This window comes from Burkholderia cepacia, assembly GCF_001718835.1.
Classification (GTDB): Bacteria; Pseudomonadota; Gammaproteobacteria; order Burkholderiales; family Burkholderiaceae; genus Burkholderia; species Burkholderia cepacia_F.
In genome coordinates this window covers 2,873,679-2,929,990 of sequence record NZ_CP013444.1, presented here as the reverse complement: position 1 = coordinate 2,929,990, position 56,312 = coordinate 2,873,679, and the positions used below count along the sequence as shown (strand labels likewise).

Below are 56,312 nucleotides of genomic sequence, written 5' to 3'. Positions count from 1 at the left end.
GAACGCCCACACGGCAGCAACTTTCACTAAGAACGCGGGCCGGCGCCACCACGGCAGGCTGCGCCAGTACCACGCGTACCAGTTCACGAAGAACAGGATGTGGCGGCCTTCTTCCTGGATCACGGGCTCGAAGGTGTCGACGAGTTCGGGCGGGAAATAACCGGAGCGCTGCGCGGAGCGGAACAGGCCGAACGCGAAGAAGCTGTCGATGCATTCGCTGAAGCCCGTGACCATCCACGACCACTCGGGGTCCTTCGGCGCCGGGTAGGGTGGCTCGGGGGCGAGCCGGATGCCGTATGCCTCGACGAGCTTCGACAGCACGACCTTGTGACGCGCTTCCTCGCCGCCGTCCATCTCGAGCGCCTGCTTCAGCAGCGGGTCGCGGACGGTCGACGCGAACGTCGCGACGCGGATCGATGCACGACCTTCGGTCTGCACCGCGATGTCCCAGATCGGCAGCGACGTGAGTCGCCTGAGTTCGGCGGGCTTGAGTGGCGGCCAGTCGATCACCGCCGGCTTGTACGGGTTGTGTGTGTCGAGCAGCATGCGGCAGAACATCTGCATGTGCGCATCGGAACCGATCCGGACCGGACCTTGCCTCTCGAAGGTCCAGTTGCGCATTGCGTGATCTGCGGCTGCGTGCTGTTCCTGCAGCGTGTCACTCATGGCTATTGTTGTGCGATTACGGATCGAAAGATTCTCCCACGGCTCCCGTTTTCGCGTATTTTCGAGCGGCCATGCGCACGCCGGCCAGGCGTGCGTCACGCGTGCGTGTCGACCCAGAGGCGGCCCCAGCGGGACGCGTAGGCAAGCGCGTGTTCTTCCTCGAAGAAGAAATCGATCGCGTCGAACGAAACGGAGCGCGGCGACGGGCCGCTGCTCGCCTTCGCGATCGTCAGGTTGGCGGCGAACAGCCCGTTCGGCAACCGGGCGGCAGCGGGGGCGACTTCGTAGCCCTTGTAGCGGATCGTACGGTTCATGGCGTGCGCGGAGAAAGTTCGGATGTTCAGCGTACGAAAACCCGCCGGCCGCGTGAACCAATCTTTCGGCCAATGCAAATCACGCGGCGGGCCGAAACCTTATCGACGGTGGACGGCCGCGCGTACGGCGGCCGGATGCAAGCCGCCCGCGCACGGGCAAGGCGCCGGGCGCGGGCGGCGGAACGGGAAAAGAGGAAAGGGGCGGGTTACTGGTTGGCGACCTTCAGCACGGGCGCGAGCGCATCGACCGATGCCGCATGCGAGGCCGCGCGATGCGAGGCGAACGCGAGCGCGAACTCGGCCGCTTGCGTGCCGACCGTCTCGAGCTGGGCGACGACCTTCGGATCCGAGCAGCTGTCGGCGCTGTCGAAGCGCGTTTCGAGCGTGTTCACGGTCGCGCCGAACGGCGTCGGCCAGCCGCGCAGCGCATGCACGATCGAACGCAGCGACGTCAGCACGGTGCCGGCCGCCTGCCAGCCGTACGCGGTGACGATCAGGCCGACCGCGCGTCCGTCGAGATAGGGGCGATCGTCCGCACGCAGTTCCTCGAGCGTGTCGAGCGCGTTCTTCACGAGGCCGGAGACGCCGCCGTGATAGCCGGGCGTCGCGATGACGATCGCGTCGGCCTGGCGCACGGCGTCGATCAGTTCGCGCTGCGCGTCGGTCAGCGTTTTGTGTTCGGGGGCGTAGTGCGGCAGCGTATGCAGGAACGGGCCGTCGAACAGGCGCGTGCGTGCGCCGGCCGCCTGCGCGCCGCGCAACGCGAACGACAGCGCGCGTTCGGTCGACGACGCTGCCCGGGTGGTACCGCCGATGCCGACGACGAACGGGCGGCGGTGTTGATCGAATGCAGTCAAGGGGCGCTCCTTGGGGATGGCTTGCCCGGCGGCCTGGCACAGCCTTAAACGCGGGCTTAAAACCAGATGGTAACGACCCCGCCGCCACTCTGAAAACGACTTTTCGTTCTATCGATATGCCGTGAGGCGCGCGCAATCGTGTGCGCGGCCGCACGGATCGATAGCAGAAATGCTTGGTTGGGACGGCCGGCCGCGGTCGATAAGATGGGCCCGTCTCCTCCATGATGTCTCTACTGACATGGGTTGGCCCCGCCGCGCGGATGCAGGCGGGGCTTTTTTTCGTCGCGGATGTCGACGAAGAAGCATGCCTCGTCGCGGCATGCATGAGCCCGCCGCTCGATGGAGGCGACACGTCGCCGTCTACCGATAGATGTCGACATACCGCTTGCCGTCCGCCTGAATGACGCCGCGATACATGCCTTCGGTGTTGAACGGCATCGACACGCGCCCGTCGGCATCGACGGCGATGAGTCCTCCGCTGCCGCCCTGGCTCGGAATCACCTCGTTGACGACCGTGCGCGCGGCCTCGTCGACCATCGCATGACCGTACTTCATCCGTGCGGCGACGTCATGGGCCGCGACCGCGCGGATGAATGCTTCCCCCGTTCCCGTCGCGGACACGGCCACGCGTGTGTCGGCAAAGGTGCCGCATCCGATGAGCGGCGAATCGCCGATGCGTCCGTGGCGCTTGTTCGTCAAGCCGCCCGTGGAGGTCGCGGCGGCGAGATGACCGTTGGCATCGCGCGCGACGGCGCCGACGGTGCCGAACTTGTGCTCGCCGTTGTTGAGCCGGCTCGAATCGGCAGGCGCCTGCTGGCGAAGCAGCGCCGCACCGTCGTGATCGAGCAATGCGCGTCCGGTGTCGCGCACGGCAACCAGCTGCTGCCAGCGGAAATCGGTGTGGAAGTACTCGGGGGGCTCCAACGCGAGGCCTTCGTCGATCGCGAATTGCTCGGCCCCTGCACCCGACAGCAGCACGTGCGTGGATCGACCCATCACGCGCCGTGCCGCTTCGACGGGATTCCTGATGCGAGACACGCCGGCCACCGCGCCTGCGCGCCCGGTGTGTCCTTCCATGACGGCCGCATCCATTTCGTGGGTGCCCGCATGCGTGAACACCGAGCCGCGCCCCGCGTTGAACAGCGGGCAATTCTCCAATGCGACGACGGCGGCGACGACGGCGTCGACGCTCGACCCGCCGGCTTTCAGAACCAGATGGCCCGCCACGAGCGCTGCTTCGAGCGCGGCGCGATGAGCGGCTTCCTGTTCCGGCGTCATGACGCCGCGCTGCAGCGTGCCGGCGCCGCCGTGGACTGCGAGGATGGTCCTTTCCATTTCACGTTTCCTGCGGTATTCGATTCGAACGTCAATGCGTATGCGTCGCGGCCTTCGCCGATTCGTCGCCGACGAGCTTTCTCATCATGGGCATCATCAGGAACAGCAGGGCCGCGACGGCGAAGAGCCCCGCGGCGATGCTGCCGTAGAGCATCGTCAGCCGCGCCGGGTCGGGCATGTAGAAGCCCGCGAAGTAACCGGCAAGCTTGTAGCCGAACGAGCTGCCGAAGAACCAGAGCCCCATCATCAGGCCGACGAGCTTGACGGGCGCCAGCTTCGTGACGAGGTTCAGGCCGATCGGGCTCAGGCACAGCTCGCCGAACACTTCGAACAGGAACAGGCCGGCAAGCCAGAGCGGATTGATCTTCACGCCGACATGAAGCGTCGAGCACAGGATCGCGAACGCGGCATAGCCGAAGCCGATCAGCAGCGGCGCGATCGCGAGCTTCGCGAGGCTCGACGGTTGACGACGGCCGAGCCGCACCCAGAGCGCCGCGAACACCGGCGCGAGCAGGATCACGTACAGCGCGGTCAGCGACTGGAACCAGGCCGCGGGCACGACGAAGCTGCCGATGTTGCGCTCCACCATTTCCTTGGCGAACAGGCTCAGGCTCGAGCCTTTCTGTTCATACGCGGACCAGAATGCGATCGTCACGACGAAGTAAATGCCCATCACGGCGAGGCGCTTCCACTCGGCGCCGGTCAGTTGCTCCCGGATGCCCATCATGATGACGAGCACGAGCGCGTCGAACGCCAGCAGGAACGGAAGCACGTTCTGCCAGTTGCTTCCCGCGAGCCCCGTGCCGACGACGGTGAACATGCCGAGCGCGACGTAGGCCGCCGTCTGCCGCGCACCGTCCTGCCGTTTCCGCGTCGATGCCGCGGGCTTCGCCGCGAGGCGGTCGCCGACGTGCTCGAGACGGCCGCGTTGGGACCAGAAGACGACGAGGCCGAGCAGCATGCCGACGCCTGCCGCTGCAAAGCCGAAGTGCCAGCTGTTGACCGGATCGATGCCGAACGAGCGCAGCACGTTCTTGAAAGGCTCGGCTTCCGCGAGAAAGCCGCAGACGAGCGGCGCGAGGAATGCGCCGATGTTGATGCCCATGTAGAAGAGCGAGAAGCCGCTGTCGCGGCGGTCGTCGTCTTGCGAGTAGAGGCCGCCCACGAGCGCGCTCACGTTCGGCTTGAGCAGGCCCGTGCCGCATGCGACGAGCACGAGCCCCGCGAAGAACGTCGGGACCGCGGGAATGGCCATGGTGAAGTGGCCGGCCGCGATGATGATGCCGCCGATCAAGACCGAGCGACGCGTGCCGAGCCACTGGTCGGCGATGATGCCGCCCGGCAGCGACAGCAGGAACGCGGCCATCGAATACGTGCCGTAGATCGCCGTCGCATGGGGCGTGTCGTAGCCGAGCCCGCCGAGGCCCGGAGCGGCGACCATGTACAGCACGAGAATGGCTCGCATCCCGTAGAAGCTGAACCGCTCCCACATCTCGGTGAAGAACAGCGTGGTGAGGCCGCGCGGATGCCCCGCGAGCCCCGCCGTATCCCTGAGCGGCTGAACCGTGACGCTATCGGAAGTCGTGGTCATGTTGGGTTTCCTCGAATACCCGAACTGCTGAATGGAATGATGGCGACGCTTGCAAGGTCACGAAGGGTTGCGTGTCTTGCGAGGTGCGCCGGGAGCGGCTGCGCCACGCCGGCGGCCAACGTCGCCGGCCTTGTTGTCGCGCGTCCGGTCGGCTTCCGCATGCGCCGGCGTCGAAGCCGTGGTGTCGAATGCGAGATACGGCAGAACGGTTTGCGACAACGCGGCCGCGACGGCTTGCGTCTGCGGTGTCGCCTTCAGCACTTCCGATGCGAGCGTTTCGACGAGCGCCACCATCGCCACCGAACTCGACGACAGCACGCGATGCTCGGCCGGCGCCAGCAGGACGGCGTCGGCTGCGGCGGCGAGCGGCGCGGTCGGGTTGTCGGTCAGCGCGACGACGAAAGCGCCGCGTTCGCGAGCAAAGCGCGCAAGCTCGACCGTGTCGCGCGAATAGCGGGGCAGCGAGATCGCGATCAGCGTGTCGCCGGCGCCGACGTGCGTCATGTGTCGGGCGGCTTGCTCGCTGCCGCCACCCGCGGCGGCCCACACGACGCGCCGGTGATACGGCATCAACGTGTCTGCAAGCAAGCCGGTCAGGTAGGTGCTCAGGCCGAGCCCGAGGCAATACACGGCGTTGCTCGCGACGATGCGCGTCACCACCTGGGCCAGCCGCTCCGTTTGAAGCGACGAATCCATCGCGGCCAGATTGCGCTGGTGATCCGCGAGCCAGGCGCCGATCCCTTCCTGCTTTGCCTGCGCCGCCAGTTTCTCCACCGGTTGCAGCGCTTGCCGCACGACCGCGGCAAGGTCCGCCTTCAGCTCCGAAAACCCGCGATATCCGGCGTGCTTCGCGAACCGGTTGACGCTGGCGACGGAGCCGCCGCACGCTTGCGCGACTTCCTCGATCGTGAGCGTTGCGGCGTCGAGCGAATGGGACGCCAGCCATCGCGCGACGGGCTTCAGCGCGTCGGATGCGGTCGCGGATGCGTGGTGAATGCGCTCGATCGCGCCGGGCGGCTCGGTGTTGCTCACGGGGAGGGATGGCTAGGTAGCGGGATAACGGGACGGGTGAAGTATGGTCGCGTGAATATTGATTTTCAAGCTAGTGAAAACGTGAAAACAAGTGTTCAATCGTCTGGATAATTCAACGGGCGACGACCACGCGCGACGGCGCGCATCCGTAACGCTCCGATTCAGCGTGAAGGAACCCGAAACAAATTGCGGGCGAACGGCGATGGTCGGCGCAATCTGGCTCGACAGGCGCACCGGTTTCCGCACGGGCATTCGCTTTTCACGCGATCTCGTTGCGGCGCCTGTCGGCTCGCTGTCGCGCACCAGCTCGGTGCGGCACGAATCAATCCAGCCGATCGGACGTGGATTTGTCCGAAAGCGACGCGCGGCAGAGGCCATTTCGCGCCCGCCGCCGCCGAATCCGCCGCACGTTGCTCCGCACAAGTTCTACCCGTGATGTCCGCCAGTCATGGCGATACAGGTTTTGCGCCGCCGCAAACCACTGGCGCCGGCCGCGCGGCCTCACCCGGCGCGGCTGGACGCCGCTTTTCCCCCGTGTCGTATTTGCGCAAGCGTTTGTCGTAATTCGTCGGCAGGTCGGGGTTTTTTCTGGCAACTATGTAGGCACGCTATGACACACGTGAGTCCCCGCTACACGAGGAGAAGGTTTCGATGGATGCCCCCAAGGTCGTGGTCGAAGGTCTGTGCAAGGTGTTTGGAAGTAACCCGCAGCAGGCGCTCGACATGCTTGCCGCCGGCGCGACGAAGGACGACGTGCTCAAGCGCACCGGCCAGGTCGTCGGCGTGCACAACGTCTCCTTCGATGTGCAGGAAGGCGAAATATTCGTGCTGATGGGCCTGTCCGGCTCCGGCAAGTCCACGCTGATCCGCCTCGTGAACCGGCTGGTCGATCCGAGCGCCGGCAAGGTGATGATCGACGGGCTCGACGTCGCGTCGGCGCGCCGCTCTGCGCTGACCGCGCTGCGCCGCAAGGACATGAGCATGGTGTTCCAGTCGTTCGCGCTGATGCCGCATCGCTCCGTGGTGTCGAACGCCGCGTTCGGCCTGGAAGTCGCGGGCGTCGGCAAGAAGGAACGCGAGCGCCGCGCGATGGAAGTGCTCGAGCAGGTCGGTCTTGCACCGTTCTCGCACAAGCTGCCGTCCGAGCTGTCGGGCGGCATGCAGCAGCGCGTGGGCCTCGCCCGTGCGCTGGCCGTGAACCCGTCGCTGATGATCATGGACGAGGCGTTCTCCGCGCTCGATCCGCTCAAGCGCCGCGAAATGCAGGATGTGCTGCTGCAACTGCAGAAGGAACAGCGCCGCACGATCATGTTCGTGTCGCACGATCTGGAAGAAGCGCTGCGCATCGGCAACCGCATCGCGATCATGGAAGGCGGCCGGCTCGTGCAGGTCGGCACGCCGCAGGACATCATCGCGAACCCGGCCGACGACTACGTGCGCGCGTTCTTCGACGGCATCGACACCAGCCGCTACCTCACGGCCGGCGACCTGATGCAGACGGGCGCCGTGCCGATCGTGTCGAAGTGCGATGCCGCGAACGTCGCGGCAACGCTGAACGGCAGTGCCGACTATGCGTTCGTGCTCGACGCGCAACGCAAGATCCGCGGCTTCGTCACGCGCGATGCGATCGGTCAGGACACGCCGTCCGTGAGCCCGATCGAAAGCATCCGGCGCGATGCGTCGCTCGAACATGTCGTCGCGCGCGTGGTGGCGAGCCCGAATGCACTGCCTGTCGTCGACGACGACGGCTGCTACTGCGGCTCGGTCGATCGTGCGCTCATCCTGAAGGCCATCACGCGTTCGCGAGGCTCCCATGTCTGAAATGATTCCGCTCGGTACCTGGGTCGACCAGTCCGTTCACTACCTGCTCGACCATGACGCGAAGACGTTCGACGCGATCGGTCAAGCGATCGAGGGGCTCGCGGCATTCGTCGAGCACGGCCTGCAGGCGATCCCGATGTGGCTGATGATGGCGATCTTCATCGGCGTCGGGCTGTGGCGGGTGGGCTGGCGCTTCGCGCTGTTCACCACCGCGTCGCTGCTGCTGATCTTCGCGACGGGTTTCTGGGATCAGACCGTCATCACGCTCGGCCTCACGCTGTCGTCGACGATCATCAGCCTCGTGCTCGGCATCCCGCTCGGCATCTGGGCCGCGAAGAGCAAGTGGGTCGCCGCGATCGTGCGCCCGATCCTCGACCTGATGCAGACGATGCCGGCGTTCGTCTACCTGATTCCGGCCGCGATGCTGTTCGGTCTCGGCCGCGTGCCGGGGATCCTGTCGACGGTGATCTTCGCGATGCCGCCGGCGGTGCGCCTGACGAGCCTCGGCATCCGCCACGTGAACCGCGAGATCGTCGAAGCCGGCCAGGCCTTCGGCTGCACGCCGTGGCAACTGCTGTACAAGGTGCAGTTCCCGAATGCGCTGCCGTCGATCATGCAGGGCGTGAACCAGACGATCATGATGGCGCTGTCGATGGTGATCATCGCGTCGATGGTCGGCGCGGGCGGCCTCGGCAACGACGTGCTCGCGAGTATCCAGCGCCTCGACATCGGCCTCGGTTTCGAAAGCGGCCTGTCGGTCGTGCTGCTCGCGATCATTCTCGACCGCATCACCGAAAGCTTCGGCCGCGCGCCGGGCACCGTGAAGGCGCCGCTGTTCTCGGGTCTCAAGCAGCTGTTTCGCGTGAAGGCTGCACCCGCACAGGCCTGACCACCGGCGGCCGGCGCCTTGTCGCTGACATTCCCGGCCGCCTTCTCCGTGTTTCGCATCGGCTGCCGTGGCGACGCCACGGCGCTGGCCGCCTGCAACCTGCCCGTTAGGAGAGCGATGTGACGTCCGCTGCCGCCGCTGCCGCCCTGGCGCCCGCCGCCTGCGTTTCACCGGTTTCGTCCCTCGCCCATTTCGGCTTCCTCACGCTGCCGAACTTCTCGATGATCGCGTTCTCGAGCGCTGTCGAAGTGCTTCGGATGGCGAACTACGTCGGGCGGGCCGATCACTACCAGTGGTCGATCTACTCGCTCGACGGCAGCCCCGTGCATGCCAGCAACGGTATCGCGGTACGGCCCACGCAGGCGCTCGACTACACGAAGCTTGCCCGACGTGATGATCGTGTGCGGCGGCATCCGCATCCGCGACGTGGTCGACGAAGGCGCACGCGATACGCTCGCGGCGCTCGCCGAACGCGGGCTGCCGCTCGGCGGCATCTGCACGGGCGCGTATGCGCTGATGTCGAGCGGGCTGCTCGACGGGTATCGCTGCACCGTGCACTGGGAGAACCTGTCGTCGCTGCATGCCGAATTTCCGCAAGTGGGGTTCGCCGACGAACTGTTCGTCGTCGACCGCGACCGGCTGACCTGCACCGGCGGCACCGCGCCGCTCGACCTGATGCTGAACCTCGTCGGCATGCGGTTCGGCCAGCAGCTGGCCGCGCAGGTATCCGAACAGTTCATCCTGGAGCGCATCCGCAGCTCGACCGATACGCAGCCGATTCCGGTCGATGCGCGCGTCGGCTTCTCGCGCGCGGAGCTGATCGAGGTCGTGCGGCTGATGGAGGCGAACATCGAGGAGCCGCTGTCGCTCGAGGAACTCGCGCGGCTCGTGCGGCTGTCGCAGCGGCACCTGCAGCGGATGTTCAAGGTGTACCTGAACGTGTCGCCGACCCACTATTACCTGACGCTGCGCCTGAAGCGCGCGCGCGACCTGCTGCGTACGACCGACGCGTCGATCGCGCGCGTGACGACGGTCTGCGGGTTTCATTCGCCGTGCCATTTCAGCAAGGCCTATCGCGCGCAGTTCGGTCATGCGCCCAGCGTCGAACGCCGGCTGCCTGGACGCTGAACGGCGCTGATCCATATTCGGCCCGTGCGCCGCCGGGATCGCGGCGAACGGCTTCCATTCACGATCCCGGATTTCACGCGAACGACATCACTTTGAGGAGAAGCAAGATGAAGCGCCTATTGATCGCAGCGGCATGTGGTGTCGGGATCGCCGCCGCGCCGGCAACGGCCGTGTATGCGGCCGATCCGCCCGTGTGCAAGAACGTGCGCTTCGCGGATGTCGGCTGGTCCGACATCGCGGCGACCACGGGCCTCGCCACGACGATGCTGCAGGGGCTCGGCTACAGCCCGACGAAGACGATCGCGTCGGTGCCGATCACGTTCGCGGGGATCAAGAGCAAGCAGATCGACGTGTTCCTCGGCTACTGGTCGCCGACGATGGACCCGATCATCCAGCCGTTCACCAAGGCCGGCACGATCAAGGTGCTCTCCACGCCCAACCTGACCGGCGCGAAATACACGCTCGCGGTGCCCGACTACGTCTATCAGGGCGGCCTGAAGTCGTTCGCGGACATCCAGAAATACGCAGACAAGCTGAACGGCAAGATCTACGGGATCGAGCCGGGCAATGACGGCAACCTGCTGATCAAGAAGATGATCGACGGCAACCAGTTCGGCCTCGGCAAGTTCAAGATGGTCGAGTCGAGCGAGGCCGGGATGCTGGTCGAGGTGAATCGCGCGATCCGCGACAAGCAGTGGATCGTGTTCCTCGGCTGGGAACCGCACCCGATGAACGTGCAGATGAAGATCGACTACCTGAGCGGCGGCGACGACGTGTTCGGCCCGAACTACGGCGAAGCGAAGGTGCTGACGGCGACGCCGCCCGACTATTCGCAGCGCTGCCCGAACGTCGCGAAGTTCGTGTCGAACCTGCAGTTCACGACGACGATCGAGAACCACGTGATGGTGCCGATCATGAACAAGGAAGACCCGAACAAGGCGGCCGCCGAGTGGCTGAAGGCGAACCCGCAAGCGCTCGACAAGTGGCTCGCGGGCGTGACGACGCTCGACGGCAAGCCTGGGCTGCCGGCGGTGAAGGCATATCTCGGCGTGCATTGACGCATGGTGTGCGGTGCGCGCGGTTGACGCGCGCACGGACGGCGGCCTTCTCGCTTGAAGCGGGAAGGCCGTTTTGCTTTTTTGGGGACCTTAGCGCGATTGCCATTCGTAAATTGCGCGCGCTGGTTCGGTAGTCGGAATCTTTCGTCGTCCTGAACGTCACGCGTAAGACCAGGATCGCATGCCGGCTGGAACGGTCAATAAAAATTAGTTTTGCGAATTTCGTATTCGTCAGATTGATTCTTCTTTCTCGTTCACGCAAATTTTGTGCGGAGCAATCCTCACCAATTTGTTGAGAAAGGAAATCCGGATGAAGAACGAGCAGACGGCACCGACTTATCTTTTCGCCACCATCGGCGCACTCACAGAACGCGGCGGTCGAGTGACCGAGGCAACCGGTAGCTTGACTATCGCCGGGCTTGCCGTTGCCCGCGTCGGCGATGTCGTGACCTACGAGGATGGCAGCGAAGCCGTTATTACGGACGGTGCGGGCAATTACGCGGTTTCCGGCAACAAGCCGTTTGCACTAGTGGGCAGCCGATTGAGCAACTGCGACCGTATCGTCGAAACGCTTCAGCGGTTATGGGGAATTCCTGTTCAGGCAGCGGAAACAGTCGAGGGACTGTTCGACGCGACTTATGTGCCGCCACCTTCGTCGCCGCGCTATCGGCTGGCGGTACGAGGGGCAACGACCGCGCGCGGTGGCGTACTACGCGAGGCTACCGGCAAGTGGGATACAGGTATTCGTCTCGGCAAGGCTGGTGTCGTGGGTGATCAAGTTCACTATGCAGACGGCTCAACCGCACGAATCGTAAGCGGCCTTGGGCTGGCGGATAACGGAGACTTCGAGCCACTGGCTTTCGTCGGTAGCGAGTTGGACAACGGCGACACCGTTACCGACAGCCCGGAGCGTGAAGGTCTTGTATCGGCCTGCACCTTTACTGTGGTGAAGCGTTCGACTGTTGTGCGCCAAGGGAAGGGCTCATGATCCGCAATTTCCTTGCCAAGGGCGATCGTGGCGGTAGCGCGACGATCACGGAAGGATTGGAACACGTCACTTGTTCTAATCCGCCGCCGCGCGTGCATATTGCGACGCTGTACATGAAAACCTACTGCACGTCCTGCAAACAGGCAGGGTTCATCGCGCCCAAGGGGCCGCGCCTGCCGGGTACAGGCCCAAATGGCAAGCCGTGGGCGCTGAGCGGCGACATCAACGTTTGTGGTTGCAATCCGTCGCCGACCTTCTATGCCGAGCGCAATATGCGCATGGTCTTCACAGGCGAGGAGGCGGCGACGTTGACGGGACAAAGTGGAAGCACCCCGCGCTCGTCCGTCGTCAGCCACGGCACACATGATGAGCAATATGTGTTGAGTGACGTAGACACGGGCGAACCGTTGGCCCGTGTGCGTTATCGCATTCGTACCGCATCCGGCCAGGTGTTCGATGGTGTCACGGACGCCGCGGGCTACACACAACGCATTACGACAACTGACGCCGAATCGCTTCACCTTGAAATTGTGAGAGACGAAAATGCCTCGTGACGACGATTACGAACTGGTTCACAATTCGGCCACAACGAACACGACGCCGGGTTCAAAGGTTCCGGTTGCCGTAAACATGGCGCCAATATGTTCGAATATGACCAATAAAGAATTTCGCGAGTCGATAGTGAAATCGCGAGATGACGCGGTGTTATTGATTCGGAAGCGCATCGACGCCGTAGAAAAATGGGATAAAAATGAGCAGGCACGCGCGAAGAGATGGTTTGGTCGATCAGGTGATTCGACTCGCGCCGCAATGCATCAGGGTTTGCCGAAGCTCCTGCGGGCTATGCAGGAACTAAAACCGGAAAATATCATCCGATGGGATGAGCAGAAGCAACGAAACATTACTTGTGAAGTTGTTCCCGATAATGGGAGTACTGATGCTGCTGTGTGTAAGCCAGATTCGCGTCGACGAATTATCGCAATCTACTCGCATTTTTGTACGTCGCCGCGAGATCATTTTTGGCGAGGATGTCAGGTGCTGACTCTCATTCACGAATGCACCCACTATACCGATGTTTTTGATTCAACCGATCACATGTACGGCGTTTCAGTTGGTCTCTCGTTTTGGGCGCAATCTAATCCGGATCAGGCAATTCGGAATGCGGACAGTATTGCATGTTATATCGGATTCAACGATTAAGTGCATTCATGAAAAATCGAAATTCAGTGTTTCTGAAATTCACTCTATCGTTATGGGTATTTTTTGTTTCGTATTATGCTGGTGCCTGCACGATTTCCGAGGATATGGAAAGTAGCTTGCCAATTAATTCGGTATCGATTTCTAATGAGGATCGGTTGAAAATCGTCGGCATGGTTTTGAATGCACGGAAATGGCCTGACGTAGAAATCAGAGGGATTGTGTATGCGGGCGGCTATGTATTGGAGCATAATCCCAATGCTCTGGCGGCTGAGCGTGCAAAATTGCTGAAAGACTATCTTATTCAGCTCGGTATCAAAGAAGGCAATATTTGGGTGGATACGAGAATCATCAAGAAACCAGATGTTTCGATGAATGGTAAGAAGGAGTTAAATCAGATCAGCGTAACACTCGTTCCTATCTGTGCTGGAAGTTGTGAGCGACTTTGTAACGACCCACGCGTCACACCGACAACAAAGGCGATTAGATGATTCGCCATGACAGCGGCCCCGCTTTGGCGGGGTTTTTCTCCGTATAGTTGAACGTGAAGCTGTCTCGTTGTTGCTTGCAGTTCACACCTCCTTCGTCGCCGCCGGCACGTCGAACACGCGATCGAACGCCCACTGGAACACGAACGCGTAACAGAAGAAGAATGCAAACAGCCCGATGTCGACGACGAACGCGTCGATCCACGATATGTCGAGCCACCACGACACGACGGGCACCAGGATGAAGATCAGCCCGCCTTCGAATCCGCATGCATGGATGATGCGGCGCCCGAGCGTCCGGGTGCGCTGCACGCGCGACGCTTCCCAGCGCTCGAACAGCGCGTTGAAGATCATGTTCCACAGCATCGCGATCGCCGACATCGTCGCCGACAGCGCGCCCGAGTAAACGAGACCTTCCCCGAAGAGCGCCGCGATCACGGGCGAGATGCAGGAAATCGCGATCGCTTCGTAAAGCACCGCCTGCGTGATCCTGCGCGATAGGCCTTGCACGTTGTTTCTCCATTCCGATGAAAACGCGGCGCGATGCCGCGACGCCTCGCCAGACTAGGCGCGTTGCGCGTCGGGTTCAATTCACCTAATCTCACCCCGATTCAATCGAATTCAACCCGGATCGCGTCCGGCTTGCCCTGCCCGTGTTCTCGAAACTTCCCCTGACCGCATTGCGTGTATTCGAAGCGTCGGCGCGGCTTGGCGCGTTCAAGGCCGCCGCGGACGAGTTGTCCGTGACGCCGGCCGCCGTGTCGCACCAGATCAAGTCGCTCGAAAGCCGGCTCGGCGTGCTGCTGTTCGAGCGCGGCGCGAGCGGCGTGCGGCTCACGGAGGAGGGCGAGCGCCTGTTTCGCGCGAGTCACGATGCATTGCTGGCGCTGAGCCGCGGGCTCGAGGCCGTCAGGCCCGAGCCGGCCGAGCGCACGCTCGTGCTGACCACCACGCCCGCATTCGCCGCGATGTGGCTGATTCCGCGTCTCGGCCGCTTCCAGCAGGCCGATCCGCAACTGCACATCAAGGTCGAAACCGGCAACACGATCGTCGATCTCGAACGCGATGCGCGGATCGATCTTGCGATCCGCGCGACCTCACGCGACTTTCCGGCGCTGTTCCGGCACGAACTGATCGACGAGTATTTCGGCGCCTATGCGGCGCCCGGCTTCGACGTGAATCGCCCGGACGGGCGGCTGGACCTGATCGAGATCGCGTGGGAGAGCGCCGTGCCGCTGCCGGTCGACTGGGCGTCGTGGTGCCGTGCGGCCGGCCGCGACGCGTGGCTCGAACGCGCGGTGTTTCGCCATTACGACGACGAGCATTACGCATTGCAGGCCGTGCTGCACGGGCAGGGTGTCGTACTCGCGAGTTCGGTGCTGGTGGCCGAGCACGTCGAGCGGGGCGCGCTGACGCCGATCGAGCCGTCGGTGCGGCTCGACGGCGCGCGTTTCGTCGCGCTGTGCCGGCCCGGGCGGGAGCGTGAGCCGCAGGTCAGGTCGTTTCTCGACTGGCTGGACGACGAACTCGCGCAGACACGCGCGGCGATCGCGCGGATGACGCAAGGCGGTGCGCCGGCGCATCGAGTGTGAAGCATCGCTTTGTTACGCCGATGCCCGGCTACGCGTATTTGTCGCCGACCGCATTGCGCACCGGATGCGTGTCGTAGACGATGACCATGCGCACGATGAGTCCGCTGTCGTCGAATTCGAATACGTCGACGCATTCGAATCGAACCGAGGAACCGTCCTTCAGTCCCCAGTCGTAGACGAAGTAACCGGTCGCCCGACGCGCGCCGGTCGCGCTGACGCAGATGTCGATCGGCGTGATCCTGCTCTGCCCGGACGCCGACTCGACCTTTTCAAAGAAGGGCCCGGGCTCCATCCAGCCGAGAAACGGCGAAAAAATCCGCGCATCCGGCGTGAACAACGCGCAGATCGCAGCGGTGTCGCCGCGCTCCAGCGCCTTCAGGTAAGCATCCACCTGCCGCGTGTATAGTGCCTCCGACGATGAAACCATCATTACTCTCCGCTGATTGTCGACATGCCGGCCGCAAGCGCCAACCCGACGCCGGCGCAACTACGATAGCGATGCACCGATGACCGAACCATCGAAAAATCCGCAATCCGGGCATGCGCCGCATGCATACCCGCTGGCCGATCTCACGCGTTCGCTGCCTCCGTTGACGGCGTACCAGGCGTTCGTCGCGGCCGCGCAACTCGGCAGCATCAGCAAGGCCGCCGACCATTTGTGCCGGACCCAGGGCGCGGTGAGCCGTCAGGTGCAGCAACTGGAAGCGCATTACCGGTGCGCGCTGTTCGTGCGTCACGCGTCGGGGCTGACGCTCACCGCGGAAGGCGACGCATTGCTGACGGTGGCCGTCGACGTCCTCATGCAGCTGGCCCGTCACGCGGACGTTCATGCCCGATCCGCGCCGATTCTCACGCTGCGGCTGCCGTCCACCTTCGCGATCCGCTGGCTGCTGCCACGGCTCCCGGCGATCAATCAGGCGCTTGCACGCACCGAGCTGCGCATCCATACGTCGGCGGACGACACGCCGGATTTCACCGGGGCCGACGTCGATGCAATCGTCGTGCGCGGCGCCGGGAACTGGGCTGGGATGGTGTCGGTTCCGTTGTTCGAGGAGTCTCTTACGCCGATGTGCGCAAGCGGATTGGCCGCGTCGCTGAAGTCGGTCGCCGACCTCGCGCACGCGCATCTGCTTCATCCCGGACGCGGCCGGGACGAATGGCGATGCTGGCTCGATGCGCTCGGCGCGACGCAGATCGACCCGGCGGCCGGGCTCGTATTCGATACCCTCGAACTGACGCTCACGGCGGCGGAGCAGGGGCATGGCGTGGCCATCGGCGATCCGCGGATGGCGAGGGATCGGCTCGAAGCCGGAACGCTGGTGGCGCCGTTCAGCGATGTCGTGCCGAACGGTCTCGGTTACTTTCTCGTCTATCCGTCGCAGCGCGCGACGCAGCCGAAGATTCGCGCCCTCGAGGCGGTCCTGACGCGTCTCGCGCAGGAAGATCGGTCGAAGCCGGCGTAGCAAAGGTTCGTTATCCGATGCGTGTTCGCGCCGCTACACCGGAATCGACCTGCCCCTCAACCGGATTCCGATCCGCACGACACCGATCACCGCGTTCGACAGCCACGTGAGCCGGCGCGGCATCCCGCGCCGGCGGATATCGAGCAGCAGCACGATCCGCACGGCGTCGCTGTCGTTCCACACCTCGTGCATGAACGTGTCGTCCCACAGCAGGAAGCGGCCTTCGTCGAGCCGGTATTCGTGGCCGTCCACCTTCAGCACGGCGGCCGGCGTGCCGTCCGCGCGCTTCGGCATCGACAGCACGAGGTAGCCACGCAGGATGCCGCGAAACGGCCCGCGATGCGGTGGAATGTGCTTGCCGGGGGCGAGGAACGACAGCGATGCCGACAGCACGTCCGGCGAAGCCGCGACGATCGACGCGACGGTCGGGCAGCGCGACAGGTTGCGCGGGAACGGCTGGCCGTACGCCTGCATGATGAACATCCGCCAGTCGCGTGCGTCGTTGGCCGAGATGTCGTACTGCTCGCGCATGATCTCGTGGAAGCGCGGGATGCGCGCCATGTCGCGCGCGACCGCAAGCGCTTCCGCACGGATGGCGGGCCACGCACGGACGAATCGCTCGGCATCGGGAAACGCGGCCGTATCGAGCACCGCGCCGCCGTCGAGATGGCGGTCGTACAGCGTGCGCAGCAGGCCGGCTGCATAGTCGTAAGCGACGGACATGGTCGGTCGGGCGGCGGACGGGGCGATGGACTGCGGACAGTCTGCCTGAACGCCCGTCAGGGTTGGGTTACGTCAGGTTACGCCGGCTGACGAAAAGGTGACGGAAGCAATTAAACGCCCTCCCCCCATCCCGCCGCCGTCGACGCCGATCAATACCGCGCGTCCTTGGGCTTGCCGCCCTTCGGCCAGTCGTGGAGCTTGTCCGGGAAGTCCGGGCGCGGCCGCGTCGTGAACCACGCGGCAACGTCGACCGCATCCTGGTCGCTCAACCCGCCTTGCCCGAGCGGGAAGCGATTGTGCGAGCCGATCGACATGTTGTGCTTCACGAACGCCGCGGCGGTGTAAGGGCGCGCCATGCCGGCCCCGATGTTGAACGACTGGTTGCCCCACAGCGGCGGATAGATCGGCGTGCCGTCGGCGCGCCGCGTGCCGGCGCCGTCCGCGCCGTGGCACGACGCGCATTGTGCGGCGTACACCGCCTTGCCGTGCGTCAGGTCAGGCTGCAGCGCGGTGTCGATCTTGCCGACTCCGCGCCCCGGAAGCTTGTCCTTCGGGTGCGCGCCGTTCTGCATCCAGTCGAAGTACGCGACCATCGCCTTCATGTCGTCCGAATCGACCGGCAGCGGCGTGCCGTTCATCGAGCGCCGGAAACAGCCGTTGATGCGCTCCGCCAGCGACAGCACCTTGCCGGCTCGCGGCGCATAGCTCGGGAACTGGGCGGACAGGCCGAGGTATGGCGACGCGAGCGCGACGGTGCCGCTGTTCAGGTGGCAGCTCGCGCAGTTGAGCGATGCGCCGACGTGGTTCGGCAGCAGCGCTTTCGTGTCGAGATTCAGGCGCATCCCCCTGATCAGTTGCGCGGCGTTCGGCCGGTCGAGCAGCGTCGCGAAGCGCGGGGTGGGGAACGACGACGCATCGCCGTTGCCGATGGCCAGCGTCCGGCGCATTTTGGCGACGTCCGACGCCAGGATCGGGTCCTCGCGGCCGCCCCACGCGGAACGGACGAACGTCAGGATCTCGGCCAGTTCCTGGTTGGAGAGCAGGTTGAACGCCGGCATCGTATAGACGCGCGGATGGGCGCCGGTGCGCGGCGACGTCCACCCGGTGAGGACGACGTGAATCAGCGAGGCCGGGTCCTTCGACAGCACGGCGGGATTGCGGGACAACGGCGGAAACACCGACGCGAACCCGCCGCCGTCGGCCTGATGGCAGCCGATGCAGAACTGCGCATAGCCGAGACCGCCTTTCGACGCATACAACGCGTCGGGCGCGCTGCCCGCCGGTTCGCCGCGCATCGGCGCTTCGGCGCTCCGCCGGTCGGCCGTCAGGTTCGGCAGCGATTGCAGATAGACGCCCATGGCGGTGAGGTCCGCGTCGCTGATGTACTGCGTACTGTGGTGAACGACGTCCGTCATGCTGCCGCTGGCGATCGCATAGCGATTCCTGCCGGTCTTGAGGAACGTGACGAAATCCTCGACGGGCCACAGCGCGCGCAGATTGACGGCCCGCCACGACTCGACCGTCGCGCCGGACAGATAGAGCGGCCCGTTGCCGCCCGACTCGGACATGGCCTTTTCCTGGAACGCGAGGCCGCGCGGCGTATGACACGCGCCGCAATGCCCCGGGCCCTCGGTCAGGTAGGCGCCGCGGTTCCAGGTCGCGTCTCTGGCCGGGTTGGGCCGGTAGGGCGTGTCGTCGACGAACAGCGCATTCCACAGCGCCAGCCCCCAGCGCTGGTTGAACGGCCATTTGATGCCGAGCGGCTTGTTCTCCTGCCTGACCGGCGCGACGCCCTGTTTCAGGTATGCAAAGAGGGCGCGCATGTCGTCGTCGCTGAGCTTCGCGAAGGACGGGTAGGGCATCGCCGGATACAGGTGATGGCCGTCGGCCGCGACGCCCTTGCGCATCGCCCGGTCGAATTGCTCGAACGTATAGCGGCCGATGCCGGTCGCGTCGTCGGGCGTGATGTTGGTCGAATGGACGGCGCCGAACGGCGTGCTCATCGACAGGCCGCCCGCGAGAGGCCGGCCGTTCGGCGCGGTATGGCACGCGACGCAGTCGGCGATGCGCGCGACGCACGCGCCTTTGTTCAGCAGCTCGGCGTCGCCGTACTGCGGGGCGGCCGACGCCGTGGCCGGGATGAGGAGCAACAGCGCGGTGATCGAGGTGACCGCTGTGACGAAGGTCCGAATCCGGCTGCTTGTCGATGATTTCATGCGTGTGGGAATTTTTTGTTTTGCGCGACGATTCATCGTATCGCCGCGGGCCATAGCGCTTTCCTGACGGGAATCAACAAGCGGCCGATCGGTCGTGGAATGCGTACTCGATCGGCTTTGCGTCGGCGGCCGTGCGAAAGAATGTCGCGGCGCCGGCCGTCGAGCGGGCACTAGAGTCGATGTCGTACCCGCAGAGGCGACGTCGAATCATGGCCAAGAAATTTCCGCTGCATCCGGTTCACCCGGAAAGAATTTGCTGGGGCTGCGACAACTACTGCCCGACCCAGTCGATGCGTTGCGGCAACGGCTCCAGCCGTACCCAGCATCCCGCCGAGCTGCTCGGCGACGACTGGTATCAGTACGGCGACTGGGGCATCGAATGTCAGGATGCACCTTCCGAGACCGGTTGACGCAGCACCTCGTTTCTTGATCGGCGTCAGGTTATGGAAACGGCGGACGGAACATCATAAAAAAAGATGCACGAAAAGAGCATCTTGAAGCGGGCGAGCTGCGTGGCCGAGCGGAACGCGTGTTCCACCGCCGTCTGCGCCGACCCGCGCCCCACGATCAAAAAGGAGAATCCCGTGTTTTGCTACCAATGCGAACAGACTGACCGGAGCGGTGCGCGGCCCGGCTGTGCGTCGGCGAAGGGGAATTGCGGCAAGGACGCGACGACGGCCGACCTGCAGGACCTGCTGGTTCATGCGGTGAAGGGCGTCGCGCAGTACGGCGCGCTCGCGCGCGGCATGGGCGAGCCCGACCGCGAGGCTGACCGGTTCGTGCTGTACGCGATGTTCACGACGCTGACCAACGTGAACTTTCATGCGGCGCGCTTCGTGACGCTGCTGCGCGAGGCCGCGCAGATCCGCGATCGGGTGAAGGGCGTGTGCGAGGCGGTTGCGCGGGACACGGGCACGGTCTTGCCGACGCTGTCGGGGCCGGCAACGTGGCAGCCGGCGGCGGAGCTGGCCGGCATGCTGGAGCAGGCCGCGAACGTCGGCATCGAGGCAGGCGCCGACAAGGTCGGTGCGGACATCATCGGCCTGCGTGCGCTGGTGGTCTACGGCCTGAAAGGCGTGTGCGCGTATGCGCATCATGCGCGGGTGCTCGGCTACGAGAGCGACGAGGTGTATGCGGGCATCGAGGCGGCGCTTGATTTTCTCGCGCACGATCCGGCCGACGTCGACGCGCTGCTGGCGAAGGCGCTCGAACTGGGCCGGCTGAACCTGAAGGTGATGGAGCTGCTCGACAGCGCGAACACCGGCCGCTTCGGCGCGCAGCAACCCACGTCGGTGCGCGTGACGCCGGTGGCGGGCAAGGCGATCCTGGTGTCCGGCCACGATCTCGGCGACCTGCATGCGCTGCTCGAACAGACCGCGGGAACCGGCGTCCAGGTCTACACGCACGGCGAAATGCTGCCGGCCCATGCGTATCCGACGCTCAAGGCGTTCCCGCATCTCGCTGGCAACCATGGCGGCGCGTGGCAGGACCAGCAGAGCGACTTCGCGCATTTCCCCGGCCCGATCCTGATGACGTCCAACTGCATCATCGAGCCGTTGCCGCAATACCGGCAGCGCATTTTCACGACGGGGCCGGTGGGCTGGCCGGGCGTGCGCCATCTCGAGCATCACGATTTCTCGACGCTGATCCAGGCGGCGCGGGCGTTGCCCGGCTTCCCGGCGACGGCGCCGGAAGAGACCATCACGGTCGGCTTCGGCCGTCACGCGGTGCTCGGCGTCGCGGACAAGGTGATCGACGCGGTCAAGGCCGGCCAGATTCGCCACTTCTTCCTGATCGGCGGCTGCGACGGCGCCGCGCCGGGCCGCAACTACTACACGGAATTCGCGGAGCAGGCGCCCGGCGATACGGTCGTGATGACGCTCGGCTGCAACAAGTACCGCTTCAACCGGCATGCATTCGGCGACATCGGCGGCATTCCGCGCCTGCTCGACATCGGGCAGTGCAACGACAGCTACTCGGCGATCCGCATTGCGACCGCGCTTGCCGATGCGTTCGAGTGCGGCGTGAACGACCTGCCGCTGTCGCTGGTGATCTCGTGGTTCGAGCAGAAGGCGGCGGCGGTGCTGCTGACGCTGCTCGCGCGCGGCCTGCGCAACATCCGGCTCGGGCCGACGCTGCCGGCGTTCCTCACGCCGGGTGTGCTCGGCGTGCTGGTCGAGCAGTTCGGCATCCAGCCGATCGGGGAGGCCGGCACCGATCTCGCCGCGTCGCTGTCGCGCCAGGCTGCTTGACGCGCGTCGTGAAGGAATCCTTCGGATGACCTATCAGATCGAGATCACGACGCGCGACGGGCAGCCGTTCGGCTTCGCGTGCGAGGACGGGCAGGATCTGCTCACGGCGGCCGCCGAGGCCGGCATCACGCTGCCGTCGCAATGCCGGCGCGGCAGTTGCGGCGCGTGTCATGCAACGGTCGCCGAAGGCGACTACGACTTGCGAGAGCACAGCATCGACGCGCTGCCGGCCGGCCAGCCGGGCGCGATCCTGATGTGCCGGACGACGCCGCGCAGCGACTTGCGCGTCGTCGCGCCGTACGACCACGCGAAGGTGCTGCTGCAGCCGGTGCCGGTGCGCATCGCGCGGATCGCGGCGCTCGACACGATCGCGGACCAGACGATGCGCGTCGAGCTGCAGGTCGAGCCCGACGATGCGAACGGCTCGGCCGTGGAGTTCGAGGCCGGCCAGTTCGCGGAGCTGGAGGTGCCGGGCAGCGGCGTGCGCCGGCCGTTTTCGCTCGCCAACACGAGCAACTGGGAGGGGCGCCTCGAATTCCTGATCCGCCTGCGGCCGGACGGTTGGTTCTCGACGTACCTGCGGGAGCGCGCGCAGCCCGGCGATCCGCTGACCGTGCGCGCGCCGATGGGCGGCTTCGGCCTGTTCGCGGAAAGCCTGCGGCCGCGCTGGTTCGTCGCGGGCGGCACGGGGCTCGCGCCGATCCTGTCGATGCTGCGGCGGATGGCCGAGTATCAGGAGATGATCGACGCAAGGCTGTTCTTCGGCGTGAACCGGCAAAGCGAACTGTTCATGCTCGACGCGTTGCAGCAGTTGCAGGCCGACATGCCGCAGTTGAAGGTGGATCTCTGCGTGTGGCATCCGCGCGATGACTGGTCGGGGTTTCGTGGCACGCCGGTGGATGCGTTGAGCGTGGCGCTGGCGGGCACGGGCGTGCGGCCGGATATCTACGTGTGCGGGCCGCCGGCGCTCGTGCGGGGCGTGCAGGCCGCTGCTGTTGCGGCAGGCGTGCCTGACGCGCAGTTCGCGAGCGAGCGCTTCACGGCGTGAGGCTCGTGTGTGGTAACGGGCGTGTGCGCGGTGCGTGCGCCCGTTTGACGCATTGGCGGTGCGACAGGAAACCACAGGTGCGCTGCTGTTTGTAGATTTACGATGTATGCATGTTCAAGCGGGACGCAATGCCTGGCCAGGTTGCCGGTTCCGCGTGAAGCAGATGTGTGTTGAGAGTCATTGTTACGTTAGTGAGGAATCCAAATGCTTGACGTCACCTCCGTTTTGATCAGTCTGGCTCCGATGTGGGCGATTTTGCTGGTCGCATCCTCGTCGGCTGCATACCTGGTGTTTTGGCGCAAGGTCATCAAATAAAGGCCGCCGGACATGCCCGGTGAGCGGAACATACTCGCGGGTGTATTTGACGTTAGTCGCGGTCGAATGGCGCTCCGCGTCCCGGCGACATGTACAACGCGCACGTGCCATAATTCGCCGGTTCCTGAGCTACCGGACGCATCGTGCCCTTCGCGAAATGTTTCTGATCAGATCTCTTGCCGCCGCCTGCCTGTTGCTGGCGGGATGTATTGCCGCGGCGCACGCCGAGACGTACCCGCCAGAAGTGTCGAGAACCATCGACAAGCTCCAGTCCAGATGTGCCGGCAAGTCCAACGACCCCAAGGCGGCGGCCTGCATCGAATACAAGGCCACGTTGGCCCGCACCGTGCCACCCGCTGTTCAGGCGTTGATGCGTCAGGAAGAAGTGCTTAATGACAAATGCAGGAACGGCCCGGCACCGAAAATATTGCCTAACGGGCAATATGCGCCGGGCAGCGTCTGCGCACAACGCGAAGAGTTGATGAAGATCATTCACCAGCACGACTGGTGCTGGGGGCACACGGACATGGACAGCTATCATCCGGGTTGGGTGATCTGTCATCCCGGCGAATGGCAGTAAGGCCGCCCGAATAGCGGGACAAGATGCCGCAAGGCTGCGGACGCGGATTGCTGGTTCAGTTCGAGAGGCCGGATGACCAGCAATGTGCCGCAGGGAACCCGGTCCAAGCAGGACGACCGCAATCCTTGCTCGCGCAGGTCGATGCTGCTGGCCCAGCCGTTGCCGGCGCGCTCGTTCACCCGCGCTGAGAAACGCGGGGGCCGCGGGACAATGGCGGCGACCGTCGGCTATTGAACGACTGTTACAGCTACGCCGTTTAGGCGGCCCGGCGACACGCGGACGGCGGACATCGACCCGATTCGGCCACTGGATCACACGCAACTTCAATGGCAGCTTCCGGGGGGGCAACGGTCGTCCGCGCTCTTTGTGTCCGCCGGCGAGTACTCGGCCAATGTAAGCACCTCACGACGGCCGTCCACAATGCGACGCCCGCGTGAAGCATGATCGGAATTCGGGCTACCTGGATCTCACTGGCTGGCAATCATGCAGGCGATGGTGCTGGATCCGGCTGCCGGGGCAGTTTCTTGGCGACGTTCCAGGGTAGCAGTTCGTCGATGCGGTTGATGGGATGGTCAGCGATATGGGTCAGGACGTATTCGAGGTAGGCGCGCGGGTTGATCCCGTTGAGCTTGCACGTGCCGATCAGGCCGTACATCGCCACAGCCCGCTCACCCCCGCTATCGGAGCCGGCGAACAGGAAGTTCTTGCGACCCAGACTCACGCAGCGCAGCGCGTTTTCGGCCAAGGCGTTGCTGATCTCGGCACGGCCCTCTTCGCAGTACAGCATGAGCGCCTCCCACTGGTTGAGCGAGTAACGGATTGCCTTGGCCAGCTCGGATTTCTTCGACAGCGTCGCGAGCTTGTCCATCATCCACGCCTTGATGGCTGCCAGCAGCGGCGCGCTTTTCTCCCGCCGCACGCGCAGTCGTTCAGCGGCGGGTTGTCCGCGGATATCGGCCTCGATGCCGTAGAGTTCGCCGATCAATTCGAGTACCTGTCGGGTCGCGTCGGTCGGCGTGCGCGCGTTGTCCTCGAGCACGTAGAACTGGTTCTCGCCGGTGCGCACGATGTCCACGCCGATGATGTGCGTGTAGACGTTGCCGGGCGGCCGGAAGTCGATCATCTCGGGCAGGAACGCGTCGTTGTGCGCGATCAGGTGCTTCGGCACGATCCCGGCGCGCACGATTTCCTGGCGGTGGTAGATGTCGTCGAGGAAGGCATTGAGCGCCATCACGCGCTGCTCGATGCCGAGCGACAGCCGATTCCACTCGTTCCCGGAAATAATGCGCGGCACGATGTCGAACGGGATCAGCCGCTCGGCGGCGTCCGCGTCGCCGTAGACGGCGAACGTGATGCCCGTCTTGCGGAATACGTTCTCCGCGTCGCGGGCTTTCTAGGCGAGGCTCGCGGGGTTCTGCGTGTCGAGCCATGCCTTGACTCGCGAGTAGGGCGGGCGAACCTGATCGCCTGCAAGCATTTCGTCAAACAGTGCCATTGAATTTTCTCTTTTTCCGCGAGGCGGCCTGCATCGGGCCGGAGGCCGTCCCCCAATTGCGCGTCGGCTTAGTTGTTGCCCTTCTCGAGCACTTGCTGTGTCAGCGTGACCGACGGAATCGTCGGCTTGAGCGACGCGCGGTGCGCGCGGCCGCTCAGCCACTTCCAGCCGACCACGAGCAGCAGCGCGACGAGCGGGATCGACGCGATCGTCCACGTGCCGTTCGGATAGTCGAATGCCATCAGGACCAGCACGCCGAACAGGAACAGCAGCGTCAGCCATGACGTCACGGGCGCGCCGGGCATCCTGAACGACACGTCGTCCACCTCGCCGCGCGCGACCGCCGCACGGAACTTCGTCTGGCACACGACGATGAATGCCCACGTACTGATGATGCCGAGCGACGCGATGTTCAGCACGATCTCGAACACGCTCGACGGCACCAGGTAGTTGAGCAGCACGCCGACCACGTAGATCGCGACCGTCACGAGGATGCCCGCATACGGCACGGATTGCCCGCTCATCTTCCCGAGGAACGCCGGGGCCGAGCCGCCCATTGCGAGCGAACGCAGCACGCGCCCGGTCGAATACAGTCCCGAGTTGAGACTCGACAGCGCCGCGGTCAACACCACCAGGTTCATCACCGAGCCGATGCCGGGCACGCCGAGCGCGCCGAAAAACGTGACGAACGGGCTCTGGCCCGCCTTGTACGCGCTCCACGGCAGCAGGCAGACCAGCAGGACGACCGACGCGACGTAGAAGATCGCGATGCGCCAGATCACGTTGTTGATCGCGCGCGGCAGCACCTTGCGCGCGTCCTTGCATTCGCCGGCGGCGGTGCCGACCAGTTCGACGCCCGCGAACGCGAACACCACGCCCTGCACCAGCACCAGCGCCGGCATCAGCCCGTGCGGGAAGAACCCGCCGTTGTCGGTGATCAGGTGCATGCCCGTGTCATGGCCTGCGACGTGCCCGCCGGTGCCGAGGATCACGCTGCCGATCGCGAGAAACAGCACGATCGCGGCGACCTTGATCAACGCAAACCAGAATTCCATCTCGGCGAACCACTTCACGCCGATCAGGTTCATCGTCGCGACGATGCACAGCGCGGCGAGCGCGAAGATCCACTGCGGCACGCCTGAAAACGGCGCCCAGTAATGCATGTAGAGCGCGACCGCGGTGATGTCGACGATGCCGGTCATCGCCCAGTTCAGGAAATACATCCATCCGGCGACGAACGACGCTTTCTCGCCCAGGAATTCGCGCGCATACGACACGAAGCTGCCGCTGCTCGGGCGATGCATCACGAGTTCGCCGAGCGCGCGCAGGATCAGGAAGGAAAACGCGCCGCACACCAGATAGACGATCGCGAGCGACGGCCCGGCGGCCTGCAGGCGCGCGCCCGCGCCGAGGAACAGGCCGGTACCGATTGCGCCGCCGATCGCGATCATCTGCACCTGTCGATTGCCGAGGGTCTTGTGATAGCCGGCCTCGTGGGATTCGAGCCAGCTGCGTTTGTCGGTTTCGCCCGTTGTCGACGGTTCGGGAAGCGATGCCATGATTGCGTCCTCGTGCTTTGATCTTGATGTGATTGCGTTCATCCCGATCGCGAGACGATCGGAACCACTCGTACCGGAGGACCAGGGCGCGGAATCAGGCGTGCCCATCCTGCTTGCGATTCGCCGATCGTGGCGAATGGCACGGTATGTCGCGAACGTATTCGGCCGTAATTCCCGTCACAAACGGAATGCAAATTTGGACTGAACCTGTTCGAATCCGTGCATGGGCACCTCGGCGACGGATGAACCAGTCAGTTAATTTGGTGCGCCGGCGCGCACTGCGAGGGCAACCGCTGCCGCCGGTGCCGGCGCATGCACCGAAATGAGGAATGCGGTTCGCCGGAATTTCCGCCTCGGGCCTGTGCGGCAAGCGTTTCACGGCGATGGCCCGGTTTTTGCTGGAGTTGTGTCGGCAGCGCAATAGTTACGCACTGCCAGACAACGACATATCAGACAAGGAAGATTCACCGTGAGCCCGACGACCCGACCGTTTCCCCGACGCACCTGGCTGGCTGCGTTGATCGCCGCACCCGTGATGGCGCTGTTCGCCGCCGCGCCGGCTCATGCCGATGCGCTCGATACCATCGCGAAAAACGGCGCGCTGCGCGTCGCGGTGCCCGAGGACTATCCGCCTTTCGGCTCGGTCGGCACGGACATGCAGCCGCAGGGCTATGACATCGACATGGCCGGCGTGCTCGCCAAGGCGCTCGGCGTCAAGCTGAAGCTGGTGCCCGTGAACAGCGCCAACCGGATTCCGTACCTGACGACCAACAAGGTCGACATGGTGATTTCGTCGCTCGGCAAGACCCCGGAGCGCGAGAAGGTCATCGACTTCTCGACCGCGTACGCGCCGTATTTCCAGGGCGTGTTCGGGCCGGCTGACGTGAAGGTGAGCGCACCCGACGACCTGACCGGCAAGACGGTCGGCGCCACGCGCGGCGCGCTCGAGGAGATTGCGCTGTCGCAGCTCGCGCCGAACGCGACGATCAAGCGCTTCGACGACAACAATGCGACGATCCAGGCGTTCCTGTCGGGGCAAGTGCAACTGATCGCCGCCGGCAACATCGTCGCGGCGGCGATTCTCGCGAAGAATCCGCCGCGTCGGCCCGAGGTCAAGTTCGTGCTCAAGAATTCGCCATGCTTCGTCGGCGTCAACAAGAACGAACCGCGCCTGCTCGCGAAGATCGACGATGCGATCGCGCATGCGAAGCAGGACGGCACGCTGGGCGCGATGTCGAGGAAGTGGCTTGGCCAGCCACTGCCGGCCGGCCTGTGACGGATCGCCGTGTCGCCTGATACATCGCGGCGGCCGGCACCGCCGGCGCGGCGGGTGTCATTGTCCGAACCCGAATTTACTCAATCGTCATGAGCTATCAGCTTCAATTCGGCGAGCTTGCCGAATACGCCGGCGTGTTCGCGAGCGGCGCGACGATCACGCTCGCGCTGACCGCGGTCGCAACCGTGCTCGGCGTGGCGATCGGCGTGCTCGGCGCGGCCGCGTACAGCGCCGACGCGCCCGTGGCCATGCGGCTGCGCCCGCTGATCGGCGCGTACGTCGAGGCGATCCGCAATACGCCGTTCGTCGTCCAGCTGTTCTTCATCTTCTTCGGATTGCCCGCGCTCGGCGTGCACATCGACGAATACACGGCCGCGATTCTCGCGATGACGCTCAATCTCGGCGCGTACTCGGTCGAGATCGTGCGCGCGGGCGTCGCCGCCGTCCCGAACGGGCATCTGGAGGCGGCATCCGCGCTTGCGATGTCGCGCGCGCAGATGCTGCGCCACGTTGTGCTGCCGCAGGCGCTCGCCAAGGTGTTTCCCGCGCTCTCGAGCCAGATCGTGATCACGATGCTCGGTTCGGCGGTGGTGTCGCAGATCTCGGTGGCTGACCTGACCTATGCGGCGGGCTACATCCAGTCGCGCAACTTCCGCGCATTCGAGACGTATTTCGTCATCACGCTCGCGTATCTGGCGATGGCGCTGCTGCTGCGTGGCGCGCTCGGCACGATGGGGCGCCGGCTGTTCTCCCGCCGCGTGCGAGGTGCGCGATGACCGATTTCACGTTCGGGCAGATTCTCGCGAACCTGCTGCTGGCCGCGCGCTGGACGATCGTGCTGTCGATCGTGTCGTTCGTGTCCGGCGGCCTCGTCGGCCTCGGGCTGCTCGTGATGCGCGTGTCGAGTTCGACGGTGCTGCGCGGCAGCGCGAAGCTGTACATCGAGGTATTCCAGGGCACCCCGTTGCTGATGCAACTGTTCATCGTGTTCTTCGGCCTGCCGCTCGTCGGGCTCGACGTTCCGCCGTGGGTCGCGGCCACGGCAGGGCTCACGTTCTTCACCAGCGCGTATCTCGCGGAAATCTGGCGCGGCTGCGTCGAGGTGGTGCCGAAAGGGCAGTGGGAGGCGTCGGCGAGCCTGGCCATGAGCTATATCGAGCAGTTGCGTCACGTGATCCTCCCGCAGGCCGCGCGCATCGCGATCGCGCCGACGGTCGGCTTCGGCGTGCAGGCCGTGAAGGATACGGCGCTGGTGTCGATCATCGGCTTCACCGAGCTGACGAAGGTCGGCATCGCGATCTCGAACGCGACGTTCCGGCCGTTCGTCGTGTACGGGCTCGTCGCGCTGATCTATTTCGCGCTCTGTTATCCGCTTACCCGTTATGCGCGCACGTTGCAAAGGAGATGGCATGCCGCTCGTTGAAACCCGTGGTCTCGAAAAGAACTTCGGCACCCATCATGTGCTCAAGGGGATCGATTTCTCCGTCGAGCGCGGGCAGGTCGTCTCGATCATCGGCCGCAGCGGCTCGGGCAAGAGCACGTTGCTGCGCACGCTCAACGGGCTCGAGAGCATCGACGCGGGCACGATCTCGATCGACGGCGAGCGTGTCGATGCGCGGCACGCGGACCTGCGAGCGCTGCGGCTCAAGGTCGGGATGGTGTTCCAGCAGTACAACCTGTTTCCGCACCTGAGCGCAGGACAGAACGTGATGCTCGCGCAGTCGGTCGTGAAGAAGGCGCATCGCCAGCAGGCGCGCGCGATCGCGGAATTGATGCTCGAGCGCGTCGGCCTCGGCGACAAGTTCGACGCGTTTCCGGAACAGTTGTCGGGCGGCCAGCAGCAGCGCGTCGCGATCGCGCGGGCGCTCGCGATGAAGCCGAGCGTGCTGCTGTGCGACGAGATCACGTCCGCACTCGATCCCGAACTCGTCGGCGAGGTACTGGGCGTCGTCGAGCAACTCGCGCGCGAGGACATGACGCTGATCATGGTCACGCACGAGATGAACTTCGCGCGTGCTGTCAGCGACAGGATCGTGTTCATGCACCAGGGCAGGGTGTGGGAGACCGGGACGGCCGAAGATATCTTCGAGCGGCCGCAGACGGTGGAGTTGACGCGGTTTCTGGGCAGCGTCCGGAACACGGAAGCCGTTGCGCGCTAACTAACACCGCTGTCCGGCCAGTGGGCACGGGTTGGCAGGTGAGACGGTTGGCGGGGTGCGGTTTGCCGGTGACGGCGGAGCGGGTCGAATCGCCACCGCCGTCCATCATTACCTTTGAACAGCACGCGCTGATCGTTGAGCGTTCAACGGGAGTAAAGAGAAGACGCGCGACCAGAACCGGTCACGCGTGCAAAGGCAGAGGGGAATGAATAATCGCCGAAGAAAAACGTTACGATCCACCGCCGGCCAGAACCTGCTCGACGGCCATCGAGCGTGCCGCTTCTTCGGCCTCTTCAGGGGTGTCGAACACGCTGTCCGACACGTGGACCTGATGCCATTCGGGTTTGTCGGAAGCGTCGCGGAAAATGCGGAAGCGCGCGCAATAGCCGCGCGGCGTGACCGGGACCACGTCGATTTCGACGGATGTGCCTTCGATCTGATGTCTGACGAATCCGTCCATGCTGCCCTCCTGACGCCAGCGTTGAACGCAGAAATCCTAGCATGACGGGTTCGATGCGGCGGGTGCATTGCAGCATGCGGGAGTCACCTTCAGCGCCTTCCAGGACGACGCCAGACTGCGCAACACGTGCCGTCGGCACGGCACCGCCTGAATTATTCGGTCGACTCGTCCTCGCCGACGGCTCTTCGCGTCGCGCAACGTGGCGTCGGCGAGACGCCCCAGTGGCACGTTCCGCGTGCTGCTGTAACCGAGACAGTGCGTCCCTCGCCCAACGCGGGGGTGGTGAATGGCCGCGGCCAGGCAGGCACGACCGGCTCTTGTCGACCCGAAGCGGCCTCTCGATTCACCTGAAAGCGGTCGTTGGGTGTAGCGCTAGTCGAAATCGATTCTAAAAGCGCACTCGTTTTCGTACTGCAGTTTGAGATCGATCAGAACTGAATTCGAGAACGCGGTCGCCAATGCAACCTTCAGTTCCGGGGCGACCCCGTTAAGATGAAAGGAAAAACGCCACCCCGATGACGTATCAGCCCAAGACACGAATAGATCATCGCAGTTGGTCTTCCAAAACTGAACGTTCTTAACCGTTCCCGTAGATGCGTCATCGCTAATCTTGGTGCGCGATATCGGGATCTGTTCGCCGTCGTCACTCCAGTGCGTCACCTGCCCGCTTTCGGGATTGACAAGCAGAAATCCAAGAGGCTGAAGCGACGCCTCGATAAAGCGAAAAGCGTCCGGAAACGGCCTCTTCAGCAGTATTGTCAATATGGGCTTCGCCATGGTGATCGCTCGATAAGACGTTGGCCGATCGCAGCCTAGTTGCAAGGGAGGACGGCTTTGCGACCGTCCATCAAATTGTTGACGATTCTAATGGAGGTATCGAGCGACCGTTCCTGGCCGGCAACCATCTGTGGCAGTCGGTTAAAGTCGCCCCACAAGAGACACTCACCTCTGCCGGAAAGGTGGTTCAGTTGACAGCCTGTTTACCCAAATCGCTTCACGCTGAAGGACGAATACGGACGCCTGCCCAGTCCAACCGGAGATGCCCAGTCGAGATCGCAGGACCACCGGTCGGGAGCAGACAATACTCCGTGCCACCCGGTGCGTAGCCTAGCTCACTCCAGGCCAACGACACGAGCTTTCCCCATGGGAAGAGCGTAGTACGTATGGCGCCTCGCACCTTATCCTCGCTTATGCCGGACGTATCGGGTTTCGATAGAAGGTGTTCAACGACTTCGCTTTCTGCGTAGATGTGCGGGGAGAGGACCTCGATTACATGTGGGCCTTTCTGTGCAAACCGTCCCGTCACTCCAATAACGGTGGCCGAAGTCCCACACTGAACCACTTCAATTTCCTGTCGGACATCGATCCATTCCTCGTTCATCCAATCGTAGTCGCCATTGCTCGGCACCGTGATCATCGCTGCGTCAAAATACAATGTAAGCGGTCCGAGAGCGATGGAATACATAGAGAAGTTTGAGGTGCACTAGAAGCGGTTGCCGACAGCCAATTGTCGACGATTTAGGCAATGTTGTCGAACGGCCGTTCATGGCCGCTACCCGCCGGATGGACGGACGGCTGTCGACCCGAAGCGGTCGCTCGACGACGTGATTTGTGCTGAACTCACTAACGGATACTCCGTCTACTCATTCCTCGTCGCATTAGACTTGCTGTACACTCGATCACGCATGACGCCATTGCATTTCTTCGAGTCCGGCGTATATGAAACGAATCGATTGTCTTCGACCGTCTCAACGTGAATTCGCCCGCATGCAGAACAATCGTATGCCGTGCGATTGATCGTGAGAAACTGCCCATGTAGGTGATCGTAGAGTACGTTTCCATGATCCAGCTGAAGGGCAATGTACTCTTCGGAATAGTCGCGACTTAAAAGCCATTCACGAATGTTTCCTTGCTCGGCTGCAGTTATGTAGCTTTGAAGCTCACTCACAAGCCAGTCCGAAAACGACTCACAATGCAAGTCCTTGAGTATCGACGCTTTGTAGGGCAAGGAACTTGTGTTGTCGCAAATCAAGTAACCACACTGACAGCGAAGCTTGCTCATTTAATCACCTTTCAATATTGCTGATGGCGTTGAGATCAGTTATACCAAAAAGCGATTGTCGACGATTTTGGTAGCTGGGTCGATTGACTCCTTCTGGCCGAACTCGGACGATCGGTGTTGTACCCCCTCAACCGCACAATGACCCAATAAAGACCCCCCGCATCCGTTCGGCATGCGAGGGTTTTACGTGCAAGCGCGACCACCGAATCAGCGCCGCTCATCCTCGATATACGCGCGGATCACGTCGACAAACGACGCATCCCCCTTCAACCCGAGGGCTTCCGCGCGCGACGTATCCCAACGGCCCGGCCAGCTGCCGACGATCTTCCCGACGCGCTCGTCCGGTTCGCGACGAATCAGCTTCACGACTTCGTCGCCCGCGACTTCGCGCAGCGCCGCGATCATTTCGTCTACCGTCACCGAAATCCCCGGCAGGTTGATCACGCGTTTGTTGCCGAGCTTCGCGCTGTCGATTTCGCAGCCCGCGACGAGCGCTTCGATCGCGCCGCGCGGCGACAGCAGCCACAGCCGCGTCGAACCCGGCACCGGGCACACGCTTTCCTCGCCGTTCAGCGGCTCGCGGATGATGCCGCTCGCGAACGACGATGCGGCCGCGTTCGGGCGGCCCGGCCGCACGCTGATCGTCGGTAGCCGCAGCACGCGGCCGTCGACGAAGCCGCGCCGCGCGTAGTCGCACAGCAGCAGCTCGGCGATCGCCTTCTCGGCGCCGTACGACGATTGCGGGTTCAGCGCGGTATCGTCCTGCACGACGTCGGGGAGCGTGCCGCCATAAACCGCGACCGAGCTCGTGAACACGACGCGCGGCCGGTGGCCACGCGCGCGGCACACGTCGAGCAACGCGCGCGACGCGTCGAGGTTGATCCGCATGCCGAGATCGAAATCGGCTTCGGCCTGCCCGCTGACGATGGCCGCGAGGTGGAAGATCGCGCCGGTCTGCGTGTCGATCGCGCGTTCGAGCACCGCGCGCTCGGCGATGTCGCCGACGATCGACGTCACGCGCGCATCGCCGAAATCGCTGCCTGCGACGACGTCGAGCAGCACCAGCTCGGTGATGGGCTGAAGCCGGCCGTCGGGGCCGCTCAGTTCGCCGCGCTCGAGCAGCTTGCGCGCCAGACGCTGGCCGAGAAAGCCGGCGCCGCCGGTGATCAATACTTTCATGTTCGTTGCCCTCGTGGAAATGCGTGAATCACAGGTACTGCTTGAGCCAGCCGAGCCCTTCCGACGTGCCGGCCTTCGGGCGGTATTCGCAGCCGATCCAGCCGTCGTAGCCGAGCGTGTCGATCAGCTCGAACAGATACGGGTAGTTGAGTTCGCCGAGATCCGGCTCGTGGCGCTCGGGCACGCCCGCGATCTGGATATGGCCGATGCCCGCGAAATCGCGCCGGAGCTTCGTCGCGAGATCGCCTTCGACGATCTGGCAGTGGTAGCAGTCGAACTGCACCTTCAGGTTCGGCGCGCCGACTTCCGCACGGATCGCCTGCGCGTCGTCCTGACGGCTCAGGAAATAGCCGGGCATGTCGCGCTGGTTGATCGGCTCGATCAGGATCGTGATGCCGTGCGCGGCGGCGGCCTGCGCGGCATGGCGCAGGTTCGCGAGGTAGGTCGCGCGATGGCGCGCGCGGTCCTGGCCCGGCGCGATCAGCCCGGCCATCACGTGCAGCTTCCGGTTGCCGAGCACGCGCGCATAGTCGAGCGCCTGGTCGATGCCGCGCCGGAACTCGTCCTCGCGGCCCGGCAGCGATGCGGTGCCGCGTTCGCCCGCGGCCCAGTCGCCGGGCGGCGCGTTGAACAGCGCCTGTTCGAGGTTGTGCGCGTCGAGGCGCGCACGGATGTCCTCCGCGGCGAAGTCGTACGGGAACAGGTACTCGACGGCCTTGAAGCCGTCGTAGGCGGCAGCGGCGAAGCGTTCGAGGAACGCATGCTCGGTGTACATCATCGAGAGGTTGGCGGCGAAGCGCGGCATGGCAGCGGATCCTGTCAGTGAGAAAAAGGGGGCAGCCGCGCGGCGCCCCCGCGTCGATCAGCGGTTGACCAGTCTGGCCGGCGTGAGCCACACGGCGATCGCGCCGATCACGAGCATCGCCGCCAGCACGTACATGCCGGACGCCGTGCTGTGCGTGACGTCCTTCAGGTAGCCGATCACGTACGGGCTCGCGAACCCGGCGAGGTTGCCGACCGAGTTGATGATCGCGATCCCGGCGGCGGCCGCGGAGCCCGCGAGGAACGCGGTCGGCAGCGACCAGAACAGCGGTGCGCAGGTCAGCACGCCGCCCGCCGCGAGCGACAGAAACACGATCGACACCGCCGTATTGTGCGAGTACGACGCGGCGACCGCAAACCCGACCGCGCCCATCAGCGCCGGCACGATCAGGTGCCAGCGGCGTTCGCGGCGCTTGTCCGCGCTGTGGCCGAACAGGTTCATCACGACGATCGCGACGAGGAACGGGATCGCGGACAGCAGGCCGATCTGCAGCGTATCGGTGATGCCGGTCGACTTCACGAGCGTCGGCATCCAGAACGTGAGGCCGTACTGGCCCGTGACGAACGCGAAGTAGATCAGCGACATCCACCACATGCGCGGGTCGGCGAACACGGCCTTCAGCGAATGGCCGTGCTTCTGCTGCTCCTGCGGCTGCGCGGCGATCTCGTCCTCCAGCAGCTGTTTCTCGCGTTCGTCGAGCCACTTCGCGCTGCGGATGCTGTTGTCGAGATACAGGATCGTCGCGATGCCGACGAGCACGGCCGGCACGGCTTCGATCATGAACATCCATTGCCAGCCGTGGAAACCCGAGCCGCCGTGGAAGCGCTCCATGATCCAGCCCGACAGCGGGTTGCCGAAGATGCCCGACACGGGAATCGCGGACATGAACACCGCGATGATCTTCGCGCGGCGATGCGACGGGAACCAGTACGTGAGATACAGGATCACGCCGGGATAGAAGCCGGCTTCCGCGAGGCCGAGCAGGAAGCGCAGCACGTAGAACTGCGTCGGCGTCTGCACGAATGCGAACAGCCCGGACAGCAGGCCCCAGGTGATCATGATCCGCGCGATCCAGATGCGTGCGCCGATGCGGTGCATCAGCAGGTTGCTTGGCAGTTCGAACAGAAAATAGCCAAGAAAGAAGATGCCGGCGCCGAGACCGAACACGGTTTCGCTGAACGCGAGATCCTGCGACATCTGCAGCTTCGCGAAGCCGACGTTCACGCGGTCGAGATACGCGACCACGTAGCAGAGCATCAGGAACGGCACGATGCGCCAGAACACTTTCTTGTAGGTCAGATCCAGTTCGGCCGAACGGGCGGCCACGGTGGGCGAGCGGCCAGCGGCCGCGTCGAGAGCAGTCATCGTCGTCTCCAATCCAATGATGGGGGTGCCGGCGGCGCGTACGACGCCGGTCGTTGGTGTGTGCTGACGGCAGGGCCCGCGCACACGGCGGGCAGAAATGGCGAATTACCAGCGCGCGCCGAACGCTTGCCTGAGCTCGTCGAGCGCCGCTTCGGACAGCGGCTCGGGCTTCGGGTTCGTCATCAGCCACAGCCGCGCCGTTTCCTCGAGCTCTTCGAGCGCATACGACGCGTGCGATACCGACGGCCCCCACATCACCGGGCCGAGGCGGTCGAGCAGCACGCCGCGCACCTGGTCGGCGAGCGCCGCGACTTCCGCCGCGACGCCCGGATCGCCGGGGCGGCGGTAGCGGATCAGCGGAATATGGCCGACCTTCATCACGTAGTACGGCGTGATCGGCGGCAGCACGTCGGTGTCGCGCCATACGCCCGCGAGCGTCAGCGCGACGAGGTGCGTCGAATGCGTGTGGACGACGCCGTTCGCTTCGGCATTGCGTGCGTAGATGCCGCGATGCAGGGCGAGCGTCTTCGACGGCTTGCCGCCCGATACGGGCTGGCCGTCGAGGCCGACCTTCGCGATGTCGTTCGGGTCGAGCCGGCCGAGGCACGCGTCGGTCGGCGTGATCAGCCAGCCGTCGGGCAGCCGCGCGCTGATGTTGCCGGCGCTCCCGACTGCATGGCCGCGTGCGTACAGGCTGGCGCCGACGACGCAGATCTCTTCGCGCCGTTTCGCTTCGTCGCTCATCGTGCGGCTCCGTCCAGCGCGCGCAGCGCCTTGTCGAAGAAATCGACCGCGCCGAAGTTGCCGGACTTCAGCGCGAGGCCGAGCGGCGCTGCGTCGATGGTGGCCGTCGCCGGCACGCCCGGATCGATCTGCGCGCCGATCTGCAGCGACTTCACGTCGAGCGCCTGCACGACCGCGCCGGACGTCTCGCCGCCGGCGACGACGAACTTGCGCACGCCGAGCTCGCGCAGGCCGCGCGCGATCGCCGCGAGCGTGGCTTCGACGAGATGGCCGGCCGCGTCGACGCCGAGCGCCTGCTGCACGGCCTTCACTTCGTCGGGCGTCGCGGTCGCATAGATCAGCACGGGTTGCGGCAGGTGCGTGCGCGCGAACGCGAGTGCCTGGTCGACGACGGGTTCGCCGCGCGATGCCGCGAGCGGATCGATGCGGAAGCTCGGCCGCGTGGCGCGCCATGCGGCGACCTGCGCGTTGGTGGCCTTCGATGCGCTGCCGGCGAGCACCGTCGCGGGCCCGTCGATGCGCGGCAGCGACGCCGCGTTGTCGCGCTCGGGCAGTTGCTCCGCGCGGCGGAAATTCGCGGGCAGGCCGAGCGCGATGCCCGAGCCGCCGGTGACGAGCGGCAAGCCCGCGCAGGCTTCGCCGAGCACGTAGAGGTCACGGTCCGACAGCGCGTCGGCGATTGCGAAGCGCGCGCCTTCCGCGCGCAGCTGGTCGATCCGCGTGCGCACGGCGGCCGCGCCCAGCGCGATCGTGTCGTAGCGGATCAGGCCGACAGGTGCCTTCGTCTGCCGCTGCAGCACGCGCACGAGGTTCGCGTCCTTCATTGGCGTGAGCGGATGGTGTTCCATGCCCGATTCGTTCAGCAGCACGTCGCCGACGAACAGGTGGCCGCGATAGATCGTGCGGCCGTTCTCCGGGAACGCCGGGCACGCGATCGTGAAGCCGCCGCCGGCCGCATCGAGCAGCGCATCGGCGACGGGCCCGATGTTGCCCGCGTCGGTCGAATCGAACGTCGAGCAGTACTTGAAGAAAAATTGCCGGCAGCCTTGCGCGCGCAGCCATGCGTACGCGGCGAGCGATTGCGCGACGGCATCGGCGGCAGGGATCGTGCGCGACTTCAGCGCGACGACGATCGCGTCGGCGTCGAGCGTGGTGTCCGCGGCACCGTCGGCGGGCACGCCGATCGTCTGCACGGTGCGCATGCCGCTCTTGACGAGCATGTTCGCGAGATCGGTCGCGCCGGTGAAATCGTCGGCGATGCAGCCGAGCAGGGGACGGGAAACGGAAGCGGTCATGGCGGGTACGTCGTTCGAATCAGCGGGCAGGCGGCAGCGTGATGCCGGGGAAGGTCTTGATCACGGCGGAATCGTCCTCACCGCCGTGGCCGGCGCTCGACGCGCTCATGAACATCTGGTGCGCGGTGGCCGACAGCGGCAGCGGGAACTTGCTGCGGCGCGCGGTATCGAGCACGAGGCCGAGATCCTTCACGAAGATGTCGACGGCCGACAGCGGCGTGTAGTCGCCGTTCAGGATGTGAGGCACGCGGTTCTCGAACATCCACGAATTGCCGGCGCTGTGCGTGATCACGTCATACAGCGCGTCGGCGTCCACGCCTTCGCGCAGGCCCAGCGCCATCGCCTCGGCCGCTGCGGCGATATGCACGCCGGCCAGCAGCTGGTTGATGATCTTCACCTTCGAGCCGATGCCGTGCGCGTCGCCGAGGCGATAGACCTTGCCGGCGATCGCGGCGAGCACGTCCTCGCAGCCCGCGTACGCGGCGGCGGGGCCCGACGTCATCATCGTCATCTCGCCGGAGGCCGCGCGCGCGGCGCCGCCCGATACCGGCGCATCGAGCATCTGCAGGCCGGCCGCTTCGATGCGCGCGCCGAGCGCGACCGCGAATTCGGGCGCGACGGTCGCGCTCGCGATCACGACGCTGCCCGGCTTCATCGCCGCGACCGCGCCGCGCTCGCCGAACAGCACCGCTTCGGTCTGCGCGGCATTGACGACGAGCGTGACGACGACGTCGCACTGCGCGCCGAGTTCGGCCGGCGTCGCGCAGGCGATGCCGCCTTCGGCGGCGAATGCCTGCAGCACGGTGTCGCGCACGTCGCATGCGTGCACGCGCAGGCCGGCGCGCAGCAGCGAGCGGGCGACGCCGAGGCCCATCGCGCCGAGGCCGATGACTCCAACATTTCGTGACATGGTCAACCTTGATCGATTCGGGAGAGGTTCGTGACAGCGGCGGCGCCTGCAACGGCCGCGGCCGCCGGCGTCAGCAGATGCCGGCTTCCGCGAGACGGCGGGCGGCGTTGTACATGTGCGTGCGCGCCGCGTTGCGTGCGGCCATCGGGTCGCGCGCGCGGATCGCGTCGGCGATCGCCGCGTGTTCCTCGCGCACCTGGCGCGAAAAGTCCTCGCGCGTCGCTTCGTTGCGCCGCGTGACCTTCACGCCGGCCTCGAGGTACTGGTTCAGGAACTGCAGCGTCTTCAGGAAATACGGGTTGCCGGTGACGGCCGCGATCGTGCGGTGGAACGCGACATCTTCCGCGACGCCGTCGCGCCCTTCGGCCACGGCATCGTCGATCTTGCGCAGCGCATCGTCGATGTCGGCCATGTCTTCGTCGGTGTGGTGCAGGGCCGCTTCGGCCGCGACCTCGGCCTCGATCGCGCGGCGCACCGCGAGCAGGTGCGGCAGCGAGGTGGCCTCGACCGCTTCCGCGTAGTCGATCCGCAGCGGACGGATCGCGCCGTGCTGGTTCACGTACACGCCGCTGCCCTGGCGCGGCTCGACCACGCCTTCGTTCTTCAGCCGCGAGATCGCCTCGCGGATCACGGTGCGGCTCACGCCGAATTCCTGCGCGAGCACGGCCTCCGTCGGCAGCTTGCCGGTGGCCGAGAAGCTGCCGACTTCGATCTGCTTGAGCAGTTGCTGCGCGACATGGTCGCTCATCGCACGGGCGGGAATTTTCTCGAACATGGTGCTCTGGTTTGTAAGGTTATGTGGTCATCATACAAATTTCAGCGAGCAGCAGCATCCGGAATAACCCTCGATCGGCACGGCGCCGATCGCCTACTACACTGGATCAACCGGGGTGGGTCCGGCCATTGCTGCACCAGCGAGGCAAGCCATGTTTGTGAGCCAGCCAGAACGAATGGAATTGCCGGGGCAAGTCGTGCTCGTGCTCCAGGGCGGCGGCGCACTGGGCGCGTTCCAGCTCGGCGTCTTCCAGGCGATGAGCGAATCCGGCATCGAGCCGGACTGGGTCATCGGCACGTCGATCGGTGCGATCAACGCGGCGCTGATCGCCGGAAATCCGCCCGAGCATCGCTATCGGCGCCTCGAGGAGTTCTGGCGGCGCGTGACCGAACGAACCGAACTCGCCGGCCCCGTCTCGCTGCCGGGCTGGGACAGGCTGTTTGCCGAGATGATGATCATCGGCAGCGGCATCGCGGGATTCTTCCAGCCCAATCCGGCATCGTGGCTCGGGCCGATGGCGCGCCTCGGCGTCGATCGTGCGTCGTATTACCGGATCGCACCGCTGCGCGACACACTCGCGTCGCTGATCGATCCCGACCTGCTGAACGCGGGCCACCCGCGCCTGACCGTCAGCGCGGTCAACGCGTGCACCGGTACGATGCGCTATTTCGATTCGCGCGACCCCCACAACTCGCTGACCGTCGAGCACATCATGAGCTCGGGCGCGCTGCCGCCCGCGTTTCCGGCGATACGGATCGACGGCGAGCCTTACTGGGACGGCGGCGTGTATTCGAATACGCCGGTCGAGGTCGTGCTCGACGACAATCCGCGCCGCAGCTCGATCATCTTCTCGGTGCAGATGTGGAATCCGGCCGGCCCGGAGCCCGAGAGCATCTGGCAGGTGTCGGAGCGGCAGAAGGACATCCAGTACGCGAGCCGCACCGACAGCCACATCGCGCGCCAGCAGCAGATCCACCGGCTGCGCCATGTGATCCGCGAACTGGCCCGCCACGTGCCGGAAGCCGAGCGCGTGACGCCCGAAGTCCGGGCGCTGGCCGCGTGGGGATGCGAAACCACGATGCACCTGGTCAAGCTCGCGGCGCCGCGCCTCGCCAGCGACAATCAGCTGAAGGACATCGATTTCACGCCGGCCGGCATCGCGGCCCGCCGGCAGGCCGGCTACGACGCCGCGATGCGCGCGATTGCGGCGCGCCCGTGGGAGGCGCCGATGGACCCGATCGAGGGATTGAGCGTCTATAGCCCGGACGAAGCCGCGACCAGCGCAGCGCATGTCTGATGCGCTTCGCGCAGCCGCGATCGGGCGCGCCGGGACGGCGATCAAAGCTGGTATGCTGCCCTGATCGTAACCATGGAGGAGGGTGTCATGGCTGCAAAGGAAGTGTCGAAGAAGAAGTACCTGAAAATCCTCAACAAGCGCCTGCGCGCGCAGCCGGACGCCCCGGCCGGCGCGTCGTTCGTGTTCTACCCGCCGGGCGCGAAGGCGAAACACGCAACCGGCGTCGTCTCCAGCGAGCCGGGCAGCAAGCACGATCTGGCGATGATGGCCGCGATCCAGCGCAAGGCGGCCGAGGAGTTCATCGTGACCGACGCGCAGGTGAAATAGGCGGGCCCAGCCTGATCGACGCCCGGTGGCGCGCACGAGGCGCGGGGCCTTTCGTCAATCCGTCGTCCCCGCATAGGCCGCCTGCAGCGCGGCGACGTCGAACTTCGTCATTTGCATCATCGCGCCGGCCACGCGCGTGGCCTTGACGGTGTCGCGGTCGGACATCATCGGGATCAGCGCTTCCGGAACGATCTGCCACGAGACGCCATAGCGGTCTCGCAGCCAGCCGCAGGCGTCGGCCGTGCCGCCGTTGTCGAGCAGGGCGTTCCAGTAGCGGTCGAGTTCCGCCTGGTCGCGACAATTGACCATCAGCGAGATCGCGTGGTTGAACGTGTCGGTGCGCGGGTGGCTCATCGCGAAGAACGGCTGCCCGAACAGCTCGAACTCGACGACCTTGGTGGCGCCGGCGCCCGTCACCGACGTGACCCGATTCACGCGCGAGTCCGGAAAGATGCCTGCATAGAAGGTGGCGGCTTCTTCGGCTTCCGCCGCGTACCAGAGGAACGGCGTGATCTTCTGAATCGTCATGGCGAGTCTCCTGTCAGTGTGGGCCAAATGCCCGGGCAAGTTGCGTGCCGCCATTGAGACGACGGAGAGAGGCCACCAAAATTAACACGTCGAGAAGAGAAACTTCACACCTTTTTGTGCGCTTCGGTCATGCGGACGCGACCCCGGTTGATCGGTCGCAGCGCTTCCTGATCAGGTATCCGAAGTTTGGGTTGAGCAAGCTCAGCGCACACCCGCGAAGCGAATGTCCGGATAGGTCAGGCGCGGCATCCGGCTTTCCAGGAACGCGAGGAGTTCGCGCACCTGCGCGGCTTTGCCGGAGTCGTCCGGCCAGACGAGGTAGTACGCGTCGCCGGTATTGACGGCCGTCTTGAACGGCAGCACGAGCTGCCCCGAATCGATCGCGCCGGCGCACAGCGCGAGATCGCCGATCGAGATGCCGTGGCCGGCGATGGCCGCCGCGATGCCCTGTTCGAGCATGTCGAACACCTGCCCGCGCGTGATGTCCACATCGAACGCGTGTCCGCTTCCGTTGAGCCAGCGGCGCCAGTCGCGCCGGTCGGGCGACGGGTGGATCAGCTCGCACGCGGCAAGATTCGCACGGGCCGCCGGCGCGAGCGCGTGAGAGCAGATCGGGATCAACCATTCGTCGAACAGCTTCACGCACTGCGTGGCCTCGCCGAACTTGCCTGCGCCCAGCAGGATCGCGCAATCGTAGGATTCGCTGAAGAAATCGACGGTGTCGACATCCATCCACACGCTCGCGATCTGCACCTCGAACGCGGGCCGCGTGTTGCGAAAGGCGGCCAGTGCATCGAGCAGCCAGCGCATCGTGAGCGTGGACGGCGCCTTGAGCCGCAGCACGTCGCGTTGCGACTGGAACAGCATGCAGGCTTCCTCGATCTGCCGGAAGCCGCGCCGCAGCCCCGACGCGAAGATCTGCGCTTCCGCCGTCACGGTCATCCTGGGGCCGCGCCGGACGAACAGTTTCCGCCCGAAGTAAGCCTCGAGCGTCCTGACGTGCTTGCTCACCGCGCTCTGCGTGAGGCTCAGTTCCTCGGCGGCCAGCGTAAACGAGCCGGTGCGCGCGGCGCTTTCGAATGCGCGCAACGCGTAGACAGGGGGGAGCGGTTTGGCCTTCACGGAGTTCAATGTGAATAAAACTCATGTTATTCGACAGGATTTTCCGTTTTTCAGCGGCGGTCCTGACGCGCAATACTACACGCATCTCGCAGCCACGAGCATCGGGCCGGCATGAGGTCGTGCCGGGCGGCGGGCGAGTCGGACCATCCAACAACTTTTTTTCATGACACTCCATTACCCGCTGCTGTTCGCCTATCTCGCCGCGATCGTGCTGCTCATCGCGACGCCCGGCCCCGTCGTCATGCTCGTGGTCGGCACCGTCGCGCGGCGCGGGTTCCGCCAGGGCATGCTGACTGCAGTGGGCGCGAATGCCGCGAGCCTCGTGATGATCGCGGGGGCGATGCTGATGGTGTTCGGCGTCGTGCTCGTCAGCGATCGCCTGATCAAGTGGCTGCATGTGCTGGGCTGCGTGTTCATTGCCGTCCTGGCAATCCGCACGCTGCATGGTGAATGGCGCGCCGGCCGCATGCGCGGCGGCAGCGATGGCGAACCCGAACCGACGCCCGGGACGCGGCGTCTGCCGGGTGTGGTGCGCGGCTTTCTCGTCGGCATCGCGAACCCGAAGGACCTGCTGTTCTTCGTCGCGTTCTTCCCGCAGTTCGTCGGCATCACGCCGGATTCGCGCGTGAGCCTGGCCATCCTGGCCGCGCTGTGGATCGCGGTCGATTTCGCGATCATGACCGGCTACATGGCCGCGATCAACCATCCGCTGATTCACGGCAAGCAACGATGGATCACGGCCTCGTCGGCGGGTGCGCTGCTCGTGATTGCGCTCGCCGGGTTCGTCGGGGGGATCGGGGGCGTAGCGTAGTGTGCTGGAGACCTGCGTATCGCCGTGATCGGGATGATGCCCTTCTGCGTCAATTGCTCGACATCGTCACGTCCCGGCTCCCCCTCCCGGTCACCAGGCAGCCCGACATGAATGCCTCGCCCTGACTGCTGGCCGCGGCATCGTCGAAGCCCTGGCCGAGCGCGTCGTGCTTCACCCGCTGCGCGCCCTGCTTGCACGCAAGCGGGCTGGCGTCGAGCCCGCGGGCATGCAGCAACGCGCGATCGGCAACGAGATACGCCAGCAGCGCGACAACAGCGATATGCACAGCTCTTCTCATGGTTCGTCTCCTCGTCGCTCAAGCGTAACGCGGACGCGCGTCGTGCGGCACTCGGGGCTTCCCCGGTAAGCGCTGGCTTAAATAACGGCTCGGCAAGCCGCCCGGCGCCGATCAGTCCACCTCTTCCTCGACCACGTCAGGCACGGCCGCGGCCTCCCCGCCGCGCTCCCGATAAGTCGCCGGCGGCACGCCGAACTGCTTGCGGAACTCGCGCCCGAGGTGCGACGCATCGGCGAACCCGCAGCTCGACGCGATATCGGCCACCGTGCGGTCGGAACTCGTCAGCAGCCACGCGGCCGTGCGCAGCCGCACCTGTTTCGCGAACGCCTGCGGGCTCTTGCCCGTTTCGGCCTTGAACAGCCGCTCGAGCTGCCGCGTCGACAGGTCGAGCTTGTTCGCGAGCTCGTCGAGCGACAGCGCCCGGCCGACATGCTGTTCCATCAGGAGAATCGCGCGCTTGACCTTCGGGTGGGTCGCCGGCTCGAGGCCCGGTGGATGCGGCTGCGGGGCGTTCCCTTTCTGCATCTCGCCGACCAGCAGGATGCGCAGCGCCTTCTGCACGGTCGCGTGATCGAAATGGCGCAGCAGGATCGCGGCGGCGACGTCGATCGACGCGCGGCCGCCCGAGCAGGTGATGCGGCGCCGGTCGATCACGAACAGCCGGTCGGCGATCAGCAGGTCGGGGTCGGCGGCCGGAAAGCGCTCGATGAAATCCCAGTAATGGAACCAGCTCACGCAGGTGCGGTAGCCGTCGAGCACGCCGGCGCGCATCAGCGTGAACACGCCGGTGCAGATCCCGACGACCGTTGCGCCGCCGGCCGCCGCGCGGCGGATGAAGTCGAGCGTCTCGGGGCCCGCCTGCGGCCCCGAATGCAGCAGCCCGCCGACCACCACCACGTAGTCGAACGGCTCGGCCGCGTCGAACGTTTCCCATGGCGTGATCTGGATCCCGCAGCTCGCGCGCACCGGCGCGAGGGTCTCGCCGATCACGCTCCATGCGCAGCGCACGGGCTTGCTGTAGTCGCCGTCGTCGGCCGACAGCCGAAGCATGTCGACGAAGCCCGAGAAGGCCGTCAGCGTGAAATTCGGCAGCAGCACGATGCCGAAGCGGATGCGGCGCGGTGCGGGCTCTGCGAGGGGGGAAGCGGGTACGTCGGGTGTCATCGCGGCCAATCTCTTCACGGCGCGCCGGGGCGGCCAGGTCTCACTTTCTACAGGGTCGGCACGGGCGGCGCGGATGCCCCAGCGTCGCCGATCGATGGCGCGCGCACTTGCGTTTTTCCGTCGCGAACCATCGCCAAAACGCACTTTCCGGCCCGCCGGCGCGGCGCTTGGCGGCGGTATCCCACGCCGATGCCGCTTTTGTTCTATCGGCCGATTTTACGCTTTGATGTACTGGTGCCCAACGTCACTTGATGTATGTCCCCCCATCCAGAGGAAGCCAGATGAACGTCAGCGCGTTCGACCTGTTCAAGATCGGTATCGGCCCGTCCAGTTCGCACACGGTCGGCCCGATGATCGCCGCGTGCCGCTTCGCGTCGCACGTGGAGGACGCGAACCTGCTCGGTTTCGTGCGCCGCGTGCGGGTCGAACTATACGGCTCGCTCGGCGCGACCGGCAAGGGCCACGGCACCGACAAGGCCGTGCTGCTCGGCCTCGAGGGCCACCTGCCCGACACGATCGATCCGGACCTGATCGAGCCGCGGCTGGCCGCGATCCGCGCGGAGAAGTCGCTGTCGCTGCTCGGCAAGCAGACGGTGCGCTTCGAGGAAAAGGAGCACATCGGCTTCTATCGCAAGCTGATGAGCGGCACGAGCATCGTGCACCCGAACGGGATGCGCTTCCAGGCGTTCGACGAGCACGGCCAGCTGCTCGTCGAGAAAGAGTATTACTCGGTCGGCGGCGGCTTCGTCGTGAACCGCGACGGCGATCGCGTGAACGGCGTGCGCGCGGCGGTCGAGGTGCCGTACCCGTTCCGCACCGGCGACGACCTGATGCGCCAATGCCGCGAGCACGGGCTGTCGATCGCCGAGCTGATGATGCGCAACGAATGCGCGCTGCGCCCCGCCGACGAAGTGCGCGCCGGGCTGCTCGCGATCTGGCGCACGATGGCCGCCTGCGTCGAACGCGGCTGCAAGGTCGAGGGCGACCTGCCGGGCCCGATGCGCGTGAAGCGCCGCGCGGCCGAGCTGAATGCCCGCCTGCGCGCGCGTTCGGAAGAGTCGCTGCGCGACCCGCTGTCGATGCTCGACTGGGTCAACCTGTACGCGATGGCCGTCAACGAGGAGAACGCGGCGGGCGGGCGCGTCGTCACCGCGCCGACCAACGGCGCGGCCGGCGTGATTCCGGCCGTGCTGCACTACTACGTGAAGTTCGTGCCGGGCTCGAACGAAGCCGGCGTCGTCGAATTCCTGCTGACGGCCGCGGCGATCGGGATCATCTACAAGGAAACCGCGTCGATCTCCGGCGCGGAAGTCGGTTGCCAGGGCGAGGTCGGCGTCGCGTGCTCGATGGCGGCCGCCGCGCTCGCCGCCGTGATGGGCGGTACGGCGACCCAAGTCGAGAACGCCGCCGAGATCGGCATGGAGCACAACCTCGGCATGACCTGCGACCCGGTCGGCGGGCTCGTGCAGATCCCGTGCATCGAGCGCAACGCGATGGGTGCGATCAAGGCGCTGAACGCGTCGCGCATGGCGCTCAAGGGCAACGGCCAGCACTACGTGTCGCTCGATTCGGTCATCAAGACGATGCGCGAGACGGGCGCCGACATGAAGACGAAATACAAGGAAACGTCGCGCGGCGGTCTGGCCGTGAACGTCATCGAATGCTAAACGAAGGATCACCAACATGAGCCGCTACTCGATATTCAGCCTGTTCCGCAACGGCCTCTCGTACCACGAGAACTGGGAAAAGCAGTGGAAGAGCCCGGAACCGAAGAAGGAATACGACGTCGTGATCGTCGGCGGCGGCGGCCACGGCCTCGCGACCGCGTACTACCTCGCGAAGGAGCACGGCATCACGAACGTCGCGATCCTCGAGAAGGGCTGGATCGGCGGCGGCAACACCGCGCGCAACACGACGATCGTGCGCTCGAACTACCTGTGGGACGAATCGGCCGCGCTGTACGAGAAGGCGATGAAGCTGTGGGAAGGGCTGTCGCAGGACCTGAACTACAACGTGATGTTCAGCCAGCGCGGCGTGATGAACCTGGCCCACACGCTGCAGGACGTGCGTGACACCGAGCGCCGCGTGAACGCGAACCGCCTGAACGGTGTCGACGCCGAATTCCTGACGCCCGCGCAGATCAAGGAAATCGAGCCGACGATCAACCTGAACAGCCGCTACCCGGTGCTCGGCGCATCGATCCAGCGCCGCGCCGGTGTCGCGCGTCACGACGCGGTGGCCTGGGGCTTCGCGCGCGGCGCGGACCGCGCAGGTGTCGACATCATCCAGAACTGCCAGGTGACGGGCATTCGCCGCGAAGGCGGCGCGGTGGTCGGCGTCGATACGGTGAAGGGCTTCATCAAGGCGAAGAAGGTCGCGGTGGTCGCGGCCGGCAACACGACGACGCTCGCCGACATGGCCGGCGTGCGCCTGCCGATCGAAAGCCACCCGCTGCAGGCGCTGGTGTCCGAGCCGATCAAGCCGGTCGTCAACTCGGTGATCATGTCGAACGCGGTGCACGCGTACATCAGCCAGTCCGACAAGGGCGACCTCGTGATCGGCGCGGGTATCGACCAGTACACGGGCTTCGGCCAGCGCGGCAGCTTCCACATCATCGAAAGCACGCTGCAGGCGATCGTCGAGATGTTCCCGGTGTTCTCGCGCGTGCGGATGAACCGCCAGTGGGGCGGGATCGTCGACGTGTCGCCGGACGCGTGCCCGATCATCACCAAGACCGATGTGAAGGGCCTCTACTTCAACTGCGGCTGGGGTACCGGCGGCTTCAAGGCGACGCCCGGCTCGGGCTGGGTGTTCGCGCACACGATCGCGCGCGACGAACCGCATCCGCTGAACGCGCCGTTCGCGCTCGACCGCTTCTACACGGGCCACCTGATCGACGAGCACGGCGCCGCCGCCGTCGCGCACTGAACGAGGAGAAGAAAACATGTTGCTGATCGAATGTCCGTGGTGCGGGCCGCGCGCCGAATCCGAGTTCTCGTGCGGCGGTGAAGCCGACATCGTGCGCCCCGTGAACAACGAGAACATGACCGACCGCGAATGGGGCGAATACGTGTTCATGCGCGAGAACAAGCGCGGGCTGCACAAGGAGCAATGGCTGCATGCACAGGGCTGCCGCCGCTGGTTCAAGGCCACGCGCGACACGGTGACCTACGATATCAAGGGCTACGAAAAGTTCGGTGGCGACGCTGCCGGCAACGCACACGAAGAGGGCACGAGCAAATGAGCCAGAAAGACCGCCTCGGCACCGGTGGCCGCATCAATCGCGCGATTCCGTTGACGTTCACGTTCAACGGCCGCACGTATCAGGGCTTCCAGGGCGACACGCTCGCGTCCGCGCTGCTCGCGAACGGCGTGCACTTCGTCGCGCGCAGCTTCAAGTACCACCGCCCGCGCGGGATCGTGACGGCGGACGTCGCGGAACCGAATGCCGTCGTGCAGCTCGAGTCCGGCCCGTACACGGTGCCGAACGCGCGCGCGACCGAGATCGAGCTGTACCAGGGGCTCGTCGCATCGAGCGTGAACGCCGAGCCGACGCTCGAGAACGACAAGTACGCGATCAACCAGAAGCTGTCGCGCTTCCTGCCGGCCGGCTTCTACTACAAGACCTTCATGTGGCCGCGCAAGATGTGGCCGAAGTACGAGGAGAAGATCCGCGAAGCGGCCGGCCTCGGCAAGGCGCCGGAAGCGCTCGACGCCGATCGCTACGACAAGTGCTATGCGCATTGCGACGTGCTCGTCGTCGGCGGCGGCCCGTCGGGGCTCGCGGCCGCGCATGCGGCGGCCACGGCCGGCGCGCGCGTGATCCTCGTCGACGACCAGCGCGAGCTCGGCGGCAGCCTGCTGTCGTGCCGGGCGGAAATCGACGCGAAGCCCGCGTTGCAGTGGGTCGAGAAGATCGAGGCCGAGCTGCGCAAGCTGCCCGACGTGACGATCCTGTCGCGCAGCACCGCGTTCGGTTACCAGGACCACAACCTCGTGACGGTCACGCAGCGCCTGACCGATCACCTGCCCGTGTCGATGCGCAAGGGCACGCGCGAGCTGCTGTGGAAAGTTCGCGCGAAGCGCGTGATCCTCGCGACCGGCGCGCACGAGCGTCCGATCGTGTTCGGCAACAACGACCTGCCGGGCGTGATGCTCGCCGGCGCGGTGTCCACCTACGTGCATCGCTTCGGCGTGCTGCCGGGCCGCAACGCGGTCGTGTTCACGAACAACGATCGTGCGTACCAGACCGCGCTCGACCTGAAGGCGTGCGGCGCGAAGGTGACGGTCGTCGATTCGCGTCCGTCGTCGAACGGCGCGCTGCCGGCCGCGGCGAAGCGGCAGGGCGTGACGGTGTTGAGCGGCGCCGTCGTGACGGCCGCATCGGGCAAGTGGCGCGTATCGTCGGTCGACGTCGCGTCCAGCACGAACGGCCAGGTGGGCGGCAAGCTGCAGACGCTGCCGTGCGACCTCGTCGCGATGTCGGGCGGCTTCAGCCCCGTGCTGCACCTGTTCGCGCAGTCGGGCGGCAAGGCGTGCTGGAGCGACGAGAAGGCGTGCTTCCTGCCGGGCAAGCCCGTGCAGGCGGAAGCGAGCATCGGCGCGGCGGCCGGCGAATTCGGCCTGGCGCGCGCGCTGCGGCTCGCGGTCGATGCGGGCGTGGAAGCGGCGAAGGCCGCGGGCTTCACGGCCGCGCAGCGCCCGGTCGCGCCGCAGGTCGCGGAAACCGTCGAAGGTGCACTGCAGCCGCTGTGGCTCGTCGGCAGCCGCGAGGCCGCGGCGCGCGGGCCGAAGCAGTTCGTCGATTTCCAGAACGACGTGTCGGCCGCCGACATCCTGCTTGCCGCGCGCGAAGGCTTCGAATCGGTCGAGCACGTGAAGCGCTATACGGCGATGGGCTTCGGCACCGACCAGGGCAAGCTCGGCAACATCAACGGGATGGCGATCCTCGCGGGGGCGCTCGGCAAGTCGATTCCGGAAACGGGCACGACCACGTTCCGCCCGAACTACACGCCCGTGTCGTTCGGTACGTTCGCGGGCCGCGAGCTCGGCGATTTCCTCGACCCGATCCGCAAGACCTGCGTGCACGAGTGGCACGTGGAGCACGGCGCGCTGTTCGAGGACGTCGGCAACTGGAAGCGGCCGTGGTACTTCCCGAAGAACGGCGAGGATCTCCACGCGGCCGTGAAGCGCGAATGCCTCGCGGTGCGCAACAGCGTCGGCATCCTCGACGCATCGACGCTCGGCAAGATCGACATCCAGGGGCCGGACGCGGTGAAGCTGCTGAACTGGATGTACACGAACCCGTGGAACAAGCTCGAAGTGGGCAAGTGCCGCTACGGGCTGATGCTCGACGAGAACGGGATGGTGTTCGACGACGGCGTGACGGTGCGCCTCGCCGACCAGCATTTCATGATGACGACCACGACGGGCGGCGCGGCGCGCGTGCTCACGTGGCTCGAACGCTGGCTGCAGACCGAATGGCCCGACATGAAGGTGCGGCTGTCGTCGGTCACCGATCACTGGGCGACGTTCGCGGTGGTCGGCCCGAAGAGCCGCAAGGTCGTGCAGAAGGTGTGCCAGGACATCGACTTCGGCAACGAAGCGTTCCCGTTCATGAGCTACCGGAACGGCACCGTCGCGGGCGCGAAGGCGCGCGTGATGCGGATCAGCTTCTCCGGCGAACTCGCCTATGAAGTGAACGTGCCGGCCAACGCGGGCCGCGCGGTATGGGAAGCGCTGATGGCGGCCGGTGCGGAGTTCGACATCACGCCGTACGGCACCGAAACGATGCACGTGCTGCGTGCGGAGAAGGGCTACATCATCGTCGGCCAGGACACCGACGGGTCGGTCACGCCGTACGACCTCGGGATGGGCGGGCTCGTCGCGAAGTCGAAGGACTTCCTCGGCAAGCGTTCGCTCGCGCGCTCGGACACCGCGAAGGAAGGCCGCAAGCAGTTCGTCGGCCTGCTGACCGAAGACGAGCAGTTCGTGCTGCCGGAAGGCGCGCAGATCGTCGCGAAGGACACGCAGGTGTCGGCGGTCGATCCGACGCCGATGATCGGCCACGTGACGTCGAGCTACTACAGCCCGATCCTGAAGCGCTCGATCGCGCTCGCGGTGGTGAAGGGCGGCCTGAACAAGATGGGCGAGAGCGTCGTGATTCCGCTGGCCAACGGCAAGCGCATCACCGCGAAGATCTCGAGCCCGGTTTTCTACGATACCGAAGGGGTGCGCCAGCATGTGGAATGAAACCAGAAACCAGACGCAGGTGGCGGGCGCGGGCGGCGTGACGCTCGAGTCGCCGTTCGTCGGCGCGGCCGACGTGCTGAAGCCGCACCAGGCGCGCGCTTCGAAGAAATTCACGCTGCGCGAGCGGCCGTTCCTCGATCTCGTGAACGTGCGCGGCGAGTTGGGCGATCCGGCGTTCGTCGCCGCGTTCGAGCGCGTGGTCGGCTGCCGGCCGCCGGCGGCGCCGAACACGGTGGCCCGCGGCGCCGAGTACGACGTGCTGTGGCTCGGCCCCGACGAGTGGCTCGTGCGCTCGCACGGGCCCGTGCAGGCCGGCGTGCTGGAGGCGCAGCTCGCGGAGGCCGTGCAGGGTTCGTATGCGGCGGCCGTCGACGTCGGCAGCGGTTATACCGTCGTCGAGATCAGCGGCGAACGTGTGCGCGACGTGCTCGCACGCGGCTGCCCGCTCGATCTCCATCCGCGCGTGTTCAAGCCGGGCCAGTGCGCGCAGTCGCACTACTTCAAGACGTCGATCGTGCTGGTTCCGACCGGTGACGATGCGTTCGAGATCGTGCTGCGCCGCAGCTTCGCCGACTATTTCGTGCGCATCATGCTCGACGCGGCCGCGCCGCTCGCATCATGAAGCCGTTCGACGAACCGTTCGTGGCGATCGACGCGCCGCGCCTGCGCGGGCGCGGCTGGAGCGTGTTCGTCGACGAACTGAAGGTGCCCGCGCGGATCGGCATTCATGCGCACGAGCATGAAGCGCCGCAGCCGATCGTGATCGATGCGCGGCTCGGCTACCGCTGCGAGCCGAGCGAGCAGGGCGAGTGGATCGATTACGACGGTTATTGCGCGCGACTTGCCGCGTTCCTGTCGCACAAGCCGCATACGCGGCTGCTGGAGACGCTCGTCGCCGACATCGCGGTGCTGTCGTTCCGCGAATGGCCGGCGCTGGAGTCGCTGACGCTGTCGGTGTACAAGCCGAAGATCCGGCCCGGCACGAAGCGCGTCGGCGTGTCGCTCGACTGGACGCGCGGGGATTATTTGCGGTGGACGGGGGCGGCGGGGCGGGTCGGCTCGGCCGGATAGGCTTGGCCGGGTAGATGCCTTTTCTACCCGACAAGCGGCCATTCGACTTGCATAGGCGAATGGCGCCCGTGCGTCCTACCTTCCCGCCTTGCGTCGTGCCATATACCCGAGATACGCAATGATCCGATCGATCTCCTGATCGCTCAGCTGATCCGGCGAGAACGGCGGCATGGCACGCCCGGGCCAGTTCCGAACCGATGCCGGATTGCGAATGTAGCGGCGCAGCGCGGCCGGCTGGAAGTAGTCGACCGGGTTCATCGGCGTGTTCAGGTCGGGGCCGGTGTCCGCGCTGCCCGCGCCGTCGAGCCGGTGGCAGGCGAGGCATTGCGTGACGAACAGATGCTGCCCCGCGCGGGCCGGATCGGTTGCCGGCAGCGCCGGATCGACGGCGAGGGCCGGCCAGCGCGCGACGGGCGACTGTTGCATCGCGAGACGCACGATCTGGAAAGGCCACTGCTCGTTGCGGACGGACGACGCTTCCTTGCCGACCCAGATCAGGTAGAACGGCCCGGCGCTGACCGGCTTGCGCGGCAGCTTCGGCCACGGGTGCGCGGGGTCCTCCACCGCGAGCCATGCAACGGCGCGCGCGGCGTCGCGATTGCGCGCGAGGTCCATCGGCAGTTGCGCGGCGAAGCCGTCGGCCGCGCGCGTCTCGAGCACGCTGTCCGCAGGCAGGGCCGCGCCGTCGAGCAGGCTGGCGAACGGCACCGCGCGGAACGTCATCGGCCTGCCGTAGGCGACATCGTGCGGGACATGGATCTCCGCCGCATCCGGGCGCGCCAGCAACGCCTGCGAGGTGAGCGTGCGGGTCTTGCCGTCCGTCGTGAGCTCGAGCGTGGACTGGGCAGCCGCGTGACGTCCGATCACGCAGATCGTCAGCAGCAGGAGCGAAAAGATCGCGCGTTTGAGCATTTGCTCTCCGTTGGTTGTCATTTTTGCGACGGTGGGGGCAGGCGCGCCGCAATCGCTGGGGGGATCGGCCGACAGTTTATCCGGTGGGACGGACGGATCATGCAGTGCGGAGTGCGTCGTCGGCAGGGAGCGGTCGCGAACCGATGCGGGCCGGTATTGGGAGTCAGGGTGAAGTGCTTGGGCGAACGTTGCGTTGTGGCTGCGTACGGACACCAATACGGCGGCAGCGCCGCTTTTCTCGAATTTTCATGGCTTCAAGCACCTTGAGATCCTTTGCTCATCGAAGCCATAGGTCCTTTCGAGCAGACAACGGTAGCCGCTATTCGTACGTGCTTCAGTACGCAAACTAAAAAAAGCGCTTGTACGAAATAAACACCGCAGGTTTTCACGGTCCCACGCAAGTTCGTTCACGAACATTGTTGCGGACCGTTGCCGTTTGCTGGACGTGCGTTCAGCCATCCGTTATCCCTTCAGCTTCCGCAAAAAATCGAATGCTGAGAGAACAGGACAACCCATGGCCGGCCCCGAAGCCCTTCGCCCCCCGCAGCGCCCGATTCCCCAAGCCCTCCAGCAGAACGCCGAAGCCCGGCGCGTGATCGTCAGCCCGGTTCCCGCGCCCGCGACCTCGCCGAAGGTGGCCGCCGCCCGCGCCGAATCGGTGACGAACCACGGCCTCGAGATCTTCGTCCAGTGCCTGTACCTGCTGCCGGTCGTCGGCAACGCGATGTCGCTCTACGACGTCGGCGTCGACATCTACCGGATCTGCAGCGAGCCCGGCGGCGCGAAGAAGGTCCTCAGCTGGAGCATCCTCGCGATCGACGCGATCGGGGTCGTGCCCGCGGCGGGCAATGCGACCCGACCCGCCCGCGCGGTCGTCAAGGAGGTGTTGCTCGCGTTCGCGAAGGGCGCGGGCGCGGCGGCGCTGGTCGAGCTGTTCTGGGCCACGGCCGGCGGCGACGTGATCGCATTCATGGCCGATCTGGATGCGCACCTGAAGCGATGGAAGAACGACATCGTCAAGGGCGTGCGCGACGCGTCGCGGACGGTGCGGCGCTTCGTGATCAATCCGGTCTCGGCCGCGGAGCAGATGGGGCGCATCCAGAAGAACAGCGGATTCCTGTCCTGGGTGCCGTCGACCGAGACCATCGCGCTGCACGGGATCGATCAGTTGCTCAAGCTGTCCGGTCAGCGCGACGCGATCGTCGCGTGGCTCGACGAATTCGACCGCAACACGGGGCCGATGCTCGACGCGGCGTTCGGCGACGTGGCGCAGGCCGGCAGCCTGCTGTTCATGGCCGCGCAGATCACCGCGGAGATCAAGGCGCGGCGCGCGCGCAGGGTGCCGTCGCATGTCGCGCAGGCCACGCCGGGCACGATGCGGGCGCCGCACCAGAAGCGCGGCGCGCATCGCGATTCGACGCAGAAAGGCGCGCAGCCGAGCCCGCTGCCGGCGAAGGACGGCTGCGGGTGCCCGCCCACCGCGAGCGCGAAGCCGGTCAACTACGCGATGGGCGACGAGAACCTCGAGCAGACGGACTTCGTGCTCGACGGAATCGTGCCGATCGTGTGGACACGGCGCTACCGGTCGAGCCTCGCGGCGTACGACGCGAGTCCGCTCGGCGCACGCTGGAGCAGCCCGTATCACCTGTCGCTCGAAGAACGGGACGGCCTCCTGACGTTCTTCGATCCCGACAACCGCGCGGTGCCGCTGCCGCCGGTGAGCGTGGGCGAATCAGTCGAGGTGCCGACCGAGCAGTTCACCGTCACGCGTCCGGACAGCCGGCACATTCAGCTGACCTATCCCGACGGCAGTCGGGAGGATTACGAACGGCACGGCACGGTGACGCATGCGCGCTATCGCCTCGTCTCCCGCCAGGGCCGCGACGGCCTCGGCCTGACCTTCTCGTACAACGAAGCCGGCGAACTTGCCACGCTCAGCGACGGTGCGGAGAACACGATCCGCCTCGACTACGTCGACGGACGAGTCGTGGCGATCTACCGCACGGGCGTGCCGGGCCTCGCCCGGGAAGCGCTCGCCCGCTACACCTACGACGCGGCAGGCGACCTGACCAGCCACGTCGACATGCTGGGATTCCGGCGCACGTATGCGTACCAGCAGCACCTGCTCACGCGCTACACGGACTTCAACGGCAACGCTGCCAATCTGGAATGGGACTGGCCGGGCCAGCGCGCCGGCCTGCCCGCGCCGGCCGACGCGCAGTGCGTGCGCACCTGGCTCGGCGACGACGGGCCGCACATGCAGGACGAGACGCATTTCGAGTACCACCGCGAGCACTGGTACACGAAGGTCACCGATGCCGACGGCCACGCGACGATTCACCGCTACGACTATCACAACCGGATCGTGCTGGTCGAATACGCGGATGGTTCGACGGACGGATTCGAATGGGACGCACACCACCGTCTCGTCGGCACCCAAAACGCCCTGGGCCACACGCAGCGCTTCGACTACGACGCGCAGGGGCGCCTTATCGCCGAAACGGACGCGCTCGGCAACACGACGCGCACCGAATACAACGCGGACGGCTTGCCGATCCAGGTCACGGCGCCGGATGGTCGTGTCACGCAGACCGACTACGACTCGCTCGGCCGGCCGATGTCGGCGACGGACGCTACCGGCCGGACCACGCGCTACACCTGGAGCGGCAACGGCCGCCTGCTGTCGCTGACCGACCCGACAGGCGGCGTGAGGCGCTTCCGCCACGACAACGCGGGGCGGCTCGTCGAGTCGACCGACTGTTCCGGCCACGCGACGCGCTACGGCTACGACGAGCGCGGCCACCTGTCACGCGTCACCGATGCCGAAGGCCACGCGACGCGCTACCGCTGCGACGCGCGGGGGCAAGTCATCAGC

The 56,312-nt window shown here is 65.6% G+C and carries 53 protein-coding genes and 2 pseudogenes (2 of these 55 cut by a window edge); 29 read left to right on the top strand and 26 right to left on the bottom strand.

Going from position 1 to position 56,312, the window contains the following annotated elements:
- From WT26_RS32865 to WT26_RS32840, 6 genes are all read right to left on the bottom strand, one after another.
- Positions 1-666, bottom strand: the 5' portion of a protein-coding gene (locus WT26_RS32865; RefSeq protein WP_069274883.1) for an aminomethyltransferase. It extends 237 nt beyond the left edge of the window; only the first 666 of its 903 coding nucleotides appear in the window; the start codon lies at positions 664-666; its stop codon lies off the left edge, out of view.
- A 95-nt stretch (positions 667-761) separates the two neighbouring features.
- Entirely contained in the window at positions 762-980 is a 219-nt protein-coding gene (locus WT26_RS32860) for a hypothetical protein (RefSeq protein WP_021157097.1), read from the bottom strand.
- 206 nt (positions 981-1,186) lie between these two features.
- Positions 1,187-1,837 carry an NADPH-dependent FMN reductase gene (locus tag WT26_RS32855; protein ID WP_069274882.1) on the bottom strand — a complete coding sequence of 217 codons (651 nt, stop codon included), beginning with the start codon at positions 1,835-1,837 and terminating at the stop codon, positions 1,187-1,189.
- A gap of 360 nt (positions 1,838-2,197) precedes the next feature.
- Positions 2,198-3,172: an isoaspartyl peptidase/L-asparaginase family protein gene (locus WT26_RS32850; RefSeq protein WP_069271665.1), complete on the bottom strand. Its 975-nt coding sequence runs from the start codon at positions 3,170-3,172 to the stop codon at positions 2,198-2,200.
- A gap of 31 nt (positions 3,173-3,203) precedes the next feature.
- Positions 3,204-4,763 (bottom strand): peptide MFS transporter, encoded by a 1,560-nt coding sequence (locus tag WT26_RS32845; RefSeq protein WP_069271664.1) that lies wholly within the window; start codon positions 4,761-4,763, stop codon positions 3,204-3,206.
- 57 nt (positions 4,764-4,820) lie between these two features.
- Positions 4,821-5,795 (bottom strand): MurR/RpiR family transcriptional regulator, encoded by a 975-nt coding sequence (locus WT26_RS32840; protein WP_060042121.1) that lies wholly within the window; start codon positions 5,793-5,795, stop codon positions 4,821-4,823.
- 166 nt (positions 5,796-5,961) lie between these two features.
- Here WT26_RS32840 and WT26_RS32835 point away from each other — a divergent pair, with 166 nt between their 5' ends.
- The 9 genes and pseudogenes from WT26_RS32835 (at position 5,962) to WT26_RS37855 (ending at position 13,367) form a co-directional block, all read left to right on the top strand.
- Positions 5,962-6,231, top strand: a complete 270-nt coding sequence (locus tag WT26_RS32835; protein ID WP_155123279.1) for a hypothetical protein — start codon at positions 5,962-5,964, stop codon at positions 6,229-6,231.
- 215 nt (positions 6,232-6,446) lie between these two features.
- Positions 6,447-7,616, top strand: coding sequence for a quaternary amine ABC transporter ATP-binding protein (locus tag WT26_RS32830; RefSeq protein WP_021163995.1), 1,170 nt, complete (start codon positions 6,447-6,449; stop codon positions 7,614-7,616).
- The gene (choW, locus tag WT26_RS32825) at positions 7,609-8,505 is read left to right on the top strand and encodes a choline ABC transporter permease subunit (RefSeq protein ID WP_059525062.1); all 897 of its coding nucleotides are present in this window, start codon (positions 7,609-7,611) and stop codon (positions 8,503-8,505) included. The genes WT26_RS32830 and choW overlap by 8 nt, the downstream gene beginning before the upstream one ends.
- 119 nt (positions 8,506-8,624) lie before the next feature.
- Positions 8,625-9,633, top strand: a pseudogene (locus WT26_RS32820) (GlxA family transcriptional regulator).
- Between the two features lie 107 nt (positions 9,634-9,740).
- Complete coding sequence (locus tag WT26_RS32815) at positions 9,741-10,691, top strand: choline ABC transporter substrate-binding protein (RefSeq protein ID WP_069274880.1); 951 nt, start codon at positions 9,741-9,743, stop codon at positions 10,689-10,691.
- Positions 10,692-11,001: 310 nt separating this feature from the next.
- On the top strand, positions 11,002-11,679 hold the full coding sequence (locus tag WT26_RS32810; protein WP_069274879.1) for a PAAR domain-containing protein: 678 nt from the start codon (positions 11,002-11,004) through the stop codon (positions 11,677-11,679).
- Positions 11,676-12,233 (top strand): hypothetical protein, encoded by a 558-nt coding sequence (locus WT26_RS32805; protein ID WP_069274878.1) that lies wholly within the window; start codon positions 11,676-11,678, stop codon positions 12,231-12,233. Before WT26_RS32810 ends, WT26_RS32805 begins: the two co-directional genes overlap by 4 nt.
- The gene (locus tag WT26_RS36865; RefSeq protein ID WP_080485803.1) at positions 12,223-12,879 is read left to right on the top strand and encodes a M35 family metallo-endopeptidase; all 657 of its coding nucleotides are present in this window, start codon (positions 12,223-12,225) and stop codon (positions 12,877-12,879) included. Before WT26_RS32805 ends, WT26_RS36865 begins: the two co-directional genes overlap by 11 nt.
- An 8-nt stretch (positions 12,880-12,887) precedes the next feature.
- Entirely contained in the window at positions 12,888-13,367 is a 480-nt protein-coding gene (locus WT26_RS37855) for a hypothetical protein (RefSeq protein WP_155123278.1), read from the top strand.
- A gap of 81 nt (positions 13,368-13,448) precedes the next feature.
- On the opposite strand, the gene WT26_RS32800 is transcribed toward WT26_RS37855, so the two are convergent.
- Positions 13,449-13,874, bottom strand: coding sequence for a PACE efflux transporter (locus tag WT26_RS32800; RefSeq protein WP_069274877.1), 426 nt, complete (start codon positions 13,872-13,874; stop codon positions 13,449-13,451).
- A 143-nt stretch (positions 13,875-14,017) separates the two neighbouring features.
- Here WT26_RS32800 and WT26_RS32795 point away from each other — a divergent pair, with 143 nt between their 5' ends.
- On the top strand, positions 14,018-14,956 hold the full coding sequence (locus WT26_RS32795) for a LysR substrate-binding domain-containing protein (protein ID WP_069274876.1): 939 nt from the start codon (positions 14,018-14,020) through the stop codon (positions 14,954-14,956).
- A 28-nt stretch (positions 14,957-14,984) separates the two neighbouring features.
- Here WT26_RS32795 and WT26_RS32790 read toward each other — a convergent pair whose 3' ends face one another.
- Positions 14,985-15,383 carry a nuclear transport factor 2 family protein gene (locus WT26_RS32790; protein WP_059705878.1) on the bottom strand — a complete coding sequence of 133 codons (399 nt, stop codon included), beginning with the start codon at positions 15,381-15,383 and terminating at the stop codon, positions 14,985-14,987.
- 79 nt (positions 15,384-15,462) lie between these two features.
- On the opposite strand from WT26_RS32790, the gene WT26_RS32785 reads away from it, so the two are divergent.
- Positions 15,463-16,419, top strand: a complete 957-nt coding sequence (locus WT26_RS32785) for a LysR substrate-binding domain-containing protein (RefSeq protein ID WP_069271663.1) — start codon at positions 15,463-15,465, stop codon at positions 16,417-16,419.
- Positions 16,420-16,452: 33 nt separating this feature from the next.
- On the opposite strand, the gene WT26_RS32780 is transcribed toward WT26_RS32785, so the two are convergent.
- Positions 16,453-17,142: an aspartyl/asparaginyl beta-hydroxylase domain-containing protein gene (locus WT26_RS32780; RefSeq protein ID WP_069274875.1), complete on the bottom strand. Its 690-nt coding sequence runs from the start codon at positions 17,140-17,142 to the stop codon at positions 16,453-16,455.
- Positions 17,143-17,291: 149 nt separating this feature from the next.
- Positions 17,292-19,358 carry a c-type cytochrome gene (locus WT26_RS32775; RefSeq protein WP_069271662.1) on the bottom strand — a complete coding sequence of 689 codons (2,067 nt, stop codon included), beginning with the start codon at positions 19,356-19,358 and terminating at the stop codon, positions 17,292-17,294.
- Positions 19,359-19,567: 209 nt separating this feature from the next.
- On the opposite strand from WT26_RS32775, the gene WT26_RS32770 reads away from it, so the two are divergent.
- From WT26_RS32770 to WT26_RS32755, 4 genes are all read left to right on the top strand, one after another.
- A complete protein-coding gene (locus WT26_RS32770; RefSeq protein ID WP_069271661.1) occupies positions 19,568-19,768 on the top strand; it encodes a DUF3079 domain-containing protein in 201 nt (66 codons plus the stop codon).
- Between the two features lie 174 nt (positions 19,769-19,942).
- Positions 19,943-21,610, top strand: a complete 1,668-nt coding sequence (hcp, locus tag WT26_RS32765) for a hydroxylamine reductase (RefSeq protein WP_069271921.1) — start codon at positions 19,943-19,945, stop codon at positions 21,608-21,610.
- Between the two features lie 25 nt (positions 21,611-21,635).
- Entirely contained in the window at positions 21,636-22,658 is a 1,023-nt protein-coding gene (locus WT26_RS32760) for a 2Fe-2S iron-sulfur cluster-binding protein (protein WP_069271660.1), read from the top strand.
- Positions 22,659-23,130: 472 nt separating this feature from the next.
- On the top strand, positions 23,131-23,553 hold the full coding sequence (locus tag WT26_RS32755) for a hypothetical protein (protein ID WP_069274874.1): 423 nt from the start codon (positions 23,131-23,133) through the stop codon (positions 23,551-23,553).
- Between the two features lie 481 nt (positions 23,554-24,034).
- Here WT26_RS32755 and WT26_RS38870 read toward each other — a convergent pair whose 3' ends face one another.
- Together WT26_RS38870 and ansP are read right to left on the bottom strand one after the other, a co-directional pair.
- The gene (locus WT26_RS38870; RefSeq protein ID WP_415869366.1) at positions 24,035-24,784 is read right to left on the bottom strand and encodes an IS66 family transposase; all 750 of its coding nucleotides are present in this window, start codon (positions 24,782-24,784) and stop codon (positions 24,035-24,037) included.
- A gap of 332 nt (positions 24,785-25,116) precedes the next feature.
- Positions 25,117-26,607 (bottom strand): L-asparagine permease, encoded by a 1,491-nt coding sequence (gene ansP / locus WT26_RS32745; RefSeq protein ID WP_069274873.1) that lies wholly within the window; start codon positions 26,605-26,607, stop codon positions 25,117-25,119.
- Between the two features lie 469 nt (positions 26,608-27,076).
- Between ansP and WT26_RS32740 the strand changes: the two genes are divergently transcribed.
- The 4 genes from WT26_RS32740 to WT26_RS32725 all read left to right on the top strand — a co-directional run bounded on the left by WT26_RS32740 (position 27,077) and on the right by WT26_RS32725 (position 30,042).
- The gene (locus WT26_RS32740; protein ID WP_059803604.1) at positions 27,077-27,883 is read left to right on the top strand and encodes a transporter substrate-binding domain-containing protein; all 807 of its coding nucleotides are present in this window, start codon (positions 27,077-27,079) and stop codon (positions 27,881-27,883) included.
- 89 nt (positions 27,884-27,972) lie between these two features.
- The gene (locus WT26_RS32735) at positions 27,973-28,659 is read left to right on the top strand and encodes an amino acid ABC transporter permease (RefSeq protein WP_010097592.1); all 687 of its coding nucleotides are present in this window, start codon (positions 27,973-27,975) and stop codon (positions 28,657-28,659) included.
- Positions 28,656-29,306: an amino acid ABC transporter permease gene (locus WT26_RS32730; RefSeq protein ID WP_069271659.1), complete on the top strand. Its 651-nt coding sequence runs from the start codon at positions 28,656-28,658 to the stop codon at positions 29,304-29,306. The genes WT26_RS32735 and WT26_RS32730 overlap by 4 nt, the downstream gene beginning before the upstream one ends.
- A complete protein-coding gene (locus tag WT26_RS32725; protein ID WP_045564040.1) occupies positions 29,293-30,042 on the top strand; it encodes an amino acid ABC transporter ATP-binding protein in 750 nt (249 codons plus the stop codon). The genes WT26_RS32730 and WT26_RS32725 overlap by 14 nt, the downstream gene beginning before the upstream one ends.
- A gap of 229 nt (positions 30,043-30,271) precedes the next feature.
- Here the strand turns inward: WT26_RS32725 and WT26_RS32720 are convergent, their stop codons facing one another.
- From WT26_RS32720 to WT26_RS32680, 9 genes and pseudogenes are all read right to left on the bottom strand, one after another.
- A complete protein-coding gene (locus WT26_RS32720; RefSeq protein ID WP_059638613.1) occupies positions 30,272-30,502 on the bottom strand; it encodes a hypothetical protein in 231 nt (76 codons plus the stop codon).
- Positions 30,503-30,874: 372 nt separating this feature from the next.
- The gene (locus WT26_RS32715; protein ID WP_088505297.1) at positions 30,875-31,279 is read right to left on the bottom strand and encodes a hypothetical protein; all 405 of its coding nucleotides are present in this window, start codon (positions 31,277-31,279) and stop codon (positions 30,875-30,877) included.
- Positions 31,280-32,771: 1,492 nt separating this feature from the next.
- The gene (gene denD / locus WT26_RS32710; RefSeq protein WP_069274872.1) at positions 32,772-33,743 is read right to left on the bottom strand and encodes a D-erythronate dehydrogenase; all 972 of its coding nucleotides are present in this window, start codon (positions 33,741-33,743) and stop codon (positions 32,772-32,774) included.
- A gap of 28 nt (positions 33,744-33,771) precedes the next feature.
- Entirely contained in the window at positions 33,772-34,548 is a 777-nt protein-coding gene (otnI, locus tag WT26_RS32705) for a 2-oxo-tetronate isomerase (protein WP_069274871.1), read from the bottom strand.
- Positions 34,549-34,605: 57 nt separating this feature from the next.
- Positions 34,606-35,931 (bottom strand): MFS transporter, encoded by a 1,326-nt coding sequence (locus WT26_RS32700; protein WP_069275221.1) that lies wholly within the window; start codon positions 35,929-35,931, stop codon positions 34,606-34,608.
- A gap of 105 nt (positions 35,932-36,036) precedes the next feature.
- Positions 36,037-36,675, bottom strand: coding sequence for an aldolase (locus WT26_RS32695; protein ID WP_069274870.1), 639 nt, complete (start codon positions 36,673-36,675; stop codon positions 36,037-36,039).
- Positions 36,672-37,970: a 3-oxo-tetronate kinase gene (otnK, locus tag WT26_RS32690; RefSeq protein WP_069274869.1), complete on the bottom strand. Its 1,299-nt coding sequence runs from the start codon at positions 37,968-37,970 to the stop codon at positions 36,672-36,674. The genes WT26_RS32695 and otnK overlap by 4 nt, the downstream gene beginning before the upstream one ends.
- Before the next feature lie 19 nt (positions 37,971-37,989).
- Positions 37,990-38,889: pseudogene (ltnD, locus tag WT26_RS32685) on the bottom strand (L-threonate dehydrogenase); the annotation flags it as partial.
- Between the two features lie 61 nt (positions 38,890-38,950).
- Positions 38,951-39,655, bottom strand: a complete 705-nt coding sequence (locus WT26_RS32680) for a FadR/GntR family transcriptional regulator (protein WP_059525098.1) — start codon at positions 39,653-39,655, stop codon at positions 38,951-38,953.
- Between the two features lie 151 nt (positions 39,656-39,806).
- Here WT26_RS32680 and WT26_RS32675 point away from each other — a divergent pair, with 151 nt between their 5' ends.
- Together WT26_RS32675 and WT26_RS32670 are read left to right on the top strand one after the other, a co-directional pair.
- Positions 39,807-40,952, top strand: coding sequence for a patatin-like phospholipase family protein (locus WT26_RS32675; RefSeq protein ID WP_069274867.1), 1,146 nt, complete (start codon positions 39,807-39,809; stop codon positions 40,950-40,952).
- An 87-nt stretch (positions 40,953-41,039) separates the two neighbouring features.
- Complete coding sequence (locus WT26_RS32670) at positions 41,040-41,279, top strand: hypothetical protein (RefSeq protein WP_069274866.1); 240 nt, start codon at positions 41,040-41,042, stop codon at positions 41,277-41,279.
- A gap of 54 nt (positions 41,280-41,333) precedes the next feature.
- Here the strand turns inward: WT26_RS32670 and WT26_RS32665 are convergent, their stop codons facing one another.
- Both WT26_RS32665 and WT26_RS32660 read right to left on the bottom strand, forming a co-directional pair.
- Positions 41,334-41,807 (bottom strand): VOC family protein, encoded by a 474-nt coding sequence (locus WT26_RS32665; protein ID WP_069274865.1) that lies wholly within the window; start codon positions 41,805-41,807, stop codon positions 41,334-41,336.
- Positions 41,808-42,008: 201 nt separating this feature from the next.
- Complete coding sequence (locus WT26_RS32660) at positions 42,009-42,929, bottom strand: LysR substrate-binding domain-containing protein (RefSeq protein ID WP_069275220.1); 921 nt, start codon at positions 42,927-42,929, stop codon at positions 42,009-42,011.
- Between the two features lie 163 nt (positions 42,930-43,092).
- Between WT26_RS32660 and WT26_RS32655 the strand changes: the two genes are divergently transcribed.
- Positions 43,093-43,740, top strand: a complete 648-nt coding sequence (locus WT26_RS32655) for a LysE family translocator (protein ID WP_069274864.1) — start codon at positions 43,093-43,095, stop codon at positions 43,738-43,740.
- 49 nt (positions 43,741-43,789) lie between these two features.
- Here WT26_RS32655 and WT26_RS32650 read toward each other — a convergent pair whose 3' ends face one another.
- Together WT26_RS32650 and WT26_RS32645 are read right to left on the bottom strand one after the other, a co-directional pair.
- Complete coding sequence (locus WT26_RS32650; protein ID WP_059672653.1) at positions 43,790-44,038, bottom strand: hypothetical protein; 249 nt, start codon at positions 44,036-44,038, stop codon at positions 43,790-43,792.
- A 111-nt stretch (positions 44,039-44,149) separates the two neighbouring features.
- Positions 44,150-45,202, bottom strand: coding sequence for a GlxA family transcriptional regulator (locus WT26_RS32645; RefSeq protein ID WP_069274863.1), 1,053 nt, complete (start codon positions 45,200-45,202; stop codon positions 44,150-44,152).
- A gap of 281 nt (positions 45,203-45,483) precedes the next feature.
- On the opposite strand from WT26_RS32645, the gene WT26_RS32640 reads away from it, so the two are divergent.
- The 6 genes from WT26_RS32640 to WT26_RS32615 are packed head-to-tail and all read left to right on the top strand — an operon-like array spanning position 45,484 to position 52,525.
- Positions 45,484-46,869: an L-serine ammonia-lyase gene (locus WT26_RS32640; RefSeq protein WP_069274862.1), complete on the top strand. Its 1,386-nt coding sequence runs from the start codon at positions 45,484-45,486 to the stop codon at positions 46,867-46,869.
- Positions 46,870-46,885: 16 nt separating this feature from the next.
- Positions 46,886-48,130, top strand: a complete 1,245-nt coding sequence (locus WT26_RS32635) for a sarcosine oxidase subunit beta family protein (RefSeq protein WP_006480591.1) — start codon at positions 46,886-46,888, stop codon at positions 48,128-48,130.
- Between the two features lie 16 nt (positions 48,131-48,146).
- Entirely contained in the window at positions 48,147-48,446 is a 300-nt protein-coding gene (locus WT26_RS32630; RefSeq protein ID WP_027790629.1) for a sarcosine oxidase subunit delta, read from the top strand.
- Positions 48,443-51,454 carry a sarcosine oxidase subunit alpha family protein gene (locus WT26_RS32625; RefSeq protein ID WP_059525104.1) on the top strand — a complete coding sequence of 1,004 codons (3,012 nt, stop codon included), beginning with the start codon at positions 48,443-48,445 and terminating at the stop codon, positions 51,452-51,454. The genes WT26_RS32630 and WT26_RS32625 overlap by 4 nt, the downstream gene beginning before the upstream one ends.
- On the top strand, positions 51,444-52,076 hold the full coding sequence (locus WT26_RS32620) for a sarcosine oxidase subunit gamma (protein WP_059525106.1): 633 nt from the start codon (positions 51,444-51,446) through the stop codon (positions 52,074-52,076). The genes WT26_RS32625 and WT26_RS32620 overlap by 11 nt, the downstream gene beginning before the upstream one ends.
- The gene (locus tag WT26_RS32615; protein WP_069274861.1) at positions 52,073-52,525 is read left to right on the top strand and encodes a dihydroneopterin aldolase; all 453 of its coding nucleotides are present in this window, start codon (positions 52,073-52,075) and stop codon (positions 52,523-52,525) included. Before WT26_RS32620 ends, WT26_RS32615 begins: the two co-directional genes overlap by 4 nt.
- Positions 52,526-52,600: 75 nt before the next feature.
- Here the strand turns inward: WT26_RS32615 and WT26_RS32610 are convergent, their stop codons facing one another.
- Positions 52,601-53,437 (bottom strand): c-type cytochrome, encoded by an 837-nt coding sequence (locus WT26_RS32610; protein WP_069274860.1) that lies wholly within the window; start codon positions 53,435-53,437, stop codon positions 52,601-52,603.
- A 514-nt stretch (positions 53,438-53,951) separates the two neighbouring features.
- Here WT26_RS32610 and WT26_RS32605 point away from each other — a divergent pair.
- A protein-coding gene (locus tag WT26_RS32605) for an RHS repeat-associated core domain-containing protein (protein WP_080485801.1) crosses the window boundary here: on the top strand, positions 53,952-56,312 show its 5' end (the start). 2,541 nt of this gene lie beyond the right edge of the window; the window shows 2,361 of its 4,902 coding nt (coding positions 1-2,361); the start codon lies at positions 53,952-53,954; the stop codon falls past the right edge of the window.

What these genes read in the sequence shown, in the direction of transcription:
- WT26_RS32715 (WP_088505297.1), bottom strand. Translation starts at nt 31,279, where the DNA reads ATGGCGAAGCCCATATTGACAATACTGCTGAAGAGGCCGTTTCCGGAC.
- WT26_RS32650 (WP_059672653.1), bottom strand. Translation starts at nt 44,038, where the DNA reads ATGAGAAGAGCTGTGCATATCGCTGTTGTCGCGCTGCTGGCGTATCTC.
- otnK (WP_069274869.1), bottom strand. Translation starts at nt 37,970, where the DNA reads ATGACCGCTTCCGTTTCCCGTCCCCTGCTCGGCTGCATCGCCGACGAT.
- WT26_RS32785 (WP_069271663.1), top strand. Translation starts at nt 15,463, where the DNA reads ATGACCGAACCATCGAAAAATCCGCAATCCGGGCATGCGCCGCATGCA.
- WT26_RS32630 (WP_027790629.1), top strand. Translation starts at nt 48,147, where the DNA reads ATGTTGCTGATCGAATGTCCGTGGTGCGGGCCGCGCGCCGAATCCGAG.
- WT26_RS32700 (WP_069275221.1), bottom strand. Translation starts at nt 35,931, where the DNA reads ATGACTGCTCTCGACGCGGCCGCTGGCCGCTCGCCCACCGTGGCCGCC.
- WT26_RS32780 (WP_069274875.1), bottom strand. Translation starts at nt 17,142, where the DNA reads ATGTCCGTCGCTTACGACTATGCAGCCGGCCTGCTGCGCACGCTGTAC.
- ansP (WP_069274873.1), bottom strand. Translation starts at nt 26,607, where the DNA reads ATGGCATCGCTTCCCGAACCGTCGACAACGGGCGAAACCGACAAACGC.
- WT26_RS32620 (WP_059525106.1), top strand. Translation starts at nt 51,444, where the DNA reads ATGTGGAATGAAACCAGAAACCAGACGCAGGTGGCGGGCGCGGGCGGC.
- WT26_RS32720 (WP_059638613.1), bottom strand. Translation starts at nt 30,502, where the DNA reads ATGGACGGATTCGTCAGACATCAGATCGAAGGCACATCCGTCGAAATC.
- WT26_RS32635 (WP_006480591.1), top strand. Translation starts at nt 46,886, where the DNA reads ATGAGCCGCTACTCGATATTCAGCCTGTTCCGCAACGGCCTCTCGTAC.
- WT26_RS32640 (WP_069274862.1), top strand. Translation starts at nt 45,484, where the DNA reads ATGAACGTCAGCGCGTTCGACCTGTTCAAGATCGGTATCGGCCCGTCC.
- WT26_RS32755 (WP_069274874.1), top strand. Translation starts at nt 23,131, where the DNA reads ATGTTTCTGATCAGATCTCTTGCCGCCGCCTGCCTGTTGCTGGCGGGA.
- WT26_RS32615 (WP_069274861.1), top strand. Translation starts at nt 52,073, where the DNA reads ATGAAGCCGTTCGACGAACCGTTCGTGGCGATCGACGCGCCGCGCCTG.
- WT26_RS32645 (WP_069274863.1), bottom strand. Translation starts at nt 45,202, where the DNA reads ATGACACCCGACGTACCCGCTTCCCCCCTCGCAGAGCCCGCACCGCGC.
- denD (WP_069274872.1), bottom strand. Translation starts at nt 33,743, where the DNA reads ATGAAAGTATTGATCACCGGCGGCGCCGGCTTTCTCGGCCAGCGTCTG.
- WT26_RS32810 (WP_069274879.1), top strand. Translation starts at nt 11,002, where the DNA reads ATGAAGAACGAGCAGACGGCACCGACTTATCTTTTCGCCACCATCGGC.
- WT26_RS32770 (WP_069271661.1), top strand. Translation starts at nt 19,568, where the DNA reads ATGGCCAAGAAATTTCCGCTGCATCCGGTTCACCCGGAAAGAATTTGC.
- WT26_RS36865 (WP_080485803.1), top strand. Translation starts at nt 12,223, where the DNA reads ATGCCTCGTGACGACGATTACGAACTGGTTCACAATTCGGCCACAACG.
- WT26_RS32610 (WP_069274860.1), bottom strand. Translation starts at nt 53,437, where the DNA reads ATGCTCAAACGCGCGATCTTTTCGCTCCTGCTGCTGACGATCTGCGTG.
- WT26_RS32665 (WP_069274865.1), bottom strand. Translation starts at nt 41,807, where the DNA reads ATGACGATTCAGAAGATCACGCCGTTCCTCTGGTACGCGGCGGAAGCC.
- WT26_RS32815 (WP_069274880.1), top strand. Translation starts at nt 9,741, where the DNA reads ATGAAGCGCCTATTGATCGCAGCGGCATGTGGTGTCGGGATCGCCGCC.
- WT26_RS32845 (WP_069271664.1), bottom strand. Translation starts at nt 4,763, where the DNA reads ATGACCACGACTTCCGATAGCGTCACGGTTCAGCCGCTCAGGGATACG.
- choW (WP_059525062.1), top strand. Translation starts at nt 7,609, where the DNA reads ATGTCTGAAATGATTCCGCTCGGTACCTGGGTCGACCAGTCCGTTCAC.
- otnI (WP_069274871.1), bottom strand. Translation starts at nt 34,548, where the DNA reads ATGCCGCGCTTCGCCGCCAACCTCTCGATGATGTACACCGAGCATGCG.
- WT26_RS32775 (WP_069271662.1), bottom strand. Translation starts at nt 19,358, where the DNA reads ATGAAATCATCGACAAGCAGCCGGATTCGGACCTTCGTCACAGCGGTC.
- WT26_RS32805 (WP_069274878.1), top strand. Translation starts at nt 11,676, where the DNA reads ATGATCCGCAATTTCCTTGCCAAGGGCGATCGTGGCGGTAGCGCGACG.
- WT26_RS32675 (WP_069274867.1), top strand. Translation starts at nt 39,807, where the DNA reads ATGTTTGTGAGCCAGCCAGAACGAATGGAATTGCCGGGGCAAGTCGTG.
- WT26_RS32680 (WP_059525098.1), bottom strand. Translation starts at nt 39,655, where the DNA reads ATGTTCGAGAAAATTCCCGCCCGTGCGATGAGCGACCATGTCGCGCAG.
- WT26_RS32830 (WP_021163995.1), top strand. Translation starts at nt 6,447, where the DNA reads ATGGATGCCCCCAAGGTCGTGGTCGAAGGTCTGTGCAAGGTGTTTGGA.
- WT26_RS37855 (WP_155123278.1), top strand. Translation starts at nt 12,888, where the DNA reads ATGAAAAATCGAAATTCAGTGTTTCTGAAATTCACTCTATCGTTATGG.
- WT26_RS32670 (WP_069274866.1), top strand. Translation starts at nt 41,040, where the DNA reads ATGGCTGCAAAGGAAGTGTCGAAGAAGAAGTACCTGAAAATCCTCAAC.
- WT26_RS32850 (WP_069271665.1), bottom strand. Translation starts at nt 3,172, where the DNA reads ATGGAAAGGACCATCCTCGCAGTCCACGGCGGCGCCGGCACGCTGCAG.
- WT26_RS32695 (WP_069274870.1), bottom strand. Translation starts at nt 36,675, where the DNA reads ATGAGCGACGAAGCGAAACGGCGCGAAGAGATCTGCGTCGTCGGCGCC.
- WT26_RS32725 (WP_045564040.1), top strand. Translation starts at nt 29,293, where the DNA reads ATGCCGCTCGTTGAAACCCGTGGTCTCGAAAAGAACTTCGGCACCCAT.
- WT26_RS32760 (WP_069271660.1), top strand. Translation starts at nt 21,636, where the DNA reads ATGACCTATCAGATCGAGATCACGACGCGCGACGGGCAGCCGTTCGGC.
- WT26_RS32860 (WP_021157097.1), bottom strand. Translation starts at nt 980, where the DNA reads ATGAACCGTACGATCCGCTACAAGGGCTACGAAGTCGCCCCCGCTGCC.
- WT26_RS32735 (WP_010097592.1), top strand. Translation starts at nt 27,973, where the DNA reads ATGAGCTATCAGCTTCAATTCGGCGAGCTTGCCGAATACGCCGGCGTG.
- WT26_RS32730 (WP_069271659.1), top strand. Translation starts at nt 28,656, where the DNA reads ATGACCGATTTCACGTTCGGGCAGATTCTCGCGAACCTGCTGCTGGCC.
- WT26_RS32625 (WP_059525104.1), top strand. Translation starts at nt 48,443, where the DNA reads ATGAGCCAGAAAGACCGCCTCGGCACCGGTGGCCGCATCAATCGCGCG.
- WT26_RS32790 (WP_059705878.1), bottom strand. Translation starts at nt 15,383, where the DNA reads ATGGTTTCATCGTCGGAGGCACTATACACGCGGCAGGTGGATGCTTAC.
- WT26_RS38870 (WP_415869366.1), bottom strand. Translation starts at nt 24,784, where the DNA reads ATGGCGCTCAATGCCTTCCTCGACGACATCTACCACCGCCAGGAAATC.
- WT26_RS32655 (WP_069274864.1), top strand. Translation starts at nt 43,093, where the DNA reads ATGACACTCCATTACCCGCTGCTGTTCGCCTATCTCGCCGCGATCGTG.